Origin of the sequence: Kitasatospora sp. NPDC058965, from assembly GCF_042741245.1 — a bacterium.
GTDB lineage: Bacteria > Actinomycetota > Actinomycetes > Streptomycetales > Streptomycetaceae > Kitasatospora.
In genome coordinates this window covers 1-45,312 of record NZ_JBHYKG010000025.1, presented here as the reverse complement: position 1 = coordinate 45,312, position 45,312 = coordinate 1, and the positions used below count along the sequence as shown (strand labels likewise).

General features: G+C 74.7%; 42 protein-coding genes. 20 read left to right on the top strand and 22 right to left on the bottom strand.

The features are described from left to right. Positions 1-247: 247 nt before the first annotated feature. The 3 genes from groL to ACFW1A_RS07130 all read left to right on the top strand — a co-directional run bounded on the left by groL (position 248) and on the right by ACFW1A_RS07130 (position 2,567). Positions 248-1,870 carry a chaperonin GroEL gene (gene groL / locus ACFW1A_RS07140; protein ID WP_380405546.1) on the top strand — a complete coding sequence of 541 codons (1,623 nt, stop codon included), beginning with the start codon at positions 248-250 and terminating at the stop codon, positions 1,868-1,870. Between the two features lie 86 nt (positions 1,871-1,956). Continuing rightward, positions 1,957-2,307 carry a hypothetical protein gene (locus ACFW1A_RS07135; protein WP_380405543.1) on the top strand — a complete coding sequence of 117 codons (351 nt, stop codon included), beginning with the start codon at positions 1,957-1,959 and terminating at the stop codon, positions 2,305-2,307. Continuing rightward, positions 2,304-2,567 (top strand): DUF4031 domain-containing protein, encoded by a 264-nt coding sequence (locus tag ACFW1A_RS07130; protein WP_380405540.1) that lies wholly within the window; start codon positions 2,304-2,306, stop codon positions 2,565-2,567. Before ACFW1A_RS07135 ends, ACFW1A_RS07130 begins: the two co-directional genes overlap by 4 nt. 13 nt (positions 2,568-2,580) lie before the next feature. On the opposite strand, the gene ACFW1A_RS07125 is transcribed toward ACFW1A_RS07130, so the two are convergent. Next, the gene (locus ACFW1A_RS07125; protein WP_380405538.1) at positions 2,581-3,222 is read right to left on the bottom strand and encodes an HD domain-containing protein; all 642 of its coding nucleotides are present in this window, start codon (positions 3,220-3,222) and stop codon (positions 2,581-2,583) included. Between the two features lie 88 nt (positions 3,223-3,310). Between ACFW1A_RS07125 and ACFW1A_RS07120 the strand changes: the two genes are divergently transcribed. Then, the gene (locus tag ACFW1A_RS07120; RefSeq protein WP_380405535.1) at positions 3,311-3,997 is read left to right on the top strand and encodes a copper homeostasis protein CutC; all 687 of its coding nucleotides are present in this window, start codon (positions 3,311-3,313) and stop codon (positions 3,995-3,997) included. Positions 3,998-4,040: 43 nt separating this feature from the next. On the opposite strand, the gene ACFW1A_RS07115 is transcribed toward ACFW1A_RS07120, so the two are convergent. Next, complete coding sequence (locus ACFW1A_RS07115; RefSeq protein WP_380405532.1) at positions 4,041-6,107, bottom strand: HelD family protein; 2,067 nt, start codon at positions 6,105-6,107, stop codon at positions 4,041-4,043. A 271-nt stretch (positions 6,108-6,378) separates the two neighbouring features. On the opposite strand from ACFW1A_RS07115, the gene ACFW1A_RS07110 reads away from it, so the two are divergent. After that, on the top strand, positions 6,379-6,594 hold the full coding sequence (locus ACFW1A_RS07110) for a hypothetical protein (RefSeq protein WP_380405529.1): 216 nt from the start codon (positions 6,379-6,381) through the stop codon (positions 6,592-6,594). A 14-nt stretch (positions 6,595-6,608) separates the two neighbouring features. Here ACFW1A_RS07110 and ACFW1A_RS07105 read toward each other — a convergent pair whose 3' ends face one another. From ACFW1A_RS07105 to ACFW1A_RS07095, 3 genes are all read right to left on the bottom strand, one after another. Continuing rightward, on the bottom strand, positions 6,609-8,246 hold the full coding sequence (locus tag ACFW1A_RS07105) for a DNA repair helicase XPB (protein WP_380405526.1): 1,638 nt from the start codon (positions 8,244-8,246) through the stop codon (positions 6,609-6,611). Between the two features lie 78 nt (positions 8,247-8,324). Further along, positions 8,325-9,038 (bottom strand): peptidoglycan editing factor PgeF, encoded by a 714-nt coding sequence (gene pgeF / locus ACFW1A_RS07100; RefSeq protein ID WP_380405523.1) that lies wholly within the window; start codon positions 9,036-9,038, stop codon positions 8,325-8,327. A gap of 10 nt (positions 9,039-9,048) precedes the next feature. Beyond that, a complete protein-coding gene (locus ACFW1A_RS07095; RefSeq protein WP_380405520.1) occupies positions 9,049-11,559 on the bottom strand; it encodes a helicase-associated domain-containing protein in 2,511 nt (836 codons plus the stop codon). Between the two features lie 170 nt (positions 11,560-11,729). Here ACFW1A_RS07095 and ACFW1A_RS07090 point away from each other — a divergent pair, with 170 nt between their 5' ends. Further along, positions 11,730-12,545: a hypothetical protein gene (locus ACFW1A_RS07090; RefSeq protein WP_380405517.1), complete on the top strand. Its 816-nt coding sequence runs from the start codon at positions 11,730-11,732 to the stop codon at positions 12,543-12,545. 3 nt (positions 12,546-12,548) lie between these two features. Here the strand turns inward: ACFW1A_RS07090 and ACFW1A_RS07085 are convergent, their stop codons facing one another. Together ACFW1A_RS07085 and ACFW1A_RS07080 are read right to left on the bottom strand one after the other, a co-directional pair. Next, positions 12,549-13,436: a class I SAM-dependent methyltransferase gene (locus ACFW1A_RS07085; RefSeq protein WP_380405514.1), complete on the bottom strand. Its 888-nt coding sequence runs from the start codon at positions 13,434-13,436 to the stop codon at positions 12,549-12,551. 44 nt (positions 13,437-13,480) lie between these two features. Beyond that, entirely contained in the window at positions 13,481-14,428 is a 948-nt protein-coding gene (locus ACFW1A_RS07080) for an ABC transporter substrate-binding protein (RefSeq protein ID WP_380405511.1), read from the bottom strand. 32 nt (positions 14,429-14,460) lie between these two features. Between ACFW1A_RS07080 and ACFW1A_RS07075 the strand changes: the two genes are divergently transcribed. Next, entirely contained in the window at positions 14,461-15,078 is a 618-nt protein-coding gene (locus tag ACFW1A_RS07075) for an HAD family hydrolase (protein ID WP_380405508.1), read from the top strand. A 10-nt stretch (positions 15,079-15,088) separates the two neighbouring features. On the opposite strand, the gene ACFW1A_RS07070 is transcribed toward ACFW1A_RS07075, so the two are convergent. Then, the gene (locus tag ACFW1A_RS07070; RefSeq protein ID WP_380405505.1) at positions 15,089-15,313 is read right to left on the bottom strand and encodes a hypothetical protein; all 225 of its coding nucleotides are present in this window, start codon (positions 15,311-15,313) and stop codon (positions 15,089-15,091) included. Between the two features lie 476 nt (positions 15,314-15,789). On the opposite strand from ACFW1A_RS07070, the gene ACFW1A_RS07065 reads away from it, so the two are divergent. Beyond that, positions 15,790-16,173: a cold-shock protein gene (locus ACFW1A_RS07065; protein ID WP_380405502.1), complete on the top strand. Its 384-nt coding sequence runs from the start codon at positions 15,790-15,792 to the stop codon at positions 16,171-16,173. 8 nt (positions 16,174-16,181) lie between these two features. On the opposite strand, the gene ACFW1A_RS07060 is transcribed toward ACFW1A_RS07065, so the two are convergent. The 4 genes from ACFW1A_RS07060 to ACFW1A_RS07045 are packed head-to-tail and all read right to left on the bottom strand — an operon-like array spanning position 16,182 to position 19,630. After that, positions 16,182-17,030 (bottom strand): 1,4-dihydroxy-6-naphthoate synthase, encoded by an 849-nt coding sequence (locus ACFW1A_RS07060; protein ID WP_380405499.1) that lies wholly within the window; start codon positions 17,028-17,030, stop codon positions 16,182-16,184. Further along, positions 17,023-17,712 (bottom strand): futalosine hydrolase, encoded by a 690-nt coding sequence (locus ACFW1A_RS07055; protein ID WP_380405496.1) that lies wholly within the window; start codon positions 17,710-17,712, stop codon positions 17,023-17,025. The genes ACFW1A_RS07060 and ACFW1A_RS07055 overlap by 8 nt, the downstream gene beginning before the upstream one ends. Continuing rightward, positions 17,709-18,281 carry a hypothetical protein gene (locus ACFW1A_RS07050; protein ID WP_380405493.1) on the bottom strand — a complete coding sequence of 191 codons (573 nt, stop codon included), beginning with the start codon at positions 18,279-18,281 and terminating at the stop codon, positions 17,709-17,711. The genes ACFW1A_RS07055 and ACFW1A_RS07050 overlap by 4 nt, the downstream gene beginning before the upstream one ends. Before the next feature lie 26 nt (positions 18,282-18,307). Then, a complete protein-coding gene (locus ACFW1A_RS07045; protein ID WP_380405549.1) occupies positions 18,308-19,630 on the bottom strand; it encodes an MFS transporter in 1,323 nt (440 codons plus the stop codon). Positions 19,631-20,219: 589 nt separating this feature from the next. On the opposite strand from ACFW1A_RS07045, the gene ACFW1A_RS07040 reads away from it, so the two are divergent. Together ACFW1A_RS07040 and ACFW1A_RS07035 are read left to right on the top strand one after the other, a co-directional pair. Continuing rightward, the gene (locus ACFW1A_RS07040) at positions 20,220-21,098 is read left to right on the top strand and encodes a DUF3027 domain-containing protein (protein WP_380405490.1); all 879 of its coding nucleotides are present in this window, start codon (positions 20,220-20,222) and stop codon (positions 21,096-21,098) included. 138 nt (positions 21,099-21,236) lie between these two features. Further along, a complete protein-coding gene (locus ACFW1A_RS07035) occupies positions 21,237-24,545 on the top strand; it encodes a sacsin N-terminal ATP-binding-like domain-containing protein (RefSeq protein ID WP_380405487.1) in 3,309 nt (1,102 codons plus the stop codon). Here ACFW1A_RS07035 and ACFW1A_RS07030 read toward each other — a convergent pair. Together ACFW1A_RS07030 and ACFW1A_RS07025 are read right to left on the bottom strand one after the other, a co-directional pair. Further along, positions 24,509-26,977, bottom strand: a complete 2,469-nt coding sequence (locus tag ACFW1A_RS07030; RefSeq protein WP_380405484.1) for an HAD-IC family P-type ATPase — start codon at positions 26,975-26,977, stop codon at positions 24,509-24,511. The genes ACFW1A_RS07035 and ACFW1A_RS07030 overlap by 37 nt on opposite strands. Positions 26,978-27,067: 90 nt before the next feature. Then, positions 27,068-27,322, bottom strand: a complete 255-nt coding sequence (locus ACFW1A_RS07025) for a DUF2530 domain-containing protein (RefSeq protein WP_380405481.1) — start codon at positions 27,320-27,322, stop codon at positions 27,068-27,070. Between the two features lie 136 nt (positions 27,323-27,458). Between ACFW1A_RS07025 and ACFW1A_RS07020 the strand changes: the two genes are divergently transcribed. After that, positions 27,459-28,919: an NCS2 family permease gene (locus ACFW1A_RS07020; RefSeq protein ID WP_380405479.1), complete on the top strand. Its 1,461-nt coding sequence runs from the start codon at positions 27,459-27,461 to the stop codon at positions 28,917-28,919. Between the two features lie 61 nt (positions 28,920-28,980). Here the strand turns inward: ACFW1A_RS07020 and ACFW1A_RS07015 are convergent, their stop codons facing one another. Together ACFW1A_RS07015 and ACFW1A_RS07010 are read right to left on the bottom strand one after the other, a co-directional pair. Next, entirely contained in the window at positions 28,981-29,814 is an 834-nt protein-coding gene (locus tag ACFW1A_RS07015) for an NAD(P)H-binding protein (RefSeq protein WP_380405476.1), read from the bottom strand. Between the two features lie 101 nt (positions 29,815-29,915). Next, positions 29,916-31,439 carry an MFS transporter gene (locus tag ACFW1A_RS07010; protein WP_380405473.1) on the bottom strand — a complete coding sequence of 508 codons (1,524 nt, stop codon included), beginning with the start codon at positions 31,437-31,439 and terminating at the stop codon, positions 29,916-29,918. 141 nt (positions 31,440-31,580) lie between these two features. Here ACFW1A_RS07010 and ACFW1A_RS07005 point away from each other — a divergent pair, with 141 nt between their 5' ends. Beyond that, on the top strand, positions 31,581-32,309 hold the full coding sequence (locus ACFW1A_RS07005) for a TetR/AcrR family transcriptional regulator C-terminal domain-containing protein (protein ID WP_380405471.1): 729 nt from the start codon (positions 31,581-31,583) through the stop codon (positions 32,307-32,309). Between the two features lie 69 nt (positions 32,310-32,378). On the opposite strand, the gene ACFW1A_RS07000 is transcribed toward ACFW1A_RS07005, so the two are convergent. Further along, positions 32,379-33,059 (bottom strand): histone deacetylase, encoded by a 681-nt coding sequence (locus tag ACFW1A_RS07000; RefSeq protein WP_380405468.1) that lies wholly within the window; start codon positions 33,057-33,059, stop codon positions 32,379-32,381. 35 nt (positions 33,060-33,094) lie between these two features. On the opposite strand from ACFW1A_RS07000, the gene ACFW1A_RS06995 reads away from it, so the two are divergent. Further along, positions 33,095-34,003: a DUF4231 domain-containing protein gene (locus ACFW1A_RS06995; RefSeq protein WP_380405465.1), complete on the top strand. Its 909-nt coding sequence runs from the start codon at positions 33,095-33,097 to the stop codon at positions 34,001-34,003. 14 nt (positions 34,004-34,017) lie between these two features. Here ACFW1A_RS06995 and ACFW1A_RS06990 read toward each other — a convergent pair whose 3' ends face one another. Continuing rightward, the gene (locus tag ACFW1A_RS06990) at positions 34,018-34,344 is read right to left on the bottom strand and encodes a hypothetical protein (RefSeq protein WP_380405462.1); all 327 of its coding nucleotides are present in this window, start codon (positions 34,342-34,344) and stop codon (positions 34,018-34,020) included. A 167-nt stretch (positions 34,345-34,511) separates the two neighbouring features. Here ACFW1A_RS06990 and ACFW1A_RS06985 point away from each other — a divergent pair, with 167 nt between their 5' ends. Then, the gene (locus ACFW1A_RS06985) at positions 34,512-34,946 is read left to right on the top strand and encodes a MarR family winged helix-turn-helix transcriptional regulator (protein ID WP_380405459.1); all 435 of its coding nucleotides are present in this window, start codon (positions 34,512-34,514) and stop codon (positions 34,944-34,946) included. A 44-nt stretch (positions 34,947-34,990) separates the two neighbouring features. Next, positions 34,991-36,376, top strand: coding sequence for an MFS transporter (locus ACFW1A_RS06980; protein ID WP_380405456.1), 1,386 nt, complete (start codon positions 34,991-34,993; stop codon positions 36,374-36,376). A 50-nt stretch (positions 36,377-36,426) separates the two neighbouring features. Here ACFW1A_RS06980 and ACFW1A_RS06975 read toward each other — a convergent pair whose 3' ends face one another. The 3 genes from ACFW1A_RS06975 to ACFW1A_RS06965 all read right to left on the bottom strand — a co-directional run bounded on the left by ACFW1A_RS06975 (position 36,427) and on the right by ACFW1A_RS06965 (position 39,866). Beyond that, positions 36,427-38,799 (bottom strand): penicillin acylase family protein, encoded by a 2,373-nt coding sequence (locus tag ACFW1A_RS06975; RefSeq protein ID WP_380405453.1) that lies wholly within the window; start codon positions 38,797-38,799, stop codon positions 36,427-36,429. 143 nt (positions 38,800-38,942) lie between these two features. Then, positions 38,943-39,461 carry a GNAT family N-acetyltransferase gene (locus tag ACFW1A_RS06970; protein ID WP_380405450.1) on the bottom strand — a complete coding sequence of 173 codons (519 nt, stop codon included), beginning with the start codon at positions 39,459-39,461 and terminating at the stop codon, positions 38,943-38,945. 57 nt (positions 39,462-39,518) lie between these two features. Beyond that, positions 39,519-39,866: a DoxX family protein gene (locus ACFW1A_RS06965; protein WP_380405447.1), complete on the bottom strand. Its 348-nt coding sequence runs from the start codon at positions 39,864-39,866 to the stop codon at positions 39,519-39,521. 302 nt (positions 39,867-40,168) lie between these two features. On the opposite strand from ACFW1A_RS06965, the gene ACFW1A_RS06960 reads away from it, so the two are divergent. From ACFW1A_RS06960 to ACFW1A_RS06950, 3 genes are all read left to right on the top strand, one after another. After that, entirely contained in the window at positions 40,169-40,924 is a 756-nt protein-coding gene (locus ACFW1A_RS06960; RefSeq protein WP_380405445.1) for an alpha/beta hydrolase, read from the top strand. A gap of 322 nt (positions 40,925-41,246) precedes the next feature. Further along, complete coding sequence (locus ACFW1A_RS06955) at positions 41,247-42,683, top strand: hypothetical protein (protein ID WP_380405442.1); 1,437 nt, start codon at positions 41,247-41,249, stop codon at positions 42,681-42,683. Beyond that, the gene (locus tag ACFW1A_RS06950) at positions 42,680-43,231 is read left to right on the top strand and encodes an AAA family ATPase (protein WP_380405439.1); all 552 of its coding nucleotides are present in this window, start codon (positions 42,680-42,682) and stop codon (positions 43,229-43,231) included. Before ACFW1A_RS06955 ends, ACFW1A_RS06950 begins: the two co-directional genes overlap by 4 nt. Here the strand turns inward: ACFW1A_RS06950 and ACFW1A_RS06945 are convergent. Continuing rightward, a complete protein-coding gene (locus ACFW1A_RS06945) occupies positions 43,228-43,578 on the bottom strand; it encodes a DoxX family protein (RefSeq protein WP_380405436.1) in 351 nt (116 codons plus the stop codon). The genes ACFW1A_RS06950 and ACFW1A_RS06945 overlap by 4 nt on opposite strands. A 94-nt stretch (positions 43,579-43,672) precedes the next feature. Here ACFW1A_RS06945 and ACFW1A_RS06940 point away from each other — a divergent pair, with 94 nt between their 5' ends. Continuing rightward, positions 43,673-44,557, top strand: coding sequence for a LysR family transcriptional regulator (locus ACFW1A_RS06940; protein WP_380405433.1), 885 nt, complete (start codon positions 43,673-43,675; stop codon positions 44,555-44,557). Between the two features lie 4 nt (positions 44,558-44,561). Then, positions 44,562-45,209, top strand: coding sequence for an RNA 2',3'-cyclic phosphodiesterase (thpR, locus tag ACFW1A_RS06935; protein WP_380405430.1), 648 nt, complete (start codon positions 44,562-44,564; stop codon positions 45,207-45,209). The last annotated feature ends 103 nt before the right edge of the window (positions 45,210-45,312 follow it).

Below are 45,312 nucleotides of genomic sequence, written 5' to 3'. Positions count from 1 at the left end.
CCAGTTCCCCCGCCGGGGAACGGGGTGCGGGCCTGCCGCCGTTCGCGTCGTGTGCCCGAAGGAGCTTGCACTCGCCAGGGTGGAGTGCTAATCATTGGCGTTAGCACTCGCAGTGTGAGAGTGACAAACGGACCGGGTCGGTGAGGCCCCAGGGAGCGGTAGGGGACAGGCCCCCCGCACACCAGGGCCGTCCGTCGCGGGCACCTTCGGTCCGAGCAGTCGACCGTGTCCTGGAGGACCACTTCCGATGGCCAAGATCATCGCGTTTGACGAGGAAGCTCGCCGCGGCCTTGAGCGTGGCATGAACCAGCTTGCCGACGCCGTCAAGGTGACGCTCGGCCCCAAGGGCCGCAACGTCGTCCTTGAGAAGAAGTGGGGCGCCCCCACGATCACCAACGACGGTGTCTCGATCGCCAAGGAGATCGAGCTCGAGGACCCGTACGAGAAGATCGGCGCCGAGCTCGTCAAGGAGGTCGCCAAGAAGACCGACGACGTCGCGGGTGACGGCACCACCACCGCCACCGTGCTCGCCCAGGCGCTCGTCCGCGAGGGTCTGCGCAACGTCGCCGCCGGCGCCAACCCGATGGCCCTCAAGCGCGGCATCGAGAAGGCCGTCTCCGCCGTCTCCGACCAGCTGCTGGCCCAGGCCCGCAACGTCGAGACCAAGGAGCAGATCGCCGCGACCGCCTCGATCTCCGCCGCCGACACCCAGATCGGCGAGCTCATCGCCGAGGCGATGGACAAGGTCGGCAAGGAAGGCGTCATCACCGTCGAGGAGAGCAACACCTTCGGTCTGGAGCTCGAGCTCACCGAGGGCATGCGCTTCGACAAGGGCTACATCTCGGCCTACTTCGCCACCGACCTGGAGCGGATGGAGGCGTCGTTCGACGACCCGTACATCCTGATCGCCAACTCCAAGATCGGCTCGGTCAAGGACCTGCTCCCGCTGCTGGAGAAGGTCATGCAGTCCGGCAAGCCGCTGCTGATCATCGCCGAGGACGTCGAGGGCGAGGCCCTGTCGACCCTGGTCGTCAACAAGATCCGCGGCACCTTCAAGTCCGTCGCCGTCAAGGCCCCGGGCTTCGGCGACCGCCGCAAGGCCATGCTGGGCGACATCGCCATCCTCACCGGCGGCACCGTGATCTCCGAGGAGGTCGGCCTCAAGCTGGAGAACGCCGGTCTCGACCTGCTGGGCACCGCCCGCAAGGTGGTCATCACCAAGGACGAGACCACCATCGTCGACGGTGGCGGCGACAGCGAGCAGGTCGCGGGCCGGGTCAACCAGATCCGTGCCGAGATCGAGAACAGCGACTCGGACTACGACCGCGAGAAGCTCCAGGAGCGCCTCGCCAAGCTGGCCGGCGGCGTGGCCGTCATCAAGGCCGGCGCGGCGACCGAGGTCGAGCTCAAGGAGCGCAAGCACCGCATCGAGGACGCCGTGCGCAACGCCAAGGCGGCCGTCGAGGAGGGCATCGTCGCCGGTGGCGGCGTCGCCCTGCTGCAGGCCGGTGTCGCGTTCGACAAGCTCGAGCTCGAGGGCGACGAGGCCACCGGTGCCAACATCGTGAAGGTCGCGCTGGAGGCCCCGATCAAGCAGATCGCCACCAACGCCGGCCTCGAGGGCGGCGTCGTGGTGGAGAAGGTCCGCAACCTCCCCGCCGGCCACGGCCTGAACGCCGCGACCAACGAGTACGTCGACCTGGTCGCCGAGGGCATCATCGACCCGGCCAAGGTCACCCGCTCCGCGCTGCAGAACGCCGCCTCCATCGCGGCGCTGTTCCTGACCACCGAGGCCGTCATCGCCGACAAGCCGGAGAAGGCCGCCGCGGCCGCCGGCGGCGGCATGCCGGGCGGTGACATGGACTTCTGATCCTTCGTCCGAAGGATCGGCTGTTCGAGAAGGGCGGTCTCCCCGGTGCGGGGAGGCCGCCCTTCGGCGTGCGGGACAATGGACGGATGGCCGACATCGAAACCGCCCTGCACGGCGCCCGCGCGCTGATCCTCGCCGACCTGGCCGCCCGGGACGTGGCGGACGCCGCCGTGGTCTCGCTGGTCGAGGACGCCGTGACGCACCGGCGCTGGTGGCTGGAGCAGTGGCCGGACGGGGCCGCGTTCGTCGTCGGGCTGGTCGCCCAGGACGTGCAGGACGCGCTGCTGGAGGGGTACGGCCGGTGGCCGCTCTGCGACGCCTGTGCGGCCGAGGGGGAGCTGCACTCGCTCAGCGTGGAGCCGGAGTTGGGGCCCGATCCGCACTGGGTGTGCGGCAAGGAGGGCATCGTGGTGGCAGCGGTCGGGTCGCTCACGTGATCCTGATCGACCCTCCCACCTGGCCCGGCCACGGGCGGCTGTGGTCGCACCTGGTCAGCGACCGCTCGTACGAGGAGCTGCACGCCTTCGCGGCCGGTCTCGGGCTGCCGCCGCGTGGCTTCGAGCGCGATCACTACGACGTCCCGGCCTCCCGCTACCAGGACGCGCTGGCGGCCGGCGCGGCGCCGGTGGGCAGCAAGGAGCTGGTGGCCCGGCTGACCGCGGCCGGCCTGCGCCGGCGCAAGGCCGGGGTCCAGTGACGCGGCACGGACCCTAGCCTTCGAGGGCGGTGAGCTCGGCGGCCAGGTTGGCGCGGGCCCGTGCGTCGTACCGGGCGACGGCCTCGGGGGTGCGGTAGAGCGCGGGCAGGGCGAGCAGCTGGCGCAGGATCGCGGCCCGGCCGGCCCGGAAGTCCGGCTCGGGCACGAAGGCGTACTCCTCGCGCACGGCCGCCGCGTAGGCGGCGTAGCGGGCGGGTTCGGCCCCCAGGATCGCCAGGTCCGCGTCGCACAGCACCTCGCCGTCCCGGTCGCCCGGCTCCGGGTGGTGGCTGAGGGTCAGCCGGACCAGCCGGGCCACCTGCTCGATCCGCGCCTCGGCCAGGCCCGCCTCGCGCAGTGCCCGCACCGCGAGCTCCGCGCTGCGCTCCTCGTTCTCGCTGCGGTCGGGCCGGTAGACGGCGTCGTGGAACCAGGCGGCGAGCCGCACCGCGTCGGGGTCGGCCGCGTGCGCGGCCAGTTCGTCGACCCGGTCCAGCACCGCCCGCAGGTGCTCGGTGGTGTGGTAGCGGCGCTGCGGCTCGGCCCAGCGGCGCAGCAGTTCCTGTCCGTACGGCTCTGGGTCGGCGCTCGCGCCGCAGCGGGTGAGGGCCGTGTTCCAGCGGGCGAGCAGGTCTTCGGTTGCCATGACGGTCATTGTGGCCCACCCGCCCGGGCGGGGGTGCGGGGCCTTTTGGTGGTGGGGGGCTCGCGGCGGGGAAGGGTGGTGTGGCATGGTAAGCGACATGTCTAGACCAATCTTCGAAGTCATCGCGCTGACCGCGCAGGACGCCCAGGCCGCGCAGTCCGGCGGTGCCGACCGCCTCGAACTGGTCACGGACATGGCGGCCGACGGCCTGACCCCCTCACTGGCCGAGTTCGCCGCGATCCGGGCCGCGGTCGACCTGCCGCTGCGGGTCATGCTGCGGATCCGGGACGGCTTCGCGCCCGGCGACCTGGACGAGCTGTGCGCCCGCGCGGCGGCGCTGCGGGCCGAGGGGGCCGACGAGTTCGTGCTGGGCTTCCTGGACGGCGCGGGCGCGGTCGACCTGCCGGCCGTGCGGACGGTCGCGCAGGCGGTGGACGGCTGCCGCTGGACCTTCCACCGGGCGATCGACCACAGCGCCGACCGCGCCGCGGTGCGCGCGGCGGTGGCCGAGCTGCCCGGCCTGGACACCTTCCTGACCTCGGGCGCGGCGGCGGGCGTGGAGGCCGGCCGGTCCGTGCTGGCGGGCGAGTTGGCCAAGGCGGGCGAACCCGGCTACCAGCAGCGGATCCTGATCGGCGGCGGCCTGCGCGAGGAGCACCTGGCCGAGCTGGTCGCGGAGGGCTTCGACGCCTTCCACGTCGGCGGCGCGGTCCGGGCGGCCGGCTGGGACACGCCGGTGGACCCCGCCAAGGTGGCGCACTGGCGGGCGCTGATCGGGGGGTGAGCGGCGGGGCCCGCTGTGGGGGCGGGCCCCGCTCCACTCCGGCTCAGCCCAACTGCGCCGGCAGCGGCTGCTCGTGCAGCACCGTCAGACCGGAGACGGCACGGGTCAGTGCCACGTACAGCCGGCGCAGCCCGGTGCGCTCGTCCGGCTCGCCGGCCACCACGGCGGCCGGCTCGTCCAGCACCACGTAGTCGTACTCCAGGCCCTTGGCCAGCGAGGCCGGCACCAGGGTCAGCCGGGCCTCGGCGGTGGTCTCGGCGCCGGGGGTGAGGAAGGCCAGCCCGGCCTCGGCCAGCGCCGCCTCGAAGAGCGGGATCCGGGCGTCGGCCACGATCAGGCCGGTCGACCCCTCGCGCCGCAGTGCCTCGTGACAGGCCGTCAGTACGGCCCCGGTCAGCCCGTCGGGCACGTGGCGGACCGTCAGGGTGTCCTGCCCGGTGCGGATCGAGGTGGCCGGCGCCAGGCCGGGGGCGATCACCGGCAGCAGCCGCGAGGCGTAGGCGATCACCTGCTCGGGCACCCGGAAGCCGGTGGTCAGCTCCTCCACGTGGGCGCCCGCCTTGCCCAGGTGGTGCAGTGCCTCGGGCCAGCTGGCGGTGGCCCACGGGGTGGTGCCCTGGGCCAGGTCGCCGAGCACGGTGGCCGAGCCGGTGGTGCAGCGCCGGCCGACCGCCCGGTACTGCATCGGCGAGAGGTCCTGGGCCTCGTCCAGCACCACGTGGCCCAGCGAGTGGGTGCGCTGCACCAGGTCGCGGGCCTCGTCCACCAGCACCGCGTCGGCCGCGCTCCACGGCGCGGTCTTCACCGAGCGGGCCGGCTTGGGCCAGCCGATCGCCCGCTGCTCCGCCTCGGCCAGGATCCCCTCGGCGCAGTGCGCCAGGAATTCCGGCTCGCCCAGCAGCCGCAGCACCAGCTTGGCCGGGTCCACCGCCGGCCAGCAGGCCTTGACCAGGGCCTTGACCTCGCGGGACCGGGCCACCGCGTCCTGCACCCGGTCGTCCGGCGCCTCGCCGCCGTGCTCCATCTTGACCAGCACCGCGTGCGCGATCCGCTGCGGCAGGGCCTCCATGGCCGCCCCGTAGCGCACGTCGCGGGCAGCCAACTCCTCGATGATGCCGGTGAGTTCGTACACCGGCACGCGCCAGCGGCGGGACCCCCGGGTGACCACCAACGGCTCGGTGGGCAGCGTGATGCCGTCCCGCACCGCGCGGCGCAGCACCGCGGCCAGCCGGGCGTCGCCCTTGATCCGGGCCGCCTCGGCGGTGTCCCGGCCGCGCACCTCGACGTGCGCCACCAGCTCCTGCACGGTGGCCTGGGCCACGTCCAACTCGCCCAGGGCCGGAAGGACCTGCTCGATGTAGGAGAGGAACGAGCTGTTCGGGCCGATCACCAGGGTGCCGGCCTTGGCGAGCCGCTCGCGGTGCGCGTACAGCAGGTAGGCCACCCGGTGCAGGCCGACCGCGGTCTTCCCGGTGCCGGGGGCGCCCTGCACGCAGACGGTGCCGCCCACGTCGGCGCGGACGATCTCGTCCTGCTCGGGCTGGATGGTGGCCACGATGTCGCGCATCGGGCCGACGCGGGGCTTCTCGATCTCGGCCGCGAGCAGCGCGGAGGCCTGCTCCAGCTCGGCCGGATCGCTCAGGTTCTCGTCCTCGTAGGCGGTCAACTCGCCGCCGGTGTAGCCGAACCGGCGCCGCTTGCCGATGTCCATCGGGTCCTTGCGGCTGGCCCGGTAGAAGGTCTGGGAGACCGGCGCGCGCCAGTCGATCACCATCGGGTCGCCGTCGGCGTCGTGCACGTGGCGCCGGCCGATGTAGAACCGCTCGCCGCCGGCCCCCTCGGACCGGTCGGACGAGATGGCGTGCAGGAAGTCCAGTCGGCCGAAGAAGAGCGGGGTGTGCGCCAGGTCGGCCAGCGCGGCGATCCGGCGCTGGATCTGGTCGTGCAGGACCTGCTGGGTGACCCAGGTGCCGGCGACGTCGGAGATGTCGAGCGACTCGGCGTCCTCGCGCATGGCGCGCAGGGCTGCGCGGGAGGAGGCGAGGTGGTCGCGCTCGCGCCGAAGCGGGTCGTCCTCGGCGGTGGCGGTGGTGGTGGCGGGGGAGTGCACGGCGAACCTTCCCGGCCGCGCCCTCCGGGCGCGGCGGTCTCGTCAGTAGCTCACGGTGGGTACACCTGGCCGGTTGCCGAGCGGCCAGGACCTCCCCTGGATCGGGAGGGGCAGACCGGACAGCTTAGACCCGTCGTTCGTGCCGAAGCCAACGGGTATTCGCCTGATAAGCGTCTCGGGGTCGGGTACGCCGCGCGGACGACCTCGGTCCCGGGGATCCGGACCTTTCGACCGATGCCGTTCGTGTGCCGCGGAAACTACGGTGGAACACATGAGCACCGTTCACCAGACGGCGCCCCCGGCTGCGGCCAAGGCCCCCCGGGCGCGCACCACCACCGAGTCCGTCCCCGACACCCCGGCCGGCGCCACCGTGGCCCCGGGCCCGCGCCCGCACCGTCCGCTGGCCACCGCCGTGCGCAACGTCGGCATCTTCTTCGACACCGCCGCGCGCGTGGTCCTGCTCGGGCGCGACGGCGTCAAGTACTGAGCGGTACCCGGCGGTTACAGCACGTCGTCGGCGTCGATGATGCGGTACGAGTAGCCCTGCTCGGCCAGGAAGCGCTGCCGGTGGGCCGCGAAGTCCTGGTCCACCGTGTCGCGGGCCACCACCGAGTAGAAGTGGGCCATGTGCCCGTCCGCCTTCGGCCGCAGCACCCGGCCCAGCCGCTGGGCCTCCTCCTGGCGGGAGCCGAAGGTCCCGGAGACCTGGATCGCCACCGTGGCCTCCGGCAGGTCGATCGAGAAGTTGGCCACCTTGGAGACCACCAGCACGCTGATCTCCTTGTTGCGGAAGGCGTCGAACAGCTTCTCGCGCTGGGCGTTGCTGGTCTCGCCCTTGATCACCGGGGCGTCCAGCACCTCGCCGAGCTCGTCGAGCTGGTCGATGTACTGGCCGATGATCAGCGTCTGGTCCTTCTCGTGCTTCTTCACCAGGGCCTCGACCACCCGGCGCTTGGTGGCGGTGGTGGAGCAGTACCGGTAGCGCTCCTCCGGCTCCGCGGTGGCGTACGCCAGCCGCTCGGAGTCGGTGAGGGTGACCCGTACCTCGCAGCAGTCGGCGGGCGCGATGTAGCCCTGCGCCTCGATCTCCTTCCACGGGGCGTCGAACCGCTTGGGGCCGATCAGGCTGAACACGTCGCCCTCGCGGCCGTCCTCGCGCACCAGGGTGGCGGTCAGGCCGAGCCGGCGGCGGGCCTGCAGGTCGGCGGTGAACTTGAACACCGGGGCCGGCAGCAGGTGCACCTCGTCGTAGACCACCAGGCCCCAGTTGCGGGCGTCGAACAGCTCCAGGTGGGCGTAGGTGCCCTTCCGCTTGGTGGTCATCACCTGGTAGGTGGCGATGGTGACCGGGCGGATCTCCTTGCGGGTGCCGCTGTACTCGCCGATCTCGTCCTCGGTCAGCGAGGTGCGCTTCACCAGCTCGTGCTTCCACTGCCGGGCCGAGACGGTGTTGGTGACCAGGATCAGCGTGGTCGACTTCGCCTCGGCCATCGCCGCCGCGCCCACCAGCGTCTTGCCGGCGCCGCAGGGCAGCACCACGACGCCGCTGCCGCCGTGCCAGAACCCGTCCACCGCCTGCTGCTGGTACGGGCGCAGCTGCCAGCCGTTCTGCTCCAGCTCGATCGGGTGCGCCTCGCCGTCCACGTAGCCGGCGTGGTCCTCGGCCGGCCAGCCGAGCTTCAGCAGCACCTGCTTGATCTGCCCGCGCTCGGACGGGTGCACCGCCACGGTGTCCGCGTCCAGCCGGGCCCCGACCAGCGGGGCGATCTTCTTGGACTTCAGCACCTCTTCGAGCACCGGCCGGTCGGTGGTGGTCATCACCAGCCCGTGGACGGGGTGCTTGACCAGCTGCAGCCGCCCGTACCGCGCCATCGTGTCGGCCACGTCCACCAGCAGCGCGTGCGGCACCGGGTAGCGCGAGTAGTTCACCAACGCGTCCACCACCTGCTCCGCGTCGTGCCCCGCGGCCCGTGCGTTCCACAGCCCCAGCGGGGTGACCCGGTAGGTGTGCACGTGCTCGGGGGCGCGCTCCAGCTCGGCGAACGGCGCGATGGCGCGCCGGCAGTCGGCCGCCTTGGGGTGGTCGATTTCGAGCAGCAGGGTCTTGTCGCTCTGGACGATCAGGGGCCCGTCGTTCACGTGTGAGAGTCCTCCGTCGGATCAGCCGGACTCTCCAGTGTGACGCATCGCGGGGGGTGGGCGGCAGGCCGTCGCGGATCAGGCCAGCCAGAGGTAGGCGGCGAAGCGCCCGGTGGGGGCGTCCCGGCGGTGCGAGTAGAGGTCGGCGGTCTCGATGGTGCAGCGGGGGTCGCGGCGCACGTCGGTGACGCCGGCGGCGGTGAGCTGGGCCGTGATGCCCGCCGGGAGGTCCAGCGCCGGGGTGCCCCAGCTGGTGGTGGAGTAGGTCTCGGGCAGCGCGGCGGCGGACTCGGCGCGCATCGCCTCGGGGACCTCGTAGCACCGGCCGCAGGCGGCGGGGCCGATGTAGGCGACCGTCCGGGCGGGGTCCGCGCCGCCCTCGGCCATCGCGTGCACCAGACGGGTGGCGATGCCGGACAGGGTGCCGGCCCGCCCGGAGTGGGCGGCGCCGACGACGCGGGCGACGGGGTCGGCCAGCAGCACGGCGGCGCAGTCGGCGCCCAGCGAGGCGAGCGCGAGGCCGGGTTCGGTGGTCCAGACGCCGTCCAGCTCGGGGGCGTCGCCGCCCCAGGGGCCGGCCACCCGCTGCACGGTGGCGCTGTGCACCTGGCGCATCCAGACCACGCGGTCCGGGGCGAGGCCGAGTTGGGTGGCCGTCAGCCGACGGTTGTGCAGGACGTTGGCGCGGTCGTCGCCGGTCAGCCCGCCGAGGTTGCGCTCGGCGTACGGCGCCGGGCTGACGCCGCCGGAGCGGGTGGTGACGGCGTACCGGACACCGGGCGCGAGTTCCATGAGGTCGACCTTAGTCCCCGTCCAACTCGGCCACGCCGGTGATCCGGTGCAGGGCGAAGGTGTTCAGCTTCTCCGCGTGGTGGTCGAAGGCGGTGACGAAGCCGCCCTCCACCTTGACCGGGTCGATCACCCGCTGCGAGGCGATGCCCTCGGCGTTGATGTAGCCGATCCACATCCGCTCGCCGAGCAGCACGGCGGTCTGCAGCGCGGCGAGGGTGTCGGCCGCGGCGGTGCGCGGGAGCTGGCGGGCGGCGGCGGGGCCCGGCACGGTCTCCCGGCGGTGCGCGGTGGCCGCGTGGTCGCCGGCCCGGACCGCCTTGACCGCGGCGCCGAGCAGCACGTCGTCCGGGGTGGCCGGACCGTCGGCCACCGGGGCGGGGGCGGTGCGCGGCGGGGTGCGGTGGCTGTCCGGGCGGGTGATCACCAGGTCGCCCTCCGCGGATTCGGCGGCCGGCGCGTAGCCCATCGCGCGCAGCACCGAGAGCACGGTGTCCGGGCCCGCCTGGGCGGCCAGCACGGTGGGCGCGAGCAGCCGCAGCCGCAGTTCGGCGGCCCGGCGGTCGGCCAGCACCTCGGCCAGCAGCGCGGGGTCGTCGCAGCGCAGGTAGGCGGAGGCGGCGCCGACCCGCAGCACGCCGTGCCGGCGGGCCACGTCGTCGATCAGGTACGCCAGCGGCTGCGGCACCGCGGTGCGCGAGTGCTGGGCCAGGAAGCCGTGCAGGTCGGTCGCGGTGCGCCCGGCGTCCAGCGCGCGGCGCACCGAGGCGGGGGTGAACCGGTAGACGGTCGCGCCGCCCTTGGACTCGATCTCGGCGCACAGGGCCAGCGCCTGGGCGAGCGGGGTCAGCAGCGGGCCGGGCGCGATCGCGGTCAGGTCGGGCTGCAGGATCACGTGGTCCAGCGGTTCGGGCAGCAGCGGGGCCAGCACGGCGGTCGGATCGGCCCCGGCCAGCAGCCGGCGGGTCGGCGTGCTCACCGCGCCGCGCCCGGTGATGCCGAGCAGTTCGGCCTCGGCCAGGGTCCAGTCGGTCAGCTGGTCGCGCAGCTCGCGGCCGTCCGGGCCGACCGCGCCGCCGCGCAGCGGGCGGTACCAGCGCTGCACCGGCAGCAGCGCGTCCGCCCCGGCCACCGAGCCGGGCGGCAGCTCGGCCAGCAGGCTCAGCACGGCCCGCCGGGTGGCGGGGGCGAGGATCCGGTCCAGGTCGGGGCCGAGCACGGCGCGCGGCCTGCCCTTGCCGTCCGGCGCGCCGGCCAGGCCGGGCACCCGGGTGGCGGCCAGCCAGGTGCGGGCCAGCAGCGCCCAGCGCTCGGCGACCGGCTGCAGCAGCCACTGGTCGTAGGCGGGTGTCGGGGCCCACACCTCGCCGGTCCGACCGGGCAGGTCGATCGACTCCCCGTCAGGTGCCAGCAGTCCCGCGCCGTAGGCGAGTTCGAGCCAGAACGCGGCCTGCGCCTCGGTGCACTCCAGGACCAGCGCGGCCCGCTTGAGGTCGCGCACGCCCAGGCCCTGGGCGCGCAGCACCGGCGGCGGCTGCAGGCCCCACTGGTCCAGCAGCTCCTCCAGGGTGCGCACCGCCGTGTAGGCCTGGCCGGCCGCCGCGCGGTCCACCACCTGGGGCTCGCGCACGGCGGTCGCGGTCAGCTCCGGCGGCGCGGGCTCGACCACGCGGTGGCTGCGCCCGCCGCGCAGGTGCAGCGCCAGCTCGCGCGGCAGCACCACGGTGCCCGGGCCGGAGGGCAGCAGCAGGCCGCGGGCCAGCAGCCACTCCACCGGACTGCGCACCTGGTCGACCGTGACCGGGCGGGCGGCGTCCGGCACGGTGCCGGTGGGCGGGCCCCAGACCAGCTTCTCCAGCACCCCGAGGGCCGGTGCGGGGGCCTCGGCGAGCAGCGCGGCCAGCTGCTTGCGGTCGGTCAGCAGGGCGGTGAGCGCGGCCACCGCCGTCACCGGGTCGGGGGTGCCGGGCAGGCCGGTGCCGGTCAGCAGCTGCTGCAGCCGGGCCGGGGACATGCCGAGGGTCGCCTCGGCCAGGGTGGGGCCCAGGCCGGTGCCGCCCGGGTTGGTGGCGGTCGGCGCGAGGGCCTCGCGCACCGCGATCACCAGGCGCGGCGCGTTCTCCGGACCCCAGACCAGCGCCCGCTCGCGCAGTGCGGTCAGGGCCCGGGGCAGCGCGGCGAGCACCGCCTTGCGGTCCACCGGCTCGGCGCCCGGGTGCGCGGCGACCCGGGCCGGGCCGGCCAGCAGGTCGCGCAGCACCGTCTCCGGGCTCGCGTCGGGGGCGGCGGCCAGCGCCTCGGTGACCTGCAGGGTGAACCGGTCCAACCGCTCCAGCGCGCGCAGCGCCGAGGCCCGGCCGGAGAGCCGGGAGGTGAGCTGGGTCAGGTCGGTGGGCACCGGGTTGAGCAGGTCGGGCCGCAACCGGAGCAGGGTGGCGAGCGCCTGGTCGGTGCCGGCGCGCAGCTCGTCGGCCAGGGTGCGGGTACGGCTCCGGCCGCGCTGTCCGTTCGGCTCGCTGGTCATCCGATCCAGAGTAGTCGGACTCGGTGTCGTTGGGGGACGGGCGATCGTCACGGTTCTGGGATGACCCGCGCCGCGGTGGGGCATAGGGCGGGTAGCCCACCGCGCCGTGACCGGGTCGGATAGCGTCGGCGGTCGGCGGTGCCCGGAACGGCGAACAGGGTGGCGGGGCGATGGCGTCAGAGCGGTCGGACGGACCGGAGCAGGGCGGGCTGTCGGGCGGGCTGTCCGGTGGCGAGTGGTGGCGGGTGGACGGGCCCTGGCGGGTGATGGGGCGGGCCACCGGGTCGGCGGACGAGGCCGACGACGGGGTGGACGACGGCGTGTACGCGGCCGGCGGTCCGCAGGTCCCGGCACCGTCGGCCCCGGTCGACGCGCCGCCCCCGGCCGCTGCCGCCGCACCGGCGCAGGAGACGACGCCGGCCTGGCTGATCGCGCCGGCCACGCCCGGCTCCGGGCGGATGCCGACGCTGGACGACTTCCCCGGCTGGAGCGAGGTGCGGATCGAGTTCCCGCCGGACGACACCGTGCCAGCCGAGGAGGCCGCCAAGCCGGTGCCGGAGCAGCGCGCCGGCGAGGTGGCCGTGGTCGAGGAGGAGCCGGCGGCCGAGCCGGCCGCCGGCGGACGCGGCCTGCTGGCCGGCCGGCGGCCCTCGCCGCTGCTGCTGCTCGCCGCCGCGGTGCTGGTGGGCGGCGCGGTCAGCGGGTTGATCCTGGTGCTGCTGGCCGGGTGGGGGCTGGCCTACCTGTCGGCCCGGCTCGGCGACCTGGTCAAGAAGTTCGTCGTCTTCGGCATCCCGCTGATCACCATGAGCGCCTCCTCGCTCTGGTTCTGGGGCCGCAGCGAGGGCCGCTGGGGCGAGCCGCTGGCGAAGAACGCCACCGGCCACGCCGTCTTCGCCGCCGCTCCGGGCGTGCTGCGGCTGGCCGCGGTGCTCTCCGCCCTGCTGCTGCTCGCGATAGCGCTGCGCCGGCGCCGGGCGGTCTGAGCCCTACTCCCGCAGTGCCGTGGTGTACCGGATCGCGGTGCGCCGCACCAGCGAGCCGTCCGGGCCGGCCAACGGCGCCAGGGCGGCCAGCGCGGCCGCCCTGGCCTCGTCCAGCCGGGCGGCCGGGATCGCCTCCAGCGCCGCCCGCCAGCCGCCGGCCCGCTGCGCCTGCCACCAGGCGGCCGCGTCCGGGTAGTGGGTGACCGCCGGGTGCTCGACGGTGCGCACGTCGGTGAAGCCCGCCCGGTGCAGCAGCTCGGCCGCCTCCTCCGGGCTGCGGCCCAGCGGGTTGTACCGGGCGGCCCGGCTCTGCCGCCGCCGCGCGGCCTGCGGCGGCAGGAACGCGTTCAGCGCCGCCCCCGGCCGGTCCCACCCCGGCTCGTCCGCCCCGAAGGCGGTGAACGCGAACCGCCCGCCCGGCACCAGCACCCGCCGCACCGAGGCCAGCGCGGCCGCCGGGTCCGGGGTGAAGATCACCGCGAACGAGGAGAGCGCCGCCTCGAACGAGCGGTCCGGGAAGCCCAGCGCCTCCGCGTCGTCCTGCCGCACGCTCACGTTGCGCAGCCCGCGCCCGGCCGCCTCCGCCGCGGTGGCCCGGACCATCCCCTGCGCCAGGTCCACCCCGACCACGTACCCCTGCGGTCCCACCTCGGCCAGCGCCGAGAAGAGCACCGCACCGCGGCCGCAGCCGACGTCCAGCACCCGGTCCCCGGGCCGCAGCCCCGCCAGCCGGGCCAGCTTGGCGCCGATCGGGTTGAAGAAGCCGCCGTTGGCGTGGTCGTACTCGGCGGCGGCCAGCGAGAAGGCGTGGGCCAGGGCCTGCTTGCGGCGGTGGCCCGCGACGGCGTCGGGGTCGGCGGTTGACTCACCTCGGAGCTGAGTGTTCGTCATACCGTCATGGTGGTCCGGGTGTGTCCCAGGTCACAAGAGGGCGGTCAACCGCCGAGCAGGAGCTGGAGTTGGGTGAGCACCAGGTTCGCGCCGGTGTAGCCGATCCCCTCGAACCAGAGCCGGTCGTCCACCGGGTACGCCCGGCGGGCGCGCACCGCCCCCAGTCCGCGCCAGGCGGCGCCGGCCAGCACCGCGTCGGTGCCCGCGGCGGCCGGGTCGCCGTACGTCGCGTACAGCAGCAGGTCGCCGTCCGCGCCGGCCAGGTGGTCCGGGGTGACCTCGACGTCGAACTGGTCGACGTTCTGCGCGTCCGGGCGGCCCAGCTGCAGGTCGGCCAGGATCGTGCCGAGGAAGTTCTGCCGCGCGTAGAGCCGGATCCGCCCGGCCTGGACGAACCGCACCAGGCTGACCCGCCGCCCGCCCAGCGCGCCCGCACCGCCGAGCGCGCGGGAGACCTGGGACACCTGGGCGCGGTACGCGTCGGCCACCAGCTGGGCCGCCGGCTCCTGGCTCAGCGCCCGGGCGTGCGCCAGGAAGTTCTCCTTCCACGGGTACCCGGTGGTCGGGGTGAGCACGGTCGGCGCGATCGCCCGCAGCGCCTCGTAGTGCGCGCCGTCCCGGGTCTGGTTGCCCAGGATCAGCTCGGGGCGCAGCGCCCGGATCCGGTCGAGGTCGGGCGCGCCCACGGTGCCGGCCGGCGCCACCTCGGCCAGCCGGGAGGCGGGCCAGTAGTCCGGCGGGCCGGGGTCGGCGGCCGGGCGGCAGGCGCCGACCGGGGTGATCCCCAGGGTCATCGCCGAGTCCAGCTCGGCGGTGTCCAGCGCCACCACCCGGACCGGCTCGCCGGCCACCAGCACCGTCCCGGAGGCCGCGGTCACCGTCGAGCTGGGCACCGGCGGCTCGGCCGCCGGCAGCGGCCGACCGCTCCGGGGGCCGCAGCCGGCCAGCGGCAGCGCCGCCAGGGCGGTGGTCAGCAGGGTCCGGCGGCGCATCGGGTCCTCCTGGCGGGTCCTAGGCTGTGGTCATGCCCGCTCTCACCATCGGTTTCGACCTCGACATGACCCTGCTCGACACCCGGCCGGGGATCAGGGCCACCCACCTGGCCCTGTCCGCGGAGACCGGCACCCACATCGACGCCGACCTGGTGGTCACCCGGCTGGGGCCGCCGCTCACCCACGAACTGGCCAACTGGTTCCCGGCCGAGCAGGTCGAGCAGGCCGCCGACCGCTACCGCACGCTCTACCGGGACCACGCCTTCGCGCCCACCGTCCCGCTGCCGGGCGCGCTGGAGTCGGTCGCGGCGGTGCGGGCGGCGGGCGGCCGGGTCGTGGTGATCACCGGCAAGTACGAGCCGAACGCCAGGCTGCACCTGGAGCACGCGGGGATCGCCTACGACGCGCTGGTGGGCGACCTGTGGGCGGAGACCAAGGGCGCGGCGCTGCGCGAGCTCGGCGCGCAGGTCTACGTCGGCGACCACCTCGGCGACATCGTGGGCGCCCGGGCGGCCGGTGCCGTCGCGGTGGGCGTGACCACCGGGCCGTACGGCGCCGCCGAGCTGACCGGGGCCGGCGCGGACGTGGTGCTGGGCGACCTGACCGAGTTCCCGGACTGGCTCGCGCAGTACCGGGCCGGGCGCGCCTGACCAAGCCCTACTAGGAGGCCGCGTCGGCCCGGCGGCGCTGGGAGCGGGCGGAGCGGAACAGCCCGACCAGCGCCAGCAGGAAGCCCAGCGGCATCAGCATGCAGGCCCAGTAGGCCGCGCTGGGCAGCGGGGTGAGGTGGAGGAACAGCGGCACGAAGGTCACCACGGTGGCCAGCGCGCCCAGCACGAAGACCACCGCCCCGACCCGGACCAGGCCCTCGCCGGTTTCCTTCACGCTGACTCCTCCGTCGTCGCACCCTGACGCGGTCCAGTCTCGCAGAACCCGGAAATCCCCCGCCCCCGGGCCCGGAACCCGCGTAAACTGACCCCCCGTCACCTGCGCGGATGTGCGCCCCGTCACTGCTTGCGGTTCGACGGGGACAGCGAGTTTCGGACTCCCCGCGCCAGGGGTATGCAGGTTTTCGCACGGGGTCGCCCGATCCCGCTTCCAGGCAGGGGGGTGTGCGCCATGACGACCGACACGTCGTCCCGCGGCCGCGCCGTGCCCTGCCGTGGCTGCCGCGCCAGAGCCCGGCACCGAGCGGGGAGCGTGTGCGAGTGAAACCCTTGACCGGCCGTCGGCCCCGCTGACCGCCCGTTCCCCACCCCCGGTCCGGCTCGCCGTGCGGCGGCGCCCGGGCCACTCTTCCCTCCACCCAGGCCCCGACAAGCGCGTCGGGTTGCCGCCACACCACACCGAGGACATTCGAGATGCCCACCGGCCAGGTCAAATGGTTCAACGAGACGAAGGGATTCGGCTTCCTGTCGCGTGACGACGGCGAGGACGTCTTCGTCCACAGCAAGGCGCTGCCCGCCGGGGTGACCAGCCTCAAGCCGGGGCAGCGGGTGGAGTTCGGCGTCATCGCGGGCCACCGCGGGGAGCAGGCGATGGGGGTCACCCTGCTCGACGCGCTGCCCTCGATGGTCGCGGCCCAGCGCCGCAGCGCCGACGACATGGCGCCGATCGTGCAGGACCTGATCACCATGCTGGACGCCGTGCTGCCCGGCCTGCAGCACGGCCGCTACCCGGCCAAGCCGACCGGTCAGAAGCTGGCCACCGCGCTGCGCGCGGTGGCGGACCAGTTCGACGTCTGAGACGGGCCCTAGGGGAAGGCCAGTGCCTCCGGCGTGACGGCGGGCACCAGGCCCTCGGCCGCCGCCCGGGTGAGCAGTGCCCGGACGGCGGCGTAGCCCTCCTCGCCCAGCTCGGCGGTGAACTCGTTCACGTACAGCGCGATGTGCTGGTCGGCCACCGCCGGGTCCATCTCCTGCGCGTGCGCCAGCACGTACTCCCGGGAGGCCGCCGGGTCGGCCCAGGCCGCCCGCACCGAGGCCCGCACCGCGTCGGCCAGCTCGCGCAGCCGCGCCGCGCCCAGCGAGCGCTTCGCGACGATCGCGCCCAGCGGGATCGGCAGCCCGGTCCGCGCCTCCCAGGCCTCGCCCATGTCGGCGAGCTTGACCAGCCCGTAGTCCTGGTACGTGAACCGGGCCTCGTGGATCACCAGTCCGGCGTCCACCCGGCCGTCCCGCACCGCCGGCATGATCTCGTGGAACGGCAGCACCACGACCTCGCCCAGCCCGCCGGGCACCGCCTCGGCGGCCCAGAGCCGGAACAGCAGGTAGGCGGTGGACCGCTCGCTGGGGACCGCGACCACCTTGCCGGTCAGGTCCCCGCCCGTCTGCGGCCCGGTGAGCACCAGCGGCCCGCAGCCGCGCCCGAGCGCCCCGCCGCAGGGCAGCAGTGCGTACTGGTCCAGCACCCAGGGCAGCGCCGCGTAGCTGATCTTGAGGATGTCCAGCTCGCCGGTCAGCGCCGCCGAGTTGGTCACGTCGATGTCGGCGAAGGTCACCTCGGGCGCCTCGGCGCCGGGGACCAGGCCGTGGGTCCAGGCGTGGAAGGCGAAGGTGTCGTTCGGGCAGGGGGAGTGGGCGATCCGCAGCGGCTCAGCCATTCAGGGCCTCCTCAAGCAGTCGGTCGTACGGCAGCGCCGCGAAGGCGCGCTCCAGCGCCCCCAGCGCCTCGCCGATCCGCCAGGCGGCCCGGTCGCGCGGCCCGACGGCGTTGGACACGGTGCGCAGCTCCAGCGCCGGCACCCCGAACCGGGCGGCCGCCTCGGCCACTCCGAAGCCCTCCATCGCCTCGGCCGCCGCGCCCGGATGACGGGCCGCCAGCTCGGCGGCCCGCTCGGCGCTGCCGGTGACGGTGGAGACGGTGAGCACCGGGCCGACCACCGCGCCGGTGGCCCCGGCCAGCAGCGCCACCGCGGCGGGCGGCGGGGTGTGCCGGACGGTGCCGAAGCCGAGTGCGGCCACGTCCTGGAAGCCGTCCGGGGTCTGCGCGCCCAGGTCGGCGGCGAGGATCGCGTCCGCGGCCACCACCGCGCCGACCGGCGCGTGCGGGGCGAAGCCGCCGGCGATCCCGGCGGAGAGCACCAGCGGGTGCGGCCGCTCGGCCAGGGCGAGGGCGGTGGCGGCGGCCGCGGCGGCCGGGCCGACCCCGGCGGTCACCACCCGGACCCGGTCCGGTCCGGCGCCGCGCAGCACCGCCTCGGCCTCGGCGGCCACCGCGACGACGACGAGCAGCCGGCCCCGCGGCGGGGCCGGCTGCTCGTCACGCGTCGGGACGGGGCTCACTGGCCCTGACTGGCGTCCTGCGACTGGGCCTGGCCCACGGGCGCGGCGTTGTTCTTCAGGTTGATGAACCAGACCGCCAGGATGCCCGGCTTGCTGGAGTCCGCCGTCTTCGGGTCGAACTCGATGACGGTCAGCGTGGTGTCGCGCACCTGGGTCAGCACGTTGACCGACGGGACCAGGCCGGAGAAGGTGTTGTCCTTCTGGTACGCGGCGACGGACGCGTTGCCCTGGCCGCCGCCACCGTTGGTGTAGGCGCGCCAGCCGTTCTCGGCGGTGGCCTTGTCGACGCCCACGCCGATCGAGTCCACGCTCTTCACCGTGATCGACTTGAACTTGTCGGTCTGGGTCGAGAGCAGGCCGCAGGCCTTGTTCGCGTTGTCGTCCAGCGGCTTGCCGCCGTTGTAGCAGGTGGGCTCGAACCGGAACGAGTCGCGGCCGACGGTGACGGTCGCCTGCGTCGTCAGGGGCTTGTCCTGCCCGGACGCGTAGGCGATGGACCCCCCGAGGGTGGCGGCGCCGATCACGGCCACGGCCCCGAGGGCGGCGATGACAGGGGTGCTGAGGCTCATGGACGAAGGCTATCCAACTCTGACCGTCACGCTACGCGGGGGTGCGGTGCGCCGCTGCGAACCCCGAGCCGGGCCAGTGCCAGCAGCGTCCACAGCAGCGAGACGCCGAGCAGTCCGGCCGCGATGGACAGGCCCAGCGTGCCGTCCAGCGGCAGCAGGATGCCGAGCGTGCCGCCGGCCACCCAGGCGAGCTGCATCAGGGTCTCCGAACGGGCGAACGTGGAGGTGCGCACCGCCTCCGGCACGTCGCGCTGGATCAGCGCGTCGAGCGCCAGCTTGGCCAGCGAGGCGGCGATCCCGGCCACCGCGGCCACCACCAGCACGGTCGCCAGCCCGTACCAGAGGGCGGCGGCCGCCGCCGCCGCCGTGGCCAGCATCAGCATCGCGGTGATGGTCACCTCCGAGCCGCGGGTGCGCAGCCAGGAGCCGAAGACCGAGCCGAGCGCGTTGCCGCCGCCGGCCGCGATCGCCAGCAGGCCCAGCGCCGCGGTCGGGGCCAGGCCGCCGACCGGGTCGACCCGCAGCAGGAAGGCCAGGAAGAGGGTGAGGAAGCCGCTCAGCCCGCGCAGCGACGCCACCGCGCGCAGGCCCAGGATCACCGCGGGCCCGACCGTGCGCAGGCTGGCCTTGGGCCGGACCGGCCGGGCGCCCGGACCCGCCTGCTCGTCGGGCTCGGCGGCCGGGTCGGGACTGGCGTGCAGCACGGCCCGCTGCTCGCCCTTGGCGGAGTCCACCTGGTGCGGCAGGTGGAAGGCCATCAGGGTGCCGATCACGAAGACCAGGAAGGCCCCGCGCAACGGCCAGGCCGGGCCGAGCAGGTGCAGTCCGCCGCCGACCGCGGCGGCCAGTCCGGTGGCCAGCAGCCCGGCCAGGGTGACCCGGGAGTTGGCCTTCACCAGGGTGACCCGGGCCGGCTTGAGCCGGGGCACCACCACCGAGCGCACCACCCCGTAGGCCTTGGAGGCGACCAGGCAGCCCAGCGCCTCCGGGTAGAGCGTCAGGTCGGCGCCGCCGATCGAGCCGGCCATCGTCCACGCGAGCACCGCGCGGACCAGCATCGACATCGCCATCGCGGCCCGGCGGCCGTGCGGCAGCCGGTCCAGCAGCGGCCCGATCACCGGGGCGAGCAGCGCGAACGGGGCCATGGTGATCAGCAGGTAGAGCGCCACCCGGCCGCGCGCCTCGCCGGTGGGGACCGAGAAGAAGATGGTCGAGGCCAGCGCGATGGTGATGAGCATGTCGCCGAAGGAGTTCAGCGCGTGCAGCTCGATCAGCTTGGCCAGGCCCGACTCGCCGGCCCCGTCGGCCGAGGTGGCCCGGCGGATCCGCCGCCCGGTGCCGTGCACCATCCGCCCGGTGCGCAGGCCGGCCGCGGAGGCGCCGCGGACCAGCAGGTTGCGGTGGGCCGGGGTGTGCACCGGGGCGGCTGCGGGGTCCGGATCGGCGCCGGCGGGGGCGCCGCCGTCGGCCGGGGGCAGCGGGGACCCGTCCGCCGGCTGTGGAGGCTCGCCGTCCACAGGGGGGACCGGGTACTGCTGTCGCGGCACGCCGCCCGGATCGGGATCAGTCGGTTCGTGCAGTGCGTGCTGCGACGGGTTCTCGTCCGCCACACCGCCAATCCTGCCTGACAATCCGGCGAGCGACGAGGGATTGACCCCGGCTCGGCGCGGCCCGGGCATGTCGGGCCGGTTCCGTCGGGCTGTCGCCGGAGCAGCCGCGACGGGTAGCCTGCTGTCCGCGTGCGCTGTGTGGCCAGGCCGGTCGGCGGTCCTCGGCCCGCCGGACGGTGGTACCGGCCTCCGGTCACGCAGAATAGGGGCGGTACCCGGACGAGCGGTACCGGTGGCCGTGGAAGACCCGAACGGCCCGGGGCGCGCCACCGGGCGACTAGGCTGCAGGGTAAGAAGACTGGAGAGAATCGACGCCGTGAGTGCTGCGATGCGAAGCCGTACCCCCGACCGGCTCTGTGCCGAGGCCGTCGAACTCGCCAGGCAGGCAGCGGTGGAAGCGGTCGGGCCCGAGGCCGTCGGCGCGCACCTGGGTGCCAAGGCCGAGGGCGAGCGGGTGGTGACCCACACCTACGAGTGCCTGGATCCCGCGTACCGCGGGTGGACCTGGGCGGTGACCGTCGCCCGCGCCCCGCGCGCCAAGGTGGTCACCCTGGACGAGGTGGTGCTGCTGCCGGGCGCCGACGCGGTGCTGGCCCCCCAGTGGGTGCCGTGGAGCGAGCGGCTGCGCCCGGGCGACCTGGGCCCGGGCGACCTGCTGCCCACCGACGCGGACGACCTGCGGCTGGAGCCGGGCTGGACCGGCGACGACGAGGCGTCCCCCAACTCCGCGGTCTTCGACGGTGACGAGGACCTCGTGCTGTCCGACCCGCACGTGCAGCCGGCGCCCGCCCGGGCGCAGATCGGCGCGATCGCGGACGAGCTGGGCATGACCCGGGCCCGGGTGCTCTCCCGGCTCGGCCTGCACCAGGCCGCCGAGCGCTGGGAGAAGGCGCACGGCCCGCAGAGCCCGATGGCCCAGTCCGCCCCGGCCTCCTGCACCACCTGCGGCTTCCTGATCCCGATCGGCGGCTCGCTGGGCCAGGCCTTCGGGGTCTGCGGCAACGAGTTCGGGCCGGCCGACGGCCAGATGGTCTCGCTCGCCTACGGCTGCGGCGGCCACTCCGAGGCGGCCGTGCTGCCGGCCCCGCCGGTGCCGGCCGAGCTGATCCTGGACGAGACCGTGGTCGAGCCGCTCCAGCTGCACCCCGACCGCCAGGGCGGTTCGGTCGAGCCGGACGCCCCGGCCGAGGAGCTCGGCCACGCCTGATCCGGCCTCAGGGCCCGGCCGCGCGAACGGACACGCGGCCGGGCCCGACCCGTCCCGGGGGCGGAGCGTCACCGGGACGAGAGAGAATGCCACCCGTAGCAGTGTCCGGTGTGACAGACGGGGAAGGCGGCGGGTCCAGTGGAGCCTCGCATCATCGGTGGCGGCGACCAGGAGCAGGACGACCGGTTCGACACGGCCGGCCTGCGCCGCCGGGTGCTGGACGCCTGGAGCGCCTCGCCGGCCCGGTTCCGGGAGGACGCCAACGCCGAGGAGGAGCTCGCCCTCGGCGGCTACCGGGACCGTCTGGTGGTCGAACTCGCGCAGAACGCGGCCGACGCCGCGGCCCGGGCCGGCCGGGGCCCCGGCCGGCTGCGGCTGACCCTGCGCGACGGCGTGCTGGCCGCGGCCAACACCGGTGCCGCGCTGGACGCGGCCGCCGTGGAGTCGCTGTCCACCCTGCGCGCCTCCTCCAAGCGCGAGGACGCCGGCCCCACCGTGGGCCGGTTCGGCGTCGGCTTCGCCGCCGTCCTCGCGGTCACCGACGAGCCGGCCATCATCGGCCACACCGGCGGTGCCCGCTGGTCGCTCGCCGAGGCGCGCACCCTGGTCGACCGGGAGGCCGCGGAACGGCCCGGGCTCGCCGAGGAGTTGGTCCGCCGCGACGGTCACGTCCCGGTGCTGCGGCTGCCGCTGCCGGCGGTCGGCGAGCCGCCGGCCGGCTACGACACCGTGGTGCTGCTCCCGCTGCGCGACGGCGCCGCCGAGGACCTCACCCGCCGACTGCTGGAGTCGATCGACGACGCCCTGCTGCTCACCCTGCCGGGCCTGGCCGAGCTGGTGGTGGAGACCCCGGACGGGGCGGTGCGCACCCTCACCCGTGCCGGCGCCGAGCGGACCGAGCACGGCCTGGTCGAGGTGGTGCTCACCGACCGGCGCGGCGACCGGGAGTCCACCGCCCGCTGGCAGACCGTCACCAGCACCGGGGCGCTGGCCCCCGAGCTGCTGACGGACCGTCCGGTGGAGGAGCGGGCCCGCCCCTACTGGACCGTCACCTGGGCCGTCCCGGTCTCCGCGAGCGGCACCCCGGAGCCGGTCCCGGTGACCCCCGTGCTGCACGCGCCCACCCCGAGCGAGGAGCCGCTGGGCGTCCCGGCCCTGCTGATCGCCTCCTACCCGCTGGACTCCACCCGCCGCCACACCGCCCCCGGCCCGCTCGCCGACTTCCTCACCGAGCAGGCCGCCGAGGCCTACACCGAACTGCTCCGGGCCCGCGGCGCCGACCTCGGCTCGCTCTCCCTGGTGCCGACCCCGCTGGGCCGGGGCGCGCTGGACAACGCGCTGCGCACGGCGATCCTGCGCCGGCTGCCCGCCACCGCCTTCCTGCCGCACCCCGAGGCGGTGGAGGAGGGCACCCCCGCGCTGCGCCCCAAGGACGCCACCCTGGTGGAGGGCGCCAACCAGGACGTGGTCGAGGCGCTCGCCCCGATCTTCCCCGGCCTGCTGCCGGCCGGGCTGGAGCGCCGCAGCGAGCTGCGCGCGCTCCAGGTGCGGCGGCTGCCGCTGGCCGAGGTGGTGGACCAGCTCGGCGGCCTGGAGCGGGAGCCCGCCTGGTGGCGCAGCCTGTACGGGGCGCTGGCCGGGGCCGACCCGGAGGCGCTGGGCGCGCTGCCGGTGCCGCTGGCCACCGGGCGGCTGGTGACCGGCCCGCGCCGGGTGCTGCTGCCCTCCGACGACGCCGACTGGGCCGACTTCCCCGGCTACCCGCAGGCCCTCGCCGAGGCGCTGGACCTGCTCGACCTGCGACTGGCCCACCCGGAGGCCGCGCACCCGCTGCTGGCCAAGCTCGGCGCGGCCACCGCCACCCCGGCCGGCATCCTGGGCACCCCCGAGCTGCTCGCCGCGGTGGCCCGCTCGGTGGACCTGGGCGAGGACGACTTCGACGCCGCCGTGGACCTGGCCGACGCCGTGCTCGGCCTGGTCCGGGCGGCCGGCGCCACCCCGGGCGACCACCCGTGGCTGGCCCGCCTGGCGCTGCCGGACGACGAGGGCGAGCTGACCCGGGCCGGCGAGCTGGTGCTGCCGGACAGCCCGTTCGCCCAGCTGGTCCGCACCGAGGACACGCCGTTCGTCGACGAGGACCTGCTGGAGCGCTGGGGCCCGGAGGTGCTGGCCGCCGTCGGGGTGCTGAGCGACTTCGTGCTGGTCCGCGCCGAGGACGTGGTGCTCGACCCGGACGACCTGGAGCGGCTGGACCCCACCGCGCCGGCCGACCGCGCGGTGGGCGGCGCGCCCACCGGCCTGCTGGACGAGGCCCCGGACGGGCTCGACGAGTGGTGCGAGGAGGTCCTGGAGGTGCTGCACGCCGACCGGGCGGGCGACCTCGGGGTGCCCCCGGTGGCCGGCGAGCTGCTGGTGGTGCGGGACCTGGACCTGGTGGACGACGAGGCCTGGCCCGAGGCGCTGGCCCGGCTGGCCCGCCCGCCGTACCGGGACGCGGTGGTCGCCCCCGTGCGGGTGCTGCTGCCGGACGGCAGCTACACCGACCTGCCGCCGTACACCGCGTGGTGGCTGCGCGACCACCCGGTGCTGGACGGCCGCGAGCCGGCCGGGCTGCGGGCGGCCGGCGCGGACTGGCTGCTGCGCGGGCTGTACGACGAGGCCCGCACCACGCTGGACGACCAGTTCCTGCACGCGCTCGGGGTGCGCACCACGCTGGCCGCGCTGCTCGCCGAGCCGCACGGCCCGGAGGAGCTGCTGGACCACCTGACCCACCCCGACAGCGAGGTGACCCACCGCCAGCTGCACGGCATCTACACGGCGCTGGCCGGGGTCGACGCCGAACCCCTGGACGTCGTCCGCGCGCTGCCCCCGCTGGACCCGGAGACCGGCCGCCGACCCGCGCACACCGTGCTGGTGGACGCCGCCGAGGCGGTGGTCGCGGACGCCCCCGACCTGGTCCAGCTGCTCCACCCGTACCCGCTGGTCCCGGTCGCCCCGGCGCTGGCGCCCGCGCTGGCCGAGCGGCTGCACGTCTCGCTGGCGAGCGAGATCGCCGGCGGCCGGGTGCTGTCCGAGGGCGCGCTGCACCGGGTGCCGCCGTTCGTCCGGGAGCTGCTGCCGGGCTGCCCGGCGGCCTACGAGGAGCACGAGGAGCTGCTGGTGGTCGGCCCGGACGGCGAGGAGGCCGCGGTGGACTGGCGCTGGGACGCCGCGGCGGCCGCCCCCGAGCTGCCGTACGACCCGGAGAGCACCGAGGCCCGGGACGAGGACGACGAGTTCGAGCTCGCACCGGTGCCGGGCCTGCTGCACGCCGCCACGCCCGAGGGGCTGGCGGCGGGGCTGGCCTGGTCGGTGGGGCAGTGGCACCGGCGGTTCGAGGTGCTGGCCGCGCTGACCGAGCCGGACCGGGCCTACGAGCTCTCGGCCGCCCGGGACTTCGAGGGCTGACCGGGCCGGGCGGCCGGATCGGGGGCGTCCAGGCTGCGCTTGACGAGGTACCAGACCACTTCGAGCAGCAGCCCGGCCGCCACCGCGATCGCCACGCCCGTCCACGGGTCGCGCACGCCGGCCAGTTCGAGCTGGAAGAAGTCCGACAGCCAGGGCACGGTCAGCACCAGCGCGAAGGCCCCGCCCATCGCGCCGATCAGCAGCAGCCGCCACCAGGTGTACGGGCGGGCCACGATGGCCAGCACCCAGATGGCCACCAGGAATAGGGTCAGGGTGGCCACGCTGGTGTCGGCCTTGAGCTCGGTGGCGTGGTTGGCGCGGGCCAGGGCGTAGGCGGTGAAGGTGGCGGTCCCGGCGATGGCCCCGGCCGGCACCGCCAGGCGCAGCACCCGGCGCACGAAGCCGGGGCGGGCCCGCTCGTTGTTGGGGGCCAGCGCCAGGAAGAAGGCGGGGATGCCGATGGTCAGCGCGCTCAGCACGGTGGAGTGCCGGGGCAGGAACGGGTACGGCACCTGGGTGAAGACCACCAGCAGGGCCAGCAGCACCGAGTAGACCGTCTTCACCAGGAACAGGCTGGCCACCCGCTCGATGTTGCCGATCACCCGGCGGCCCTCGGCGACCACCGAGGGCAGGGTGGCGAAGCTGTCGTCGAGCAGCACGATCTGGGCCACCGCCCGGGTGGCCTCGCTGCCCGAGCCCATCGCCACGCCGATGTCGGCGTCCTTGAGCGCCAGCACGTCGTTGACGCCGTCGCCGGTCATCGCCACGGTGCGGCCGCGCGCCTGCAGGGCGCCGACCAGCTCGCGCTTCTGCTGCGGGGTGACCCGGCCGAAGACGGTGGTGCGGTCGGCGGTGTCGGCCAGTTCCTCGGGGTCGGCGGGCAGGGTGCGGGCGTCCAGCGGGTGCTCGGCGCCGGGCAGGTCCAGGCTCGCGGCCACCGCGCCGACCGAGACCGCGCTGTCGCCGGAGATCACCTTGGCCTCGACCTGCTGGGTCGCGAAGTACCGCAGCGTCGCGGCCGCGTCCGCGCGCAGCCGCTGCTTGAGCACCACCAGGCCGAGCGGGACCAGCTCCTTGGCCGGGTCCGGAGCGTCCAGCGGGACCGGGGTGCGGCCCAGCAGCAGCACCCGCAGCCCCCGGGCACCCAACTCGTCCACCTGGGCCAGCGCCGGGTGGCCGTCGGGCAGCAGCACGTCCGGCGCGCCGAGCAGCCAGCCGGCCTCCGCGCCGGCGGGGTCGAGCAGCTGCACCCCGCTCCACTTGCGGGCCGAGGAGAACGGCACGGCCTGCAGCACCCGCCACCGCTCCTGCTCGGGGCCGGCGCCGCCGTAGGCGTCCAGCACCGCCTGCATGCTCGGGTTGGGGCGGGCGTCGGCGCCGGCCATCACGCCCAGCACCTGCTCCAGCTCGGCCGCCCCCGCCGGGCCGGCGGCCAGCGGGCGCAGCTCCAGCACGTCCATGCCGCCCTCGGTCAGCGTGCCGGTCTTGTCCAGGCAGACCGTGTCCACCCGGGCCAGCCCCTCGATCGCGGGCAGCTCCTGGACCAGGCACTGCCGGCGGCCCAGCCGGACCACGCCGATCGCGAAGGCCACCGAGGTGAGCAGCACCAGGCCCTCGGGGACCATCGGCACGATGCCGGCCACCGTGCGGCGCACCGCCTCGCGCCAGTCGTTGTGCTCCACCGTCCACTGACTGATCACCAGGCCGATCGCGGTGGGGACCAGCAGGTAGGTGATGAACCGCAGGATGGTGTCGATGCCGGTGCGCAGCTCGGACCTGACCAGGGTGAACCGGCTGGCCTCCTCGGCGAGCCGGGCGGCGTAGGCCTCGCGGCCGACCCTGGTGGCGGTGAAGGCGCCGGAGCCGGCGACCACGAAGCTGCCGGACATCACCTGGTCGCCGGGGTGCTTGAGGACCGGGTCGGGCTCGCCGGTGAGCAGCGACTCGTCGATCTCCAGGCCGTCCGCCTCGGTGACCTCGCCGTCCACGATGACCTTGTCGCCGATGCCGAGCAGCACGGTGTCGTCCAGCACGATCCCGGCGACCGCGACCTGCACCGCCCGGCCGTCCCGGCGCACCTGGGGCCGGGCCTCGCCGATCAGCGCGAGCGAGTCCAGGGTCCGCTTGGCCCGGACCTCCTGGACGATGCCGATCGCCGTGTTGGCCACGATCACCAGGCCGAACAGCCCGTCCTGGATCGGGCCGACCACCAGGATCACCGCGAACAGCACCCCGATGATCGCGTTGAACCGGGTGAAGACGTTGGCCCGGACGATCTCCTTGACCGACCGGCTGGAGCGCACCGGCACGTCGTTGACCCGACCTTCGGCCACCCGCTCGGCCACCTCGGCGGCGGACAGCCCGCCGGGCCGGTCGGGGGCGGGGCCCAGGGTGCGGGCACCGGGCGCGGGCTGCTCCGGGGGGTGCGTCATGGCACCGACTCTATGCGCGGCAAATGTCCGGTGCGCCCTGCTTTGGGCCGAAGGCGGGTCGACCGGCGGGCGGGGGTGCCTGAGGGCGGGTCAGGCCTGCTGGGCGGCCCGGTCGCGCTGGATGGCGGCCCGGCGGGCCCGGCAGTACCAGAGGCCGATCAGGCCGAGCAGCCCGCCGGACAGGCAGATCCACGGCCACTGTCCGTGCCCGTGGGCGCTGAGCGCGTGCTGGAACGGCAGCAGCACGACGAAGCCCACGAACCAGAGCACGGTGCCGCCGCCGACGATCGCGACGTCGTTGGCTTCCATGGCCGGCGGGGCGGGGTGCAGCGGGGTCTTCGGCATGGCACGTAGCGTACGGGGTCCGGAAGCGCTCGCGGGGGTGCGCCGAGCGGCGGTTGTCTACGCGCGAAGATGGCGCGTGCACGACCGGTCCACCCATACTTGAAGTTCTCCTCCACCCCCACTTCGAGGACTACGCATGCCTTCCCAGGCCCAGCCGACCCTGGAGTCGCCCGAGCCGCCCGCGCCCGTTCCCCCCACCGGCGCCGTGGACCGTTACTTCCGCGTCTCCGCCCGGGGCTCCAGCCTCGCGCGCGAGCTCCGCGGCGGGGTCGCGACCTTCTTCACCATGGCCTACATCCTGGTGCTGAACCCGATCATCCTGTCCAACGCGGTGGACATGAACAAGCACGCGCTCAGCTTCCCGCAGCTGGTCACCGCCACGGCGCTGACGGCGGGTCTGACCACGCTGCTGATGGGCGTGATCGGCAACGTGCCGATCGGCCTGGCCGCGGGCCTGGGCGTGAACACCATCGTCGCGCTCCAGCTGGCACCCCGGATGACCTGGCCGGACGCGATGGGCATGGTCGTGCTGGCCGGTTTCTGCATCATGCTGCTGGTGGCCACCGGGCTGCGCGAGCGGGTGATGAACGCGGTGCCGCTCGGCCTGCGCAAGGCGATCGCGATCGGCATCGGCCTGTTCATCACCCTGGTCGGCCTGGTCGACTCGGGCTTCGTCAGCCGGATCCCGGACGCCGCGCACACCACCGTCCCGCTCCAGCTGGGCGTCGGCGGCCACCTGCACGGCTGGCCGGTGCTGGTCTTCGTGCTCGGGGTGCTGCTCACCCTGGTGCTGGTGGTGCGCAAGGTGCCCGGCGCGATCCTGATCTCGATCGTGGCGATGACCGTGGTCGCGCTGGTCATCCAGAAGGCCGCCGACCTGCCGGCCGACGCCTGGGGCCTGACCGTGCCGAAGTGGCCCGGCAACCCGGTGGACACCCCGGACTTCAACCTGGTCGGCAACGTCAGCCTGTTCGGCGGCTTCCACCACGTGGGCCTGCTGACCGGCCTGCTCTTCGTCTTCACCGTGCTCATGAGCTCGTTCTTCGACGCGATGGGCACCATCCTGGGCGTCGCCGACGAGGCCCACCTGCTCGACAAGAACGGCGACCTGCCGGGCATCAACAAGATCCTCATGGTCGACGGCATCGCCACCGCCGCGGGCGGCGCCACCTCCTCCTCGGCGAACACCTGCTTCGTCGAGTCCACCGCGGGCGTCGGCGAGGGCGCCCGCACCGGGTTGGCCAGCCTGGTCACGGGCGGGCTCTTCCTGCTCGCGCTGTTCCTCACCCCGCTGGCCACGATGGTCCCGGCCCAGGCGGCCACCCCGGCGCTGATCACGGTGGGCTTCCTGATCCTGGCGAACTCGATCCGCGAGATCGACTGGGCCGACTACACGATCGCGATCCCGGCATTCCTGACGATGGTGCTGATGCCGTTCACCTACAGCATCACGAACGGCATCGGGATGGGCTTCATCACCTTCTGCGTGCTGCGGATCGCCACCGGCCGGTGGAAGTCGGTGCCGGTCGCGCTGTACGTGGTGGCGGCGGTGTTCGCGTTCTACTACCTGATGCCGGCGCTCGGGATCGGGCAGTAGCGGGCGAACCACCGGTGAGCGGTCGGGGGTGGAGGGCCCGGCCCTCCACCCCGGTGGCCGCTCAGAACGCGGCCGCGTGGTCCTGCGCCCAGCTGAGGTAGCTGCGGGCCGGGCGGCCGAGAAGGGTTTCGACGGTGCCGGTGGTCCTGGCCGGGTGGCCGACCGAGGCGGACCAGACGGAGAAGATCGCGTCCAGGACCGGGCCGGGGACGAAGGCGCTCATCGCCTCGCGGGCGACCTCGGCCGGGAGTTCCTGGTAGCTGAGCGGGCGCTGCAGGGCGCGGCCCAGCAGCGCGGCCTGCTCGGCGTGGGTCAGCGAGTCCGGCCCGGTCAGCTCGTGGATCCGGCCCTGGTGGCCCGGGGTGGTGAGGGCGAGCACCGCGACCTCGGCCAGGTCGGCCTCGTGCACCGGGGCCGCGGTGGCCCCGGCGTAGGCGCCGCGGATCACGTCGCCGCCCTTGGTCTGGCCCGCCCAGGCCAGGGTGTTGGCGGCGAAGGAGTAGGCGCGCAGGAAGGTCCAGGAGAGGGCGGAGGCGCGCAGCGCCTGCTCGATCTCCCAGTGGTAGGCCGCGATCAGGTTGGCCTGCTCCGCCGCCGCGTCGTCCACCGCGCCGGAGGAGAGCAGCACCACGTGCCGCACGCCCGCCCGCTCGGCCGCGGCCACGAAGCCGGGCCCGCTGCCCGGGGCGGCGAACAGGAAGACCGACTGCACGTCCTTGAGCGCCGCGGCCAGCGCGTCCGGGTCGGTCAGGTCGCCCGCGGCCACCTCGACGGTGGCGGGGAGGTCCACCTGCTCCGGACGGCGGGTCAGCACCCGGACCGCGTGGCCCTGCTCGACCAGCTGGGCCACCACGTGGCGGCCGACGTTTCCGGTGGCACCGGTGACGAGGATCATGGATTCCCCCAGGAGGAGTGGCGAACTGGCCCGACAGGAAAAAGAGTAGAGTCCATTGCGGCCAGTTTCCGGCCGCAATGGACTCCGATCGTGACGGTCCGTCAGGCGGCCAGTTCGGCCTCGGCGGCCGGGGCGGCGACCCGCTCCGGCGCCGGCTCGCCCTTGCGCATCACCAGTGCGGCCACCAGGGCCGCCGCCAGCACGCCGATCCCGCCGAGGGTGAAGGTGGTGGACATCGCGTCGGTGAAGGCCGCCCGGGCCGCGTGCACCAGGCCGGCGTCCCCGTGCGCCGCCGCCAGCGCGCCGGCGATCGACTGCCTGGCGGCGGCGGGGGCGTCGCCCGGCATCCGGCGGGCGAAGTCGCCGGCCAGCAGCGAACCCAGGATCGCGATGCCCAGCGCGGTGCTCGCCTGCCCGATGGTGTCGTTCAGCGCGGAGCCGACACCCGCCTGCTCCGGCGGGATCGTGCCCATCAGCGCGCCCACCGCGGCCGGCATCGCCAGCCCGGCGCCCAGGCCCAGCAGGCCCAGCGCGGTGGCGGGGACGGCGAAGCCGGTGTCGGCGGAGACGGTGCTCAGCAGGGCGAAGGAGGCGGCCATCACGACCATGCCGGTCAGCACCAGTGCCCGGTTGCCCAGCTTCGCGGCCAGCTTGGCGCCCACCCCGTTGCCGATCAGCGCGGTGACCGCCAGCGGCACGAAGGCCAGGCCCGCCTTGACCGGCGAGTAGCCGAGCACGAACTGCAGGTACTGGGTCAGCACCAGCAGCAGGCCGCCGTTGCCGATCTGCACCAGGGTCAGCGACAGCGAGCCGCCGGTGAAGTCGCGGTGCTTGAAGAGCAGCAGCGGGACCATCGGCGACGCGGTGACGTTCTCCCAGACCACGAAGCCGCCGAGAGCCAGCACCGCGACGGTCAGTGTGATCCAGGCGTGGCCGCCCAGCGCGCCGTGCTGCGGGAGCTCGATGATCCAGCCGACCAGCGCCGTCATCCCCGCCGCCGACAGCACCGCGCCCAGCGGGTCCGCCTTCTGCCACGGGCCCTTGGACTCCGGCATCAGCAGCAGGCCGGCCAGCACCGCCAGGGCCACCACCGGGACGTTCAGGAAGAAGATCGCGTGCCAGGAGAAGTGCGCGATCAGCACGCCGCCCAGCACCGGGCTGCCCACCAGGCCCAGCAGCGAGACCGAGCTCCAGGCCGCCATCGCCTTGGCGCGCTCCTGCTCGTCGAAGACGGTGATCAGGATGGACAGCGTGGACGGCATGATCAGCGCGCCGCCGACCCCCATCGCCACCCGGGCGGCGATCACCTCGCCGGGGTTGGCGCAGAAGGTCGCCGCCAGTGAGGCACCGCCGAAGAGCAGCAGGCCGATCAGCATGATCCGGCGCCGGCCGAAGCGGTCGCCCAGGCTCCCCGAGGTGAGCAGCAGGCCGGCGAAGACCAGGACGTAGGAGTCGAGGATCCACTGGGTGTCCTGGGCGGTCGCGCCCAGCTCCCTGGTCATCGAGGGCACCGCGACGGTCAGCGCCATGCTGTCCACCACCAGCACCAGCGAGCTGAGGCAGAGCACGATCAGGATCCACCAGCGCCGCGGGTTGCGGACTGCGGTCTCGGCAACGGCTTCCATGGTTCGTTCCCCTCCGGGACTCCGGGTTGCGCACACTGTTCCTTCGATGGGAACACTGTATGCAGCTGCGAACAGTGTGCGCAAGCCTTAAGTGTGTACGCTGAAGCGAACGCTGTACGCAGGAGGAGAGAGGGGCGCCCCGTGGCCGCCAGGACCAACCCGATCCCGTCCGTCTGGGCCCGTGAACCGCGCGAGCCCGAGCAGCCCGCGCTCAGCCGGGCCGCGATCGTGCGCGAGGCGATCGTGATGCTGGACGCCGACGGCGCCGAGGCGCTGAGCATGCGCAAGCTCGGTGCCCGCCTCAACGCCGGGGCCACCTCGCTCTACCGGCACGTCGCCACCAAGGACGAGCTGATGGAGCTGGCCACCGACGAGGTGTTCGGCGAGATCGCCGTGCCGGCCGTCCGGCCGGGCGCCGACTGGCGGGACCCGGTCGGCGAGGCCGCCGCCGCCTTCCGGGACACCGCGCTGCGCCACCCGTGGCTGGCCTCGGTGCTCGGCCAGGCCGGCCTGGCCTACCTGGGCCCCAACCTGATGGCGTTCTCGGAGCAGTTGGCCGCCCTCTTCGACGCCGCGGGCTTCCCCGAGCCGTCCCGCGCGATCGAGACGGTGCTCTTCTACGTGATCGGCGTCGGCACCACCGAGGCCGCCTGGCTCACCACGGTGGCCCGCTCCGGCGAGAGCGAGCAGGAGTTCGTGGCCCGCCTGCTGCCCGCCGCCCAGCAGGCGCACGCGGACTACGACCACCTGGCCGGGGGCGTGCCGCAGGAGCTGGCCGACCCGGCCGCGGCCCGCGAGGAGAAGTTCCGCTACGGGCTGGAGGTGGTGCTGGACGGTCTGGCCGTCCGCCTCGGCGGGGGACGGGCGTAGGCCCGGGCGTCAGCCGAGCAGCCGAGCAGCCGAGCCACCCGGGTCAGCCGAGCAGGCGCGCCACCCGGGTCAGCCGAGCAGGCGCGCCACCTGCTCGACCGACCAGTGCCCGGCCGCGCCCGGCCGGGTGCTCAGGTAGCGCGCGATCCGCGCGGTGGACCAGGCGTGCGACTCGCGCAGGCCGGTGCCCAGGTGGCGCAGGTAGCGGGCCGAGGGCGGGTTGAGCGGGGCCTCGGCCGCGGTCCAGGGCGCGGTGAAGGTGAGCACCGGGTGGCCGTCGAGCCAGCCGGGGCAGACCAGCGTCTCGTACCGGCCGTTCCCGTACCCGGCCCGGCCGGTGCGCAGCACCGGGGCGAGGTCGGGTCCGTCCCCGGGCGGCCGGTGCATCTCCTGGGCCGCCAGGTCGCCGAACTGGGCCGCCGTCAGCAGGTAGGCGCGGGCCGGGATCCGGCCAGGTCCGTGCGGGTCGTGGAAGGCCATCCCGCCGGTCCACACCGCCGACTCCAGGGCGAAGTACAGCCGCCCGGGCAGCCGGACCGCCCGGTCGGCCCGCGGCGGCCGGGGGTCGCGGCAGCCCGGGTGCGCGGGGAAGGCGGGCTCCCCGCCGGGCGGCCGACCGCCGGCCAGGTAGGCGGTCAACCGTTCGAGGTGCAGGTTGGAGCCGTACGCCGCGTACCAGACCAGGTCCGGCGACCCACCCGGCTCCGGTGGCTGGAAACCGTGCTGTGTAGCCCAGTTGACGGTGGGCATACTGCCTCCCAGAGCTGTGAGGGGACACGGGGCCGATGGTGCGATGGGATCCGAGCACGATAGACGAGGCTGACTTCCTGCCCGAGCCGTTCCACACGGCGGACCGGGCGGCCCTCCTCGGGCAGCGGCAGACGCTGCGCTGGTACCGCTGGATGATCGTGATGCTGGTGCTGGCCGCCGCCGTCGGCGTGGTGGCCACCGGCCGGGGGGCGGCACCGCTGGTCTCGGTGGCGGCCTTCCTGGTGGCCGGCTTCTTCTGGTCGCGGCTGCGCTCCACCAACCCGCAGGCCCACTGGTACCAGGCCCGGGCGGCGGCCGAGTCGGTGAAGACGCTGGCCTGGGCGTACACCGTGCGGGCCCACCCGTTCGACGGCCCGGCCGACTCGCTGGAGGTGGACGAGGTCTACCGGGCCGAACTCGCCCGGCTGCTGGCCACCTTCGAGGAGTACGGTGTGTTCGGCCCGGACGCGGCACCGGAGGTCACCGACGGGATGCGCAGCCTGCGCGCCGAGAGCCTGGTGGTCCGGCGCACCTGCTACCTGCGGATGCGGGTGGAGGACCAGCGCACCTGGTACCTGGCCCGGGCCCAGGCGTACGAGTCGCAGTCGGTCACCTGGGGGCTGGCCACGGTGGCCCTGATGATCATCGGTGGCGGCGCGGCGGTGGCCCAGGCGGCCGGCGCCTTCTCGGTCAGCATCTTCGCCGCCTGTGCGGCGGCCGCCGCGGCGGTGGTCGCCTGGACCCAGCTGATGCAGCTGCGCCCGCTGGCCCTGGGGTACCAGTTGGCCGCCCGTGAACTCGACCAGGTCTGGGGCCGGTTGAGCACCCTGGACCTGAACGCCCCGGACGCCGAGGCCGCCTGGGCCCGGCTGGCCGGGGACGTGGAGAGCGCGGTGTCCCGCGAGCACACCGGGTGGCGCAGCCGGCGGGCCTTTCCGCGCTGAGGGCCGACCGGCCGTCAGGAGAAGATCACTGAGCGCAGCCTGAGCCGGTCGCCGAGCCGGCTGCCCGGGGTCATCACGTAGTACGTGTCGCCCGCGCAGTCGAAGTCCAGGAAGACCGTCGCGGTGGCGTCGGTGTGGTTCGCCGGCGCGAAGGCCGCCTGGTCGTCGGTCGCCTCGGGCAGGTCGAGGCAGGTGCCGCCGTCGGGGTCGTGCAGCGCGGCGCGGGGGCCCGGGCCGAATGCGTACTCGAAGCTCCCCGCGGCGGCGAAGGCCGAGCTGGGCAGCGTCACGGCGAGCAGCAGCGCGCCGGCGGAGGCGGCGACGGCATGGCGAAGGCGCATGGCGGAGGATTCCCTGGATCGACGGGTCGTCAGTGCGCGCTCACCCTAGGGCGCGACGGGTCGGCCGAAACGGTTCTCCCGGTCTCGCCCGGCGTGTCCGCCGCCGGTCAAACCCGATTGCGCGGGGGATTTTTATTTAGCTAGGGTAATGACGTAAGCTAAGGATCATGTCCGAGATGTCCGGGGACGACCTCGCTGCCGTCAGTCAGCTGCGGTCGTCCGTGATGCGGCTGGCCCGCCGGTTGCGGCACCAGCACGTGGAGCAGTCGTTGAGCCCCACCGAGATGGGGGCGCTGGGCACGCTGGCGCGGTGCGGGAGCGCCACGCCGGGGGAGCTGGCGCGGCGCGAGCACGTCCAGCCGCCTTCGATGACCCGGATCATCGCGATGCTGGAGGAGAAGGGCCTGGTGCGGCGCGAGTCGCACCCGCAGGACCGGCGGCAGGTGGTGGTCAGCATGACCGACCAGGCCGCCGAGATCCTGGACGAGAGCCGTCGGCGCCGCAACGCCTGGCTCGCCGAGCTCGCCTCCCAGCTGACCGAGGAGGAGTGGGCGACGGTACGGGCGGCGGCCCCCGTACTCGACCGGCTCGCGCATCTCTGAGGCGTCCCGGGCACGGCACGGCACACGCGAACGAGAGGACCCAGATGAGCAAGGGAAGCCATACCGCCGACCCCGACGAACGCACCGCGGCGCACTCCGCCGCACCGGGCCCCACAGGGGCCGTCTTCACCCGCCCGGGAGGGATGTTCTCCTCGTTGCGGGTGCGCAACTACCGGTACTTCTTCGCCGGACAGATCGTCAGCAACACCGGCAGCTGGATGCAGCGCATCGCCCAGGACTGGCTGGTGCTGAGCCTGACCGGCAGCCCCCTCGCGGTGGGCATCACCACCGCCATGCAGTTCCTGCCCACCCTGCTGCTCGGCCTCTTCGGCGGGGTGCTGGCCGACCGGATGCCCAAGCGCCGGCTGCTGATCGCCACCCAGGGCGCGATGGGCGTGCTCGCGGCCGGACTCGCCGCCCTCACCCTGACCGGGCTGGTCACCGAGTACTACGTCTACGCCTTCGCGCTGCTGCTCGGCCTGGTCACCGTGCTGGACACGCCGACCCGGCAGGCCTTCGTCTCCGAGATGGTCGGCCCCGAGGACCTGAGCAACGCGGTCTCGCTGAACGCGGCCAACTTCCAGAGCGCCCGGCTGGTCGGTCCGGCAGTGGCCGGTCTGCTGATCGCCGCCGTGGGCAGCGGCTGGGCCTTCGCGCTCAACGCGCTCTCCTTCGCCGCGGTGATCGCCGGGCTGCTCGCGATGCGCCCCGACGAGCTGCGCCCGGTGGACCGGATCCCGCGCGAGAAGGGCCAGTTGAAGGAGGGGCTGCGGTACGTCAAGGAGCGCCCCGACCTGATCTGGCCGATGGTGCTGGCCGGCTTCATCGGCACCTTCGGGTTCAACTTCCCGACCCTGCTCTCCGGTTTCGCCTACGGCACCTTCCACGTCGGCCCGGGTCAGTACGGCCTGCTCAACACGGCGATGGCGCTCGGGTCGCTGGCCGGCGCGCTGTACGCGGCCCGCTGCGGCAACCCGCGGCTGCGCTGGCTGACCGGCGCGGCGCTGGCCTTCGGAGTGCTGGAGCTGGCCGGTGCCGCGGCGCCCGGGTACTGGACCTTCGCGGCCCTGCTCACCCTGATCGGCGCCTTCGGACTGACCTTCAACACCGCGGTCAACTCCTACCTGCAGCTGGCCACCGACCCGGAGATGCGCGGCCGGGTGATGGGCCTGCTGGTCCTGGTCTTCACCGGCGGCACCCCCGTCGGCGCGCCGCTGGTGGGCTGGGTGACGGACGCCTACGGCGCCCGGACCGGGCTGCTGGCCTGCGGCGCGGTCTCCGCACTGGCGGCCGCGGTGGTGGGCCTGGTGCTCGCCCGGTGCGCGGACCTGCGGCTGCGGGTGGACCTGCACCGCGGCAGCCGGGTGGTGGCCCTCGTGCCGCGCACCCCGGTCGCGGAGCGGCCGCGGGAGCTGGCCACGGCCTGCTGACGGTGCGTCGGGGGCGGCCGCACGGCGCGGCCGCCCCCCGACGTCCGCTGCTACCGGAGCACGGTGACCTGCAGCTGCGGGGCGGACCGGATCTCGGCCTCGGTGTACCGCTCGGTCACCCACTGGCCGCGCGAGAAGAGCGCGGTCTGGTCCGTGTAGTGCGGGGAGTCGGGGTTCACCGACTCCCCGTAGGTGAGCAGGGTCCGGGTCTGCGGCCCCCGTGCGGTCAGTTCGGTGGCCATGACGAAGCTCGAACCGTCGGCGGCGTTCGCCGCGGTGCTCGTCCCGGCGGCACCGGCGCGGCCCGAGTCCGCACCGGCCCGGACCACGTTGAAGCACCCCAGGTGTCCGTCGCAGCCGGGCAGCGGCACCCCGTCCCACTGCTGGGTGGCGCCCAGCGGCACGTCCACCGGCAGCTTCGCGGCGGTCAGCTGTTCGACGGCGTCGGCCAGCGCGCGCCCCACCCGCGGGTCGGCGGGGTCGAAGCCGCGCGGCGTGGTGAGCGGCTGCGCGGGGTCGTAGGCCACCTTCCACCAGGTGCGCGGACCGCTGCGCATCAGGTTCCAGAAGAACGCCTGCCACAGTGCCGCGCCCCGGCTGTCGGTCGCGTACCGGGCGTCCCAGCCGGCCAGCGCGTCGCAGGCGGCGTGCAGGTCGACCGTGCTGCCGTCGGTGGCGGTCACGCCCGGGGTGGTCCGGCAGAGCGCGACCACGTCGTCCCGGCCGAGCTCGGCGACCTGGTTGCGGTCGTTGCCCATGGTCGCCTGGAGGGTCGGCAGGTCGAAGCCGGGTGCGCCCTGCCCGTCGGTGCCGTCCAGCCGCTGGGCGATCATCCGCAGGCCCAGCTGCGGACGGGGGTCCAGCACGGTGCCGGCGTCGTAGCCGGGCGCCAGACCGGTCAGCGGGGCGGCCGGGTTGGTCAGGTACGGGCCGTTGTTGGAGTTGGCCACGTAGTCGGTCCGGGTCAGCTTCGGCTGCTCGGCCGGTCCGTGCTCGCCGGGCACCAGGGCGTCGGGGTCGCTGCCCCAGTCGCAGGCCGTGGTGGAGCCGTCCAGCGCCGGCGGCAGGTCGCCGGCGCGCGGCACCGCGCACCGGACGCGCTGGTCCGCGGTCAGCACCGGCACCCGGGAGGCGTCGGCGAAGTAGGTGGTCCCGGTGGCGTCGGTGGCGATCACGTGGGTCCACGGGATGCCCTGGTAGGCGGTGTCGGCGGCGCGCAGCTGGTCCAGGTCCTGGGCGCGGTCGAGGGCCAGCCACTCGTTCATCGAGCGCAGGTTCTCGGCGTTGGCGTCGCGCACGGTGTAGGCGTGCGCCGTGGTCCAGCCCGGGCCGAGCACCGGGCCGTAGCGCGAGGTGTACACGGTGCGGGTGACGGTGCCGGTGCTGCCGTCGGCGCCGCGCACCGCCACCCGGACCTGGCGCTGCCCCATCGCCTCCGCCCTGCCGTCGACCAGGTAGCGGGTCGGATCGCCCGGGACCAGGTCGAGCCGGTAGACCTCGGCGTGCTCGCCGTACGCGGTGGTGTGGGTCCAGGCCAGCGACTGGGTGTGCCCGATCTCCACCAGGGGGGTGCCGTAGAGGCTCGCCCCCGACACGTCCAGCACGCCGGGGATGGTCAGTTGCAGTTGGTAGAAGCGGCTGCTGCCGGTCCAGTCCAGGTGCGGGTTGGCCAGCAGCAGGCCGTCGTGGCCCCGGCTGGCGTCGCGGCCGATCGCCCAGCCGTTGCTGCCGTGCTCGGTGTCGGTGAGCCTGGCCAGCGCGTCGGCCCGGCCGGCCGAGCGGTCCGGTGCGGTGGGACCGTCGGGGGTGCTCGCCCCCGGTGCGGTGGCGCCGCCGATCAGCCCGGCCAGGCCCGCGCTCCCCATCAGCCCGTTGACCTCGTACTCCAGGTTCCACATGTCCTGCGCCGTGATCGGGGTGACCCACGGCTTGCCGGCGCACTGCTTGTCGGGCAGGCGGTCCACGCCGGTCTCGCGCAGGTAGCGGTTGTAGCCGGCCACGTAACCGTCGACCACTTGGCGCAGTTCGGCCGTCGGGCCGAGCGGCGCGGGCCGGTCGAGCAGGTGCTGCACGGTGCCGGACTCGTTCAGGGCCTGGTGGTACGCGTCGCTGTCCAGGTTGTCGGTGCCGGTCGGGTCATCCGGGGAGGCGGGTCCGAACCAGCGGGCCCGCTCGCCGCGCACGGTGGCCACCTGGTCGGCCAGTTCGCAGATGTCGTCCTGGGCGAAGGCGTACCCGTACCCGTAGCCGAGACCGGCGTAGTCGTGCGCGAGGACGTGCGGGATGCCGTACTCGGTGCGCCGGATCTCGGCGCTGTACCGGCCGCCGTGCACGCTGCGGTCGGCGTCCGCTGCGTGCGCTGCGGCGGGCAGCGTTGCCGCAGCGCCGGCGAGGGCGCAGAGGGCGACCGCGGAGGTGGTCAACCGCCGTATCCATGACGTGTCGTGAGTGTCTGTCAGGTTCCCCATGGGCACCATCGTGCCGAGGCGGGCCCCGCTCGTCGTCAGCCGCTGGGCCAAGCCCGCCGACGCCGTGTCGTCCCCGCGGTGTACTCCCTCCGGAGGGGTCAGAGCCGGATCTCCAGCACCTGGCCGGGCCAGACGGTGCCGTCCGCCGTCGTCACCTCGAACGATTCGGTCTCGGTGAAGCCGAGCGCCCCGTACTGGGCGACCAGCTTGCGGTCCGGGCCGGCGTAGCAGTCGACCCGGAGCAGGCGGACGCCGCGGCGGGCGGCCTCCGCGCGGGCGTCGGCGATCAGGGCGGCGCCGATGCCGGAGTTCCGGTGCGCCCGGCTGGTCACCAACTGCTGGACGTAGAGCTCTGGTTCGTCGGTCTTGGGGGCGTAGTCGGGGGCTCCGGAGGTCAGCACGCAGCTGCCGACGGGGCGACCCCGGTCGTCCTCGGCGATCCGGACCAGGTGGTCCCGCGCGTACCGCTCCACCCGCTCCACCACGGCCGGCCGCTCGGACCACGGGACGGAGCCCCACTGCTCGGTCCGGCCCCGGGCGGCGAGCCAGGCCACGGCGGCGTCGAGCAGGGCGAGCATGGCGGGGACGTCGGCGGGACCACCGGTGCGGATCTTCATGCCACCCGTTCTACCGGGCGGTCGCGGCACTGTCAGCATCGTTTCTGCTGCAGCGGGTCAGAACGCCGAGCTCAGTCCCAGGGCGACCAGCACGGGTGCCAGGTAGACCAGGGGGAACGGGATGTGCGCGTAGGACCGGGCCCGGACCACGGTGGCCACGGCGCCCGCGTAGTAGAGCACCAGGCCGATCGCGGCGGCCACCCAGAGCGCGGGGACGAACAGCCCGACCACCAGGCCGATCGCGCCCGCCGCCTTGGCGGCGCCGAGGTACGGCAGCCAGGACAGCGGCACCCCGTAGGCGGTGAGGGGCTCGACCACGTACGCGGCCCGGGCGAAGACGGACGCGGCGGAGAAGGCGGAGAGGGCGGCGGCGATGCTGCTGGCGACGACGAAGGCGGTGGACATCGGGGACTCCCGGGGGGTTCGGCGGTTGCTTCCACTGCACTGACCCGCAGGGGTGGGGGAGTGTGACCGGTGGGGCGGGAAAATCTTCGGCGGGACCTTCCTGATCATCGGTCAGGGAAAAGAGCTGGTAAGGCTGATGATCGTTCTGCTAGGTTCCTGTCGACCGTGCACGAGAACGAGGAGGTGGGACCGATGACCGCAGGACGCATGCGGGTGCTCCCCCTCGCCACCACGGTCGGGCGATCGGCATAAGTGCCGCTTGGAGCGCCCTCTCAGCCGGGCACTTTCGAAAGGCCACTGCCATGAACTCCTTGATCTTCACCGCCGAGTCCACCGCCCACGGCATCGTCGAGCGCGACTTCACCGTCGACGGCGTCCCGGGCGTCCTCTGGTCCCCCGAGGGGGCGGGGCGCGCACCCCTGGTCCTCCAGGCGCACGGTGGCGGCAACCACAAGAAGCACCCGGCGATGTCCGGCCGGGCCGCCCTGCTGGTGCGCGACTGCGGCTACCACGTGGCCGTCCTCGACACCCCCGGCCACGGCGACCGCCCGCGCACCGAGCACGACGAGCGGGAGGTCGAGGCGCTCTTCGCGGCCCGCGCGGCCGGCGAGCCGGAGGGCCCGATCGTGGTCCGCTACAACGACCACCTGGCGAAGCTCGCCGTGCCCGAGTACCACGCGCTGCTGGACGCCCTGCAGGAGCTGCCGGAGATCGGCACCGACGGCCCGGTCGGCTTCTGGGGCAACAACATGGGCACCGCGATCGGGGTGCCGTTCGTGGCCGCCGAGCCCCGGATCAGGGCCGCCGTCTTCGGCCAGCACTGGCCCGACGTGCTGGCCGCCCACGCCGCGCGGATCACCGTCCCGATCGAGTTCGCCCTGCAGTGGGACGACGAGCACATCTCCCGCGAGGAGGGCCTCGCCCTGTTCGACGCCTTCGCCTCGGCGGAGAAGTCGCTGCACGTGAACTCGGGCCGGCACAAGGAACTGCCGCGGTTCGAGGCCGAGAGCGCGGTGCGGTTCTTCGCCCGCCACCTCGGCGGTGCGGCCGGGGCCTGATCCGGGCGGGGGGGGGGGGGGGGGCGGGGCGGGGGGGGCCGCCCACCGCCCCACCGCCCCAGAAACAAACCGGCCGCCACCCGAGATCGGTGTCGTATAAACAAAAGAAGGCCGCCGCCACATCGATCACGGCCGCGCCACCAGCACGGGCTGTCGTCGCGTCAACTGACGACGCGTTCGCCCGCTTTCACCACTTCCGCCCCAGCCAGTCCGGGCCACGTCACGTCCTCCCCGCCCCGCCGTACCCGCGCGGCCGCGTGATGCTCCATGCCCGGCCGCCGGTTCCTTCGTGCCCTCATCCAGCAACGGAACAGGATCCGTCATGCGCCTGCGCGCCCTCCGCGCCCTGCCCGTCCTCGCCGCGCTCTCCCTGGTGCTCGGCTCGCCCGCCTTCGCCGACGCCGTGCCCGGGTACGGGCCGTTGCCGCCGCAGAACCCGGCCACCGCCGGCAACGGCACCGCGACCATGCACGGGGACAGCGCCTCCAGCGACACCACCCCGTACGCCGGACCCGGCACGGGTGCGGTCAACTGGAGCCGCACGGCACTGGCTTCGGCCTGCCCGACGATCGTGATCGGCAGCGACGCCAAGCCGGTGGCGCTGTGCACCACGATCTTCGGCCAGACCCCGACCGTCCACCTGCTCAACCCCGCCGACGGCAGCGACCTTGCCTCGCTCGCGCTGCCCAAGGGGAGCCTGTTCGGCGGCGTCTACGCCTACCTGGACAACGCGAACGCGCTGGTCGTGGTGGACGGCAACGACAACCTGCTGCGCATCGGCCACCACCAGGACGGCGCCGGACACTGGGCGCTGACGGTCGGTCAGAGCACGTTGCTGGCCGGGGCGATACCCGCCGGCGACAACATCGTGGGCCTCAGCCCCGGGTGGGACGGCCGGATCTGGTTCGCCACCGGCGGCGGGGTGATCGGGACCGTGGACACCGGTACCGGGGCGGTGCGCACGCTCAGCACTGGGGAGGGCGTCGGCAACAGCATCTCCACCGTGCCCGGCCACACCGCCGTGGCCACCGACCACGCGCTCTACCTGCTCGCCGAGGCCCCCGACGGCACCCCGGTGGTGGAGTGGCGGGCCGCCTACGACCGCGGGCCGGGCCGCAAGCCGGGGCAGCTCAGCTGGGGCACCGGCGCCACCCCGAGCTTCTTCGGCCCGGGCGACGGCACCGAGTACGTGACCATCACCGACAACGCGGCCCCGCACGAGAACCTGCTGGTCTACCGGGTGGCCGGCGGTCCCGCCCCGGTCTGCACCACGCCGGTGCTGACCCAGTACCCGGCCAGCGGCACCGAGGACGCCGTGATCGCCTCCGGCCGCAGCGTCTTCGTCACCAACACCTACGGCTACCCGTACCCCGCCCTGCCGGCCGGCGCCCCGGCCAGCACCCCCTCCTCGGCCGACTTCGACGGCGGGCTGAGCCGGATCGACCTGGACGCCGACGGCGCCGGCTGCCACCCGGTGTGGAACAGCACCGTCAAGTCCGCGGCGCTGCCCCGGCTCTCGCTCGCCGACGGGCTGATCCACACCCTGACGGTGAGCGGCCCGACCGGGGCGGCGGGCGTGCAGACCTTCGCCTCCTACTCCTACGCCACCCTCGACCCGGCCACCGGCGCCCAGCGCTCCAGTTCCTGGATCGGCCTGGGCCTGCTCTACAACCCGCTCCAGATGACCGGCACCACCGCCCCCGACGGCACCCTCTACCAGGGCACCGAGACCGGGGTGCTGCGGATCACCCGGCGATGACCGCGCCGGACCTGGTGGCGCGCCACATCCTCACCGGGGCGCCGGGCTCCGGGAAGACCGCGATCCTGCGCCAACTGGAATGGGACGGCTACCCGGTGGTCGAGGAGGCCGCCACCGACGTGATCGCGCTGCGCCAGGCGCAGGGCGATCCGGAGCCCTGGCAGCGGCCCGCGTTCGTGGCGGACGTCGCCCGGCTGCAGCGCCGGCGCCAGCAGGCGTTCCCGGACCACCCGGTGCAGGTCTTCGACCGCTCCCCGGTCTGCACCATGGCCCTGGCCGCCTTCCTCGGCCACCCGGTCGGCCCGGTGCTGGCCGCCGAGCTCGACCGGATCCGGACCGAGCGGGTGTACCGGCCGCAGGTGCTGCTGGTCCGGCAACTCGGCTTCGTCACGCGGACCGAGGCGCGCCGGATCAGCCTGGCCGAGGCGCGGCGCTTCGAGCGGTTCCACCTGGACGCGTACGCCGCGCTCGGCTACGAGTGCGTCCCGATCGACCCGGGACCACTGGCCGAACGGGTGGCCGCGGTCAAGGCCCACCTGGCGGGCTAGCGACCGGCGGCCGTCACCAGGGCTCCCACCGCCAGGGCCAGGTAGCCCAGCGGGAAGGCGAGGTTGTGCAGCACCCGGGTGTACAGGTGCACGCCCACCGCGCCGACGAAGAAGAGCACCAGGCCCGCGGCGGCGGCCAGCCCGATCGGGCCGAAGCCGGCCAGGCCCAGGGCCAGGCCGGCCGCCCCCGCGAGCTTGGTGAGGGCGAGCGGGGCGATCCAGGAGCGGGGCACCCGCACTTCGGCCGAGTTGGCCAGCACGAAGGGGGCCTTGGCGAGGTCGGCGACGGCGATGCCGGCGTTGGCGACGATCGCGAGGGTGGTGAGGGTGAGCTGGGCAGCGGACACGGCGGGGCCTTTCCGGGAGGCTGGGCGGGGATGGCCACCAGCCTCCCGGGGTGGTCGCGGCACCGTCCAATACCGGTGTCCATAACCTGTGCGCATGGATGTCGACACCCGTCTGCTGCGCACCTTCCTGGTCGTCGCCGAGGAGGGCACCCTGACTCGCGCCGCCCAGCGGCTGTACGTCTCGCAGCCCGCCCTGACCAAGCAGGTGCGGCAGTTGGAGGCGCAGCTCGGCCAGGCCCTGTTCACCCGGTCGCGGGCCGGGATGGTCCTCACCGGGCCCGGGCGGGCGCTGGCCGCCGCCGGACCCGCGGTGGTCGAGGCCTGGGACCGGGCGCTGCAGCAGACCCGCCGGGCCGCCCGGGTGCTGCGGGTCGGGACGCTGGCCGGCGGCGCCAACGAGGCCACGCCCGCCATCGTCGCGGCCTTCACCCGGCGCCACCCCGGGTGGCGGGTCGAGACGCGCCAGTCCGCGTGGTCCGACCCGACCGCCGGCCTGGCGGCCCGCGAGGTGGACCTGGCCCTGCTGCGGCTGCCGTTCCCGGGCCAGCAGGACTACCGCACCGAGGTGCTGCTGACCGAGCCCCGCTGGGTCGCGCTGGCGTCCGGGCACCCGCTGGCGGCCCGGGAGCTGATCGCGTTCCAGGAGCTGTGGGACGAGCCGTTCGTGGCCGCCCCGGCCGAGACCGGCGCCTGGCGCGACCACTGGCTGGCCGCCGACGAGCGGGCCGGCCGCCCCGTGCGGATCGGCGCCGTCACCGACCAGCCGGACGACTGGCTGAGCGCGATCGCCAACGGCTTCGGCGTCGCCCTGGCGCCCGCCTCGGCCGCCCGGTTCTACGCCCGCCCCGGCGTCACCTACCGGCCCGTCAGCGGCGTCAGCGCGACCAGTGCGGCCGTCGCCTGGGTCCCGGCCGACGACGCCAGCGAGCCGGTGCGGGCCTTCGTCCGGTGCTGCACCGAGGCGGTGTGCGGAGAATGAGGCCATGAGGCTCTTCGTCGCCGTCACGCCCCCCGCCGCCGCGCTGGCCGAACTGGCCCGGGCGGTCGCACCGCTGCGCGCGGTGGCCGGAGCGGCCGGACCGGACGGGCTGCGCTGGACCGATCCCGCCGGGTGGCACCTGACCCTGGTGTTCCTGGGCGAGGTGGCCGAGGAGCGGCTGCCCGCGCTGCGGGACGGGCTGGCCCGGGCCGCGCGCGGGCACCAGGAGCACGAGCTGCGGCTGGCCGGGGGCGGGCGGTTCGGCGACCGGGTGCTCTGGGTCGGCCTGGCCGGGCAGACCCGGGCGCTGCACGCGCTGGCCCTGGCGGTGGCCGAGGCGACGGGGGCCGAGGCGGGGGTGGCGCAGGAGGGCGGCTACCAGCCGCACCTGACGCTGGCCCGGGCCGGCACCGGGCGCTCGCACCCGACGGGGGCGCAGCGCGCGGCACTGCGGGCGGCGGCCGAGCGGTTGGCCGCCTTCCAGGGCGAGCCGTACCCGGTCACCGGCTTCGAGCTGATGCGCAGCGACTTCGGTGCGGGCGATGGCGATGGCGATGGCGGCGGCGGTCCGGCCGACGGCAAGGCGCACCCCGGCCGTGGTCCAGTGCGCTACACCGCGATCGACCGCTGGGAGCTCGCCCGGCCCCGGTAAAGGGGCGCCGCGGGGGCCAGGTACCGTGGAAAGCGTGGACCCCAAGACTCGTACCCGTATCGTCACCGGCGCCTTCGGCCTGATCCTGGTGGCCGTGCTGGTC

Excerpts from the sequence above, each read along its gene's own strand:
- ACFW1A_RS06980 (WP_380405456.1), top strand. The coding sequence starts at position 34,991 with ATGAGCAAGGGAAGCCATACCGCCGACCCCGACGAACGCACCGCGGCG.
- ACFW1A_RS06955 (WP_380405442.1), top strand. The coding sequence starts at position 41,247 with ATGCGCCTGCGCGCCCTCCGCGCCCTGCCCGTCCTCGCCGCGCTCTCC.
- ACFW1A_RS07065 (WP_380405502.1), top strand. The coding sequence starts at position 15,790 with ATGCCCACCGGCCAGGTCAAATGGTTCAACGAGACGAAGGGATTCGGC.
- ACFW1A_RS07090 (WP_380405517.1), top strand. The coding sequence starts at position 11,730 with ATGGCGTCAGAGCGGTCGGACGGACCGGAGCAGGGCGGGCTGTCGGGC.
- ACFW1A_RS07120 (WP_380405535.1), top strand. The coding sequence starts at position 3,311 with ATGTCTAGACCAATCTTCGAAGTCATCGCGCTGACCGCGCAGGACGCC.
- ACFW1A_RS06995 (WP_380405465.1), top strand. The coding sequence starts at position 33,095 with ATGGTGCGATGGGATCCGAGCACGATAGACGAGGCTGACTTCCTGCCC.
- thpR (WP_380405430.1), top strand. The coding sequence starts at position 44,562 with ATGAGGCTCTTCGTCGCCGTCACGCCCCCCGCCGCCGCGCTGGCCGAA.
- ACFW1A_RS07085 (WP_380405514.1), bottom strand. The coding sequence starts at position 13,436 with ATGACGAACACTCAGCTCCGAGGTGAGTCAACCGCCGACCCCGACGCC.
- ACFW1A_RS07050 (WP_380405493.1), bottom strand. The coding sequence starts at position 18,281 with ATGAGCCTCAGCACCCCTGTCATCGCCGCCCTCGGGGCCGTGGCCGTG.
- ACFW1A_RS07015 (WP_380405476.1), bottom strand. The coding sequence starts at position 29,814 with ATGATCCTCGTCACCGGTGCCACCGGAAACGTCGGCCGCCACGTGGTG.
- ACFW1A_RS07025 (WP_380405481.1), bottom strand. The coding sequence starts at position 27,322 with ATGCCGAAGACCCCGCTGCACCCCGCCCCGCCGGCCATGGAAGCCAAC.
- pgeF (WP_380405523.1), bottom strand. The coding sequence starts at position 9,038 with ATGGAACTCGCGCCCGGTGTCCGGTACGCCGTCACCACCCGCTCCGGC.
- ACFW1A_RS07135 (WP_380405543.1), top strand. The coding sequence starts at position 1,957 with ATGGCCGACATCGAAACCGCCCTGCACGGCGCCCGCGCGCTGATCCTC.
- ACFW1A_RS06940 (WP_380405433.1), top strand. The coding sequence starts at position 43,673 with ATGGATGTCGACACCCGTCTGCTGCGCACCTTCCTGGTCGTCGCCGAG.
- ACFW1A_RS07075 (WP_380405508.1), top strand. The coding sequence starts at position 14,461 with ATGCCCGCTCTCACCATCGGTTTCGACCTCGACATGACCCTGCTCGAC.
- ACFW1A_RS06985 (WP_380405459.1), top strand. The coding sequence starts at position 34,512 with ATGTCCGAGATGTCCGGGGACGACCTCGCTGCCGTCAGTCAGCTGCGG.
- ACFW1A_RS07000 (WP_380405468.1), bottom strand. The coding sequence starts at position 33,059 with ATGCCCACCGTCAACTGGGCTACACAGCACGGTTTCCAGCCACCGGAG.
- ACFW1A_RS06970 (WP_380405450.1), bottom strand. The coding sequence starts at position 39,461 with ATGAAGATCCGCACCGGTGGTCCCGCCGACGTCCCCGCCATGCTCGCC.
- ACFW1A_RS06965 (WP_380405447.1), bottom strand. The coding sequence starts at position 39,866 with ATGTCCACCGCCTTCGTCGTCGCCAGCAGCATCGCCGCCGCCCTCTCC.
- ACFW1A_RS07020 (WP_380405479.1), top strand. The coding sequence starts at position 27,459 with ATGCCTTCCCAGGCCCAGCCGACCCTGGAGTCGCCCGAGCCGCCCGCG.
- ACFW1A_RS07110 (WP_380405529.1), top strand. The coding sequence starts at position 6,379 with ATGAGCACCGTTCACCAGACGGCGCCCCCGGCTGCGGCCAAGGCCCCC.
- ACFW1A_RS07045 (WP_380405549.1), bottom strand. The coding sequence starts at position 19,630 with ATGGTGCACGGCACCGGGCGGCGGATCCGCCGGGCCACCTCGGCCGAC.
- ACFW1A_RS07095 (WP_380405520.1), bottom strand. The coding sequence starts at position 11,559 with ATGACCAGCGAGCCGAACGGACAGCGCGGCCGGAGCCGTACCCGCACC.
- groL (WP_380405546.1), top strand. The coding sequence starts at position 248 with ATGGCCAAGATCATCGCGTTTGACGAGGAAGCTCGCCGCGGCCTTGAG.
- ACFW1A_RS07010 (WP_380405473.1), bottom strand. The coding sequence starts at position 31,439 with ATGGAAGCCGTTGCCGAGACCGCAGTCCGCAACCCGCGGCGCTGGTGG.
- ACFW1A_RS07030 (WP_380405484.1), bottom strand. The coding sequence starts at position 26,977 with ATGACGCACCCCCCGGAGCAGCCCGCGCCCGGTGCCCGCACCCTGGGC.
- ACFW1A_RS06960 (WP_380405445.1), top strand. The coding sequence starts at position 40,169 with ATGAACTCCTTGATCTTCACCGCCGAGTCCACCGCCCACGGCATCGTC.
- ACFW1A_RS07080 (WP_380405511.1), bottom strand. The coding sequence starts at position 14,428 with ATGCGCCGCCGGACCCTGCTGACCACCGCCCTGGCGGCGCTGCCGCTG.
- ACFW1A_RS06990 (WP_380405462.1), bottom strand. The coding sequence starts at position 34,344 with ATGCGCCTTCGCCATGCCGTCGCCGCCTCCGCCGGCGCGCTGCTGCTC.
- ACFW1A_RS07060 (WP_380405499.1), bottom strand. The coding sequence starts at position 17,030 with ATGGCTGAGCCGCTGCGGATCGCCCACTCCCCCTGCCCGAACGACACC.
- ACFW1A_RS07040 (WP_380405490.1), top strand. The coding sequence starts at position 20,220 with ATGCGAAGCCGTACCCCCGACCGGCTCTGTGCCGAGGCCGTCGAACTC.
- ACFW1A_RS07125 (WP_380405538.1), bottom strand. The coding sequence starts at position 3,222 with ATGACCGTCATGGCAACCGAAGACCTGCTCGCCCGCTGGAACACGGCC.
- ACFW1A_RS06950 (WP_380405439.1), top strand. The coding sequence starts at position 42,680 with ATGACCGCGCCGGACCTGGTGGCGCGCCACATCCTCACCGGGGCGCCG.